This is a genomic window from Bacillus sp. SIMBA_031, from assembly GCF_046535225.1.
Lineage (GTDB): Bacteria > Bacillota > Bacilli > Bacillales > Bacillaceae > Bacillus > Bacillus velezensis.
Genome location: NZ_JAWRXC010000001.1, coordinates 1 through 57671, shown reverse-complemented (window position 1 = coordinate 57671; position 57671 = coordinate 1). Strand labels below are relative to the sequence as shown.

Sequence of the window (57671 nt, the reverse complement as noted above, 5' to 3'; positions counted from 1 at the left end):
TTCACTTTAGAATAGTTGACAGGCTCCGCACCGAATTTAACGGCTTCTTTCATGACTTCAATCGTCAGTCTCGCATCGTCCGTCCGGTACTCTACATAATAGCCTCCGCCTTTTAAGCCGTCTTTTTTGACGAGCGGCTCTTTTTGCAGTGTTTCTTTAGCAGACAGCATGCTTCTGCGCTCTGATTTTTTTACTCCCGCTAAATAGTCATACACACGCAGACCGATGGAAGTAGAGAATGAACCGAACGTGCCGCCTTTATGAAACGGCAGCAGCATCCATTCCGGCGTCGTGACGTGCGGGCCGTTTTCGTACACGATGGCACGTTCCTTACCGACTTCTGCAACCATTTTGACTTCAAATTGCTTCAGATAACGCAAACCGCCGTGGACAAGCTTTGTGGATCGGCTTGATGTGCCGGCCGCGAAATCCTGCATTTCGCTCAAAGCGACTTTCATTCCCCTTGAAGCAGCGTCAAGCGCCGTACCGGCACCCGTAATACCTCCGCCTATAATAAACAGATCGTATGTTTTTTTAGTCATGTCTTCCAGCATATGATCCCGTTCCAAACTTGAAAATTGGTGATTCATCATTACGTTTCCTCCTTGTTGTCACGGTATAGAAAAAGAGACCACAACAGCCAAAGCGCATGTCATCACTTTGGTGCTGTGGTCTCTCCTCATCTCAGGACCGTTCCTATTAACTTGTTTTCAGTATACCACATTTTTATCTTATTTAAAAGCCATAGCTGCATTTACTGCTTTTTTCCATCCGCCGTACAATTCATCGCGTTTTTCATCTTCCATTTCCGGTTTGAATTGCTTATCAAGGTTCCATTGATCAGCGATTTCAGTGCTGTCCTTCCAGTAGCCGACAGCGATTCCGGCCAAATACGCAGCACCGAGCGCCGTCGTTTCATTAATTTCCGGACGTTCGACCGGCACATCAAGCAAGTCGCTCTGGAACTGCATAAGGAAGTTATTTTTTACCGCTCCGCCGTCTACACGCAATGTTTTTAAAGAGATGCCTGAATCAGCCTCCATGGCATCAAGCACATCTTTCGCCTGATAAGCGAGAGATTCAAGCGTAGCCCGGATGAAATGCTCCTTCGTCGTTCCGCGTGTCAGGCCGAAAACTGAGCCGCGCACGTCACTGTCCCAGTACGGTGTGCCTAATCCGACGAAAGCGGGCACGACATAAACACCATCAGCGGAATCCACACGCTCTGCGTATGTCTCGCTTTCTTTCGAATCTTGGAACATCCGCATGCCGTCTCTCAGCCATTGGATGGCAGAACCTGCGACAAAGATGCTTCCTTCCAGTGCATACTCGACTTTTCCGTCTAATCCCCAGGCGATTGTCGTCAGAAGGCCGTGATCAGAAGTGATGGCTTTTTCTCCGGTATTCATCAGCATAAAGCAGCCTGTGCCGTATGTGTTTTTCCCCATGCCTTCTTCAAAGCACGCCTGGCCGAACAGCGCAGACTGCTGGTCTCCGGCCGCTCCCGCAATCGGAATGTTTTTACCGAAGAAATGATAATCAACCGTTTTCGCGTACACATGAGAAGACGGTTTCACTTCCGGCAGCATTGATTTCGGCACGCCTAAAATATCAAGCAGCTCGTCATCCCATTTTAATTCATGTATATTAAACATCAGCGTTCTTGAAGCGTTGGAATAATCCGTTACGTGCGCCGCCCCTCCGGACATTTTCCAGATGAGCCATGAATCAATCGTTCCGAACAGAAGATTTCCGTTTTCCGCTTTTTCCCGCGCGCCTTCTACATTGTCAAGAATCCATTTGACTTTCGTTCCTGAGAAATAAGGGTCGATCAAAAGTCCCGTTTTTTCTCTGAATGTATCATTATATCCTTTTTCACGAAGCTCTTCGCAAATGCCGGATGTTTGTCTCGATTGCCACACAATCGCATTGTATACCGGCTTTCCGGTATCTTTATCCCATACGACCGTCGTTTCCCTTTGGTTCGTGATGCCGATGCCGGCAATTTGATCAGCGCTGATTCCGGACTCGGAGATCACAGTCGCGATAACGGCGAGCACCGATCCCCAGATTTCGTTCGCATTGTGCTCCACCCAGCCCGGCTGAGGGAAATGCTGTGTGAATTCCTTTTGAGCGGAATGCACGATTTTTCCTTCTTTATTAAAAAGAATCGCTCTTGAACTTGTTGTGCCTTGGTCAATTGATAAAATATAGGTCTCCATGATGCCGCTCTCCTTTTTAAATATATTCAGAATTTGATAATGTTTTCTGTGATTGAGATTTCTTGGTATAAATATAGAGTATGAAAAGTACTACAACCATTATAACGCTTACAAACCAAAAGCTAGGTGTCACATTTCCTTTAAACGCGGCATTGTAAAATACGCCGCCGAACGCACCGCCCATGATCGGACCGACTACGGGAATCCAGGCATATTTCCAATTTGACGGCCCTTTTTTCGGAATCGGCAAAAAGGCGTGAGCGATTCTCGGCCCCAAATCCCGCGCAGGGTTGATCGCATATCCGGTCGTCCCTCCAAGAGAAATCCCGATGGCAACGATGAGGAATCCGACAATCAGCGGGTTCAGCCCTTTTGTAAATTCATTCGCTCCGATTGCCAAAATGCCGAGCACAAGCACAAACGTACCAATGACTTCACTTATCATATTCCCAAATGTATGAGGAATACTCGGACCGGTCGAGAAAACGCCCAGTTTGGCGGCCGGATCATCCGTCGCCTTCCAATGCGGCAGATAATGAAGGAACACAACAACCGCACCGATCATTGCTCCGATCATCTGTCCCGCAATATAAACAGGGACCTCTTTCCAAGGAAAGCTGCCTTCAAGCGCAAGGCCTATCGTTAAAGCCGGATTCAAGTGGGCGCCGCTGATGCTGCCGACGGCATATGCCGCCATGGCTACTCCCAATCCCCAGCCGAATACAATAACAATCCATCCGGATTGGTATGAAAGCGATTTCTTTAAATTGACTCCCGCACAAACGCCGCCGCCGAAAATAACAAGCAGCATTGTACCGATTACTTCTCCCCAAAATGCTGTCATCATCATTCCTCCTAAATGACAAAATAGCAGGTTTGACAGAGTTATAGAGAATAAAAAACCCACAACAAACCGCTTTACGCTTTATTGCTTCCGTAAAGAGCTGTTGTGGGTCTCCGGATCTCCATCACATAGTATTAACCTAGGTCTATTGTAACAATGGGTGTAAGCGGTGTCAATCTTTTTTTGTCATAGAATGTTCATATTTAGCCCATAGTTCGGTGTCTGAAGTCGTCACGGCCGTGGCTCCTGCCTGCAAGGCGTTTTCAACGTCCTGCTCCGTGCGGATGAAGCCGCCGGCAAAAATAGGAATCCCCGTCATTTCTTTAATTTCTCTGATTAAAGTCGGAACAATGCCTGGGAGAACCTCGATAAAGTCAGGTTTATGCTTTCCGACGAATTCCATGCTTTTCTCCATGGCGCTCGTATCCAAGAGAAACAGCCGCTGGATCGCGTATATTTTCTTTTGTTTCGCTTTGACGATGACTGATGATCTCGTCGAAATGATACCCGCGGGCCGGATATCCTGACAAATAAACTCCGCACCGTATTCGTCATGCTTAATGCCGTGAATTAAATCGACGTGAACCATCAGAAGTTTTCCGTGTTTTTTTGCTTCATTCACGACACCTTTTAATTGACCAAGGTGGATATCTAAAATGACGCCGTATAAGAACGGACTCTCTAAAAATGCATCGAATTGCTTCATGTTCCGGATAGCCGGTAGAATCTGCTGGTTGTGAAAACTCATGTTTTACTCCTTTACATTAAAAATCAATGCTCAGCACGCTTTCCTTGACGGTCGAAATGATGAAAGAGAGCTCCTCGTCCGACAGGCAAAAAGGCGGAGACAGCTGAATGACATTATTATATCCCGCTACAGTATCACCATTTTTCCCGACAAGCAGGCCTTTTTCTCTGCACGCGGTGATGACGTGCTGCACAAGGGCGGCATCAGCAGGTTCCTTCGTGATTTTGTCCTTGACGAGCTCAATGCCGGTAAGAAGGCCCTTGCCTCGTACATCTCCGACCGCCGGATGTTCTCTGAGCGGCTCAAGCTCACGGAGCAGCCTTTCTCCAAGCTCCCGGGAGCGGGCGATCAGATTTTCGTCCTCCATCAATTGCAGGTTTTTCAAAGCCAGGGCGCAGGCTGCCGGATTGCCTCCGAATGTATTCACGTGCCGGAAGCGGCCGTACGGCTCACCGCCCGAATACGCCTCAAAAATCTCCCGTTTTACCGCCGTTGCCGACAGCGGCAGATAAGCGCTCGTAATGCCTTTTGCCATTGTGACGATGTCCGGTGAAACGCCGTAATGCTGAAATCCGAACGGCTCTCCCGTGCGGCCGAAACCGCAAATGACTTCATCACTGATCAGAAGCGCGCCGTGGCGGCGGCAAATGTCCTCTACCTTTGCCATATACCCGTCCGGGGGCATCAGTATCCCTCCGCCTGTAATAATCGGCTCCATAATAACGCCGGCAATCGTTTCGCTTAATTCCCACGTCATGATCCGGTCGATTTCATGCGCGCTTTCCAATGTGACGGCATCGCCGGGATTCCGATAAAGATCAGGCGGCGCCGCGTGCAAAAAACCTTGTGAGAGCGGCTCATATTTATATTTTCTCTGCGCCTGGCCGGTAGCGGCGAGCGCCCCCATCGTATTGCCGTGATAGCCTCTGTACCGGGAGATGAATTTGAAGCGGCTGTGATCGCCGTTTTCAATGTGGTATTGGCGGGCAATTTTGAACGCGGTTTCATTTGCTTCCGATCCGCTGTTGGAAAAGAAGATCACATAATCGCCGCCGAGCCATTCATTCAGTTTTTCCGCAAGCTCAATCGCGGGTTGATGGCTTTGGGTCAGCGGATAATAAGGAAGCTCCTTCAATTGGCTGTAAGCCGCATCGGCAAGCTCCTTTCTCCCGTATCCGATATTGACGCACCACAGTCCTGACATGCCGTCCAAATACCGTCTGCCGTCAATATCCGTAACCCAGGCGCCTTCCCCTTTTTGGACGATTATGCTGTCATCCGGCTCCGCCCCTTTCATCGCGTGCCAAATCAGCTCTTTATCCTTTTGTTTGAGTGACTGATTTTTTTGTACATGTTCCACACCGCTCATCTCCCTTTCAATATCATTGCACTGTATCGAAAGCTGCCCGGCTTCTGACGCCGATTCTCTTGGTGAAGTTTTCCTCTTAATAAGAATATAAAGGCGCGGCATGGGCGAGTCAATAAAGCGGCGGCAATTAAAAAAACGCTTTCTCCCAGAAAGCGAAAGGGCTACAAGAGCATATCCCGAAACCGGGGCCGGTGCAAGTGTTTTTATAAAAAAACCCGCCCCTTAAGCGGAGCGGGCGTTTTTTTATTTCAGGTGCGTAATCCGGTAAATATCTTTGCGCCGGTCTTTCAGCTGGCGCACGGTTCCGTTTTCACGCTGCCTTCTTAAGATTTCAAGGTCCACGTCCCCGATCACGACCATTTCGATATTCGGATTCGTTTCACCGACGATTCCGTCTCTGGCAAATTCAAAATCCGACGGAGCAAAAATGGCTGACTGCGCGTATTGAATATCCATATTTTCTGTTTGCGGAAGGTTTCCGACCGTACCTGAGATGACGGTGTAAATTTGGTTTTCAACCGCTCTCGCCTGAGAGCAGTACCTTACGCGCAAGTAGCCTTGGCGGTCTTCAGTGCAGAACGGCGTAAAGATAATTTTCGCCCCTTGATCCGCGGCAATTCTCGCAAGCTCCGGAAATTCGATATCGTAACAGATCTGAATGGCGATCTTTCCGCAGTCCGTATCAAATACGCGCACCCTGTCTCCGGCGCTGATGCCCCACCATTTCCGCTCATTCGGCGTAATGTGAAGCTTATATTGTTTTTCAATCGTGCCGTCACGTCTGAATAAGTAGGCGATGTTATAAATTTTCCCCTCTTCTTCAACGAAGTGAGAGCCGCCGATGATGTTGACATTATATTTCACCGCGAGATCTGTAAAGAGGCTGATATAGTCCTCTGTATATTCGGTAATCCTCTGAATGGCCAGACTCGGAGAACGCTCCTCGAGAAATGACATGAGCTGCGTCGTGAAAATCTCCGGAAATACCGCGAAATCAGATCTCGCATCGGAAGCCACATCGACATAATATTCAACCTGATTGGCAAATTCCTCGAAGGAGTAAATCTTTTTCATTTCATATTGAATGACGCAAATGCGCACCGGAAATGCCGATTTGTAATAGCGCTTCGACTGCGGCAGGTAATCGACATTGTTCCATTGCATTAATGTCGCATATTTAATGGACGCGGTGTCATCCGGGAGATAATTCGGATTGATCCGCATGAGCGTAAATCCGTTCATCAGCTGGAAAGAAAGCACCGGATCATAAATCTGATGGCGCGTCACCTGTTCGACATAGGCTCTCGCCGTCATTTCTTCCGCATACTTATGATAATTCGGAATCCGCCCGCCGATAATGATGCTTTTCAGATTCAATCGTCTCGCCAAGTCTTTTCTCGCCTCATACAGCCGGTGTCCGATTTTCATCCGTCTGTATTCCGGGTGAACCATTACCTCAATCCCGTACAGATTCAATCCGTCCGGGTTGTGATTCGTGATATAACCGTCGTCTGTAATGTCCTGCCACGTGTGGCGGTCATCATATTCATCGAAATTGATGATCAGGCTTGAGCATGAACCGATAATTTCCCCTTCATACTCCGCGCAAAACTGACCTTCCGGAAAGTGCGCGAGATGGCTGATTAAATGCTCAGGCTCCCACGGCTCCATCCCCGGGAAACAATCCTTTTGCAGCTCAATAATTTTGTTAATATCTTTCTCTTCCATATTCCGTATGACCATTTTCTTTTCAAAACGGGTCAGATCAAGTTTCTCAGACAATGCTGCTTCCCCCTGCCGGTTCGTTTTGATCGTTCAATCGCTGTAAGAGTAATTCAAGTTCCATTTCAGCCATCGATTCCAGTCTGTGATCGTATTCTTCAAACAACAGGGCGCTTGTTACCTTATTCGGGACGATGACACATTTCATGCCGGCCCGTTTGGCTGCGATTGAGCCGTTGACCGAATCCTCAAAGGCCAGACATTCAGATGGTTCAACGCCTAAATGTTCCGCAGCTTTCAGATAGAGCTCCGGATTCGGCTTCACTTCTTCTACGTCGTCAGCCGTCTGAATCACTTCAAATTCATCAAACAGGCCTAATTCCTTCAGATGGCCCGACACCCATTTAAAATCTGAGCTGGAAGCGAGCCCCACCTTCAATCCTAATTCTTTTGCCGCGGCTAAATAAGCCTCCACCCCGGGACGCGCCGTTTCTGTCTTCATCCGCTGTTCGAAGCGCCCGCGCCTGATCGCCGTCAGTTCATCATGATCGAGCTTTCTTCCCAGCTGCTCCTCTAAATATGCGAACGGCTTAAAACCCGCGGCCGTTCCGATCACCTTTCCCCAGACGGATAAAGGCAATGTTGAACCGTGTTCTTCAAACATTTCCTGCAGCACTTCATATTCATGGGTTTCTGTATCTAAAATTAACCCGTCAAAATCAAAGATTAATGCTTTTATCAATGGTTACAGCTCCTTTAGCTAAACGTACTGACCTATGTATACACTATACCGTGAATTTCTTTCGCGTTCAAAATGTAACATTCTCACGGAAAGAAGAGCCTGCATGAGTGCAAGCTCTCTTCATCCGTTACTGTGTGTTTTGACTGGAAATATTGGAAAGAGCCGCTCCCGCAGACTCATTTGAACGCTGATCAACCGCTAAGTCTCCAAGCGCAACGATCCCGACCAGATGATTTTGATCGACAATGGGAAGGCGGCGGATTTGGTGTTGGGCCATCAGATGTGACGCCTCTTCAAGACTCATTTCCGGGTTTCCGGATACAACTGTAGAGGACATCACGTGTGAAACAGGTGTTTGGCCGTCGCGGCCTTGAGCCGTTGTTCTCAATGCGATATCACGGTCTGTCAGCATTCCTTTTAATTCCCCTCCGTCAACGACGGGAATTGCTCCGACATTATGCTGGTGCATCAGCGCAGCCGCTTCCTGGATCGTTTGATTGGGAGAAACGGTAGCCACGTGGGTAGTCATTGATTGTTTGATTGAACTCATAGTAAAGCACCCCTTTCGACATTTATTATGCTCGGGGATTTGTCTCAATATAAAGGGAGTTAGAGGAAAGAAATTGTGGTATCATGTCAAGGAAGCAAAAAAAGAGCCTGTCAAAAGGCTCTTTATACCCGTCAGATCAGCCTTCTGCGACCGCAGACTTCTGATCCGGCCCCTGTCTCGAAATCATCATAGGTAAACGGAAAATTCATTCCGCATTCATTCAGCAAAGCGCAATTTTTATCAAACAGCGCCCGCTCTTTGACGTCATATACCGGGTGCGGCTTTGACAGCATGATATGTACCGTTTGCAGACAAGCCATTATTTGAAACGCTTCTTTTAAAGTTCCTTGGTAACGTTGGTTTTGTAATGATAATACGCCCCTTTTTTTAAAGCGCTGAATTTCCAGTTCGGAGAAATAAAGAGGAAAGACATTTTGAAACAATTCAGAGGAAAGCTCTTGTATCGCGCTTTCTTGTCCGTCAGTCGCTGCGTTCACAATTCTCACATCAATCACCTTTCTTGCCATGTGAATATCCTTAATCTTTATCAAGAATAGCATAGAAAAAAACGCGAAAGCTAAGGTAAGTGTTTCCTATTGAAACAGCCGCTTTCCGCTTGAAAAGGAGCTTTATGATATGAAACAAAATGACCGCGGTCTGGAACTCCTGATTACGGAAAAGCACGCCGGACAATGGCTGTTTTCAGTCCTGAAATCTGAATTCCAGGCGTCAAAACCCGTAATTACGGAATGGATGAACCAAGAAAGCATCCAGGTGAATCGAACATCACCGAAAAACAACATCATACTGAAAACCGGAGATCGCTTATTCATTGATCTTCAGGAAAAAACGGGTTCTTCGGTGACTCCGGAATACGGAGAGCCGGACATTTTATTTGAGGACAATCATATGCTGATTGCAAATAAGCCGGCGGGAATGCCGACTCATCCAAATGAAGAGGGTCAGACCGGCACCCTCAGCAACCTGATCGCTTACCATTTTCAAATCAACGGCGAGCAGGCGAAAGTGCGCCACGTTCACCGTCTTGACCGTGACACGTCAGGCGCGGTCGTTTTCGCGAAACACCGCCTGGCCCATGCAATCCTTGACCGTCAGCTCGAAACCAAAACATTAAAACGCACCTATATCGCCGTGGCGGAAGGAAAAGTGACGCCTAAAAAAGGCACGGTTGACTCGCCGATCGGCCGCGACAGGTCACATTCCGTCAGACGGCGCGTCTCACCCGGCGGACAAGCCGCCGTCACCCATTACAAAGTGAAAGGCTATCATCCCGGTGCGCAGCTTACATTGGCAGAGCTTGAACTGGAAACCGGGAGAACACATCAAATCAGGGTGCATATGGCAAGCATCGGCCATCCGTTAGCGGGCGATGCGCTGTACGGCGGAAGCAGGACGCTGTTTCACAGGCAGGCGCTTCACGCCAAAAAAGTCAGTGTCGTCCATCCGATCTCAGGAGAAGAAATCGTTGCCGAGGCGCAGATGCCGGCTGATCTGGCTCATTTTACTGAAACGTATTTTTCTTAAACCGGGTCGGCATATATAATATATCGTTTCGGCGCATTTCCAATGTAAGAAAACGGATAGCAAGTGGTCAGGATTAGTTCCTCCCGCTTGTGCTGAAGGGTGATGACAGATGTATCATCCCGGCTGACGATTTTTGTACGGCTGATTTTATAAGAAAACGTGCCGTAAGACAGAATCACGTTCAGTCTGTCTCCTTTTTTCAGTTCGCCGGTCCGGCGGAACACCGTGTCCCTGTGGCCGGATAACACAATTTGGCCGTGATCGCCCGGATAATAGCTGTCCTTATAATGTCCGACGCCTTTTGCTAAATCATCTGCGTCAGTCCCTTCGACGATCGGGAGCTCAGCGTCGATTTCAGGGATTTCTAAAATGCCGCTTGCCTCACCCGTTTCGGGGTGAAATTCTTTTTTGCGCTGTGTCAGCACAGCGCTTTTTGTTTTTTTCTTTTCCAAGACAGGTTCTGTTGCTTTTTTTGCTTCTTCAAGCGATTGGTTCGTTTTCATATGTGAATCAATGATCTTCCAGCTTCCGTAACATGTGATGATGATACCCACGATGATGACGAGAAGCGGAATATGTTTCAGTTTGTTCATCGTGTGCGGGTTCCCCTTTTCTTTCTGAAAAGCCAATATACGCCGGCACCCGTGATCACCAGTCCGGCCAATGCCGTCTGATGGCTGCCCGCTGAAGTATCAGGCAATGGGCGGCCTTTTTGTGTGCCGCTTTCAGTCTGTTCTGTGCTTTGTTCCGAATTTGCGGCAGACGCCGGACGGGATTCGGGAATTGGCTGCACTGTATCAGATGCTGTTTCTTCTGCGACAGGACGTTTAGGTTTTTTGGTTTGATCAGGCTGTACTGCTGCATCCGGTTTTTTAGCGGGTTTTTCCGCTTGAGGTTTTTCTCCTTTATCAGGCCTGGTGCCGCCCGGTGTTTCCCCGCTTCCCGGCTGATTGCCGGTGTCATCAGGTGTTTCGGCGGCTGATGCCGTGCGGATGCGGCCGTCGGTCTGATAAGAAATCGGTGCGGAAAAGCTTTTGACATAGTCTACTGTCGCTTCCAAATCCTCAGGCCCCGTCACCGGATTCTTGCCGAGTTTCCCGATCGGACCGTATTTTGCCCCCGCTGCCGTCGCCATAAATTGATTGACTGTTACTGTATATCCTTTTTCGGGCTGTATGTCTGTACCGTCCGCCATTTTCATATCAACCGCTTGTCCGGTTTCCGGGTTCCATGTATAGGAAAATCCGCTGATGCTGTAATCCGGTCCGTACACCGGAGAAATTTGCGCGTTAATGATCTCCCCCAAATCTTTTCCTTTGATTTCAAGCTTCGTCAGCACATTGCCGAACGGCTGTACATTATAAAGGTCTCCCCATGTGATCGTCCCTTTTTTTATGCCGTCCCGGATGCCTCCTCCATTCATAAGCGCAAAATCGGATTTCATCTTCGCTTTCATACCGTCGGCAATCAGATTTCCGAGCGCCGTGTCACCGTCATTTGAATACCCGCCCGTTATATCATGGGCCGCTTCCCCGATCGTTTCGCTGATAATCGGTTTCACTTTCTCTTCATATTTGCTTAATATGCCTGCCGCAGCCGGGTCAGGCTTGATTTTACTTTGATCGATATATTGGATTTCCGCTGATTTTTTCACGATATCCTTCGACTCTTTATCTAGTTCAAGATCGGCGATTCCGATTGCTTTTCCGTATTCAAATGCCTGCACGATCAGCTTGCCGTCGATTTCTCCGTTTACGACTTTATGATTGTGCGCGGCGAAAATCACATCAATCTCTGAGTCTGTTCCGCTTGCAAGCTTTGCGGATTCTCCCGTGATGGCTGAGCCATTTTGTTCAGCAGACATATGAGCGAGCACGGCGATTGCTTTAATTCCTTTTTTCTTCAAGTCAGCGGCAGCGTCATTGACAGCCTTTACCTCATCCGTAAACGTAATATTTTTAATTCCGTCCGGGATGACCATGCCTGCCGCCGATCTGGTTACAACCCCGATAAATGCGACCGGAATTCCGGAAACGTATTTAATTTCATACGGCGGCAGAAAGGACTCCCCTGACTTCAGTTTACAGTTGGCGCAGACGAGCGGGAAATTTTGGCCGTCATAACCGCTTGTCCCCTTACCGTCCGGATGATCTCCTCCATTGATGATCCGTTTAAGCTCATTCGTTCCTTCATCGAATTCGTGATTGCCGACAGTTCCGACATCAAAACCGATGTCTTCCATCAGTTCTACTGTCGGTTCATCCTGAAAAAGGGCTGACACGGGAGAGCTGCCCCCGATCATATCGCCCGCATGTACCACGAGGGCGTGTTCTTTCTCGGCTTTCGCCTTTTTAATGTACGCTGCGGCGTAGTCCATCCGCCCGAAAGTGCCATCCGGTTTACCGTCTCCGTTAAGGTCAAGCTCATATTGCTGATCAATTTTTCCGTGCAGATCATTCATGCTGATGATTCTGAGCGGGACACGGCCGGAGTCTTCAGTCTGCCGTTCTTTATACGCTTTATCCGTTCCAGCTTCATTCAGTGATCCTGCTTGTCCGATTGCTTCCGCATCTTTCACGCTGAACATCATAAAACAAACCGTCAGCAGACAGCACGAAAGACGCATACCCCTTATTTTCTTCATTCATTTCCCCCCTGTCTTCTAAGAAATACGTTAGCTTATTTTCTTAAAAATCACATCACTTTTTTGTAAAGATTGTCTTCGCTGGCGCAAAATAGTAAATAATCCCCACGTAACGAAACAGGTCTTGATGTATAACGGATCGGCTTTTTTCACATCTTAATGATGATTTGACATGAAGGAGGAAAACAACCAGTGGAACAGCAGCAGAATCAGCAGCAGCCGCCAGTAAATCAGGGGATCCCGGGTTCACCGCAAGTGAATCACGGAGGACATGAGCTTTTCGATATGCATGAAGTGCTGGCCGGAACAGTCGGTGTTTTGGATCAATTTATGATGCTCAGACAGTTTATACAGGATCAGCATCTGGCCGACATCCTTGACCGCCAGTATCAATTCATTCTGGGACTCTATAATCTGACGGCAGAATGCTTTAAGACCGGCCAAAAGCCTTCTCAGGAAACGTCGACATATATGATGAAGGAACAGAACCAGGCCGTCTACGGTATAAAACCGACTCAGCCGAAAAAACCGAATCAATCATTAAATGATGTCAAAGATCTCGGGATCAGCGGCCATATGCTCGGCCTGATTAAAGCTCAAGCTTCTCTCTTGACGATGAGCTCGCTTGAAATGACCAATCCCGTCACAAGAAGAGTGCTCTCCGCCCAAATTCAGCAATATGTCGAAATGGCGTTTGAAATCTTCTTATACCAAAATAAACACGGTTATTATCAGGTTCCTCAGCTCAATGCACAAGATATGCAGACCATGCTGAATTCATTTGCACCGGCCCAGGGACAGCCGCAAATGCCTCCGATTAAAGGACAAATGGGACAGCAGCAGCAAAACCTCCATTGATTAAAAAACGGCGTTGGAAACCTGACTCTCCAATGCCGTTTTCTTTTTTTCATATGCTTTTGTGAAATCATGTTCAAATCGTTTCAGGCTTTCTTTCGTAGCCGCTTCAAAGCCTTTTTCAAAATCCTGTGTTTCGGCGGTTTTGTTGATAATGGTTAAGATAATGCCTTCTCCGAATGTTTCGGTTAAGTCCTTTATCATATAGAAGCTTTGCAAATAGACATCTGTTTCATATTCCATACGCGATTTCTGCCATTTTCGGTCGGTCGTTAATTGATCAAACGGCACGACGGAAAATGCAATCGGATCAATGACTACATCATAATGCGCGACCCACTCGCTCAGCCCCTCATGAAACCAAAGCGGAAATACAGACGTATCCGTCCCCAATTGCCGCGTTTTTTGGTGAAACGCGTAGTGTGTATATTCATGTATAATCAATTGCTTATACATGAAAACGGCCAGCTCATCTTTTTTCAGAAGCTGTTTTTTCTCTTCAGGCAAAAGCCCCATCATCTGCTCCTGTTCTGAATAAAAACCGACTACATTTTTCAATCCTGAATATTGCTCCATTTCAGCTTCATCCGAAAAGAAAATGAGTTCAAGTGGCGCTGCACCTTTATAGCCGACAATGATTTGATTGATACGCTTTGCGTGGTCCAGCGTAAGCTTGGTCAGATCCAAGAGCGGCTTTTCATCCGCCGTATAGTAAATCGCTGTATGTTTGTAAATTTCTTTATTCATGTGTTCAGTCACTTGTTCCTTCGTCGGAACAGAGCGGCTGTTTTGGCCTGACAGGACGTACATCATACTTACTGAAACGGCTGAACTGACAGCCAATATGACAAGGACTCCGCACAGGATCAGAGTGAATGCCGCCCGTTTCCCCATGCCGTCACGCAAACAAGCTCCCCTCCCCGATCCTTTCATTTTCATCTCATTCTTTACTTTATGCTCAGGAGCGCTGGGTCGTGACGGCAGATAAAATAAAAAAGCCGCAGCAAATGCGGCTTTTCCATTCAGTTATTTATTGGGGTTTGGGAATACACGCTGCACCATTTGGCCGAATTCATCAAACAGACCGGATACAGGATGTCCGTTTTGGATTCGTTTTCCGTAGCCTTGCATGCGTTCAACGAAGTCCGGGTTCGCTGATACATATACAGTCCGGACATGTTTATCGGCTGATTTCACCTTATCGGTAATCTTATTTTTCAAATGGTTGGCGATGGCGCCTTTTTGCCCGTTTGTCAAAACAACGGCAACATATGCGCTGTTTCCGGCAACGATCACAGTCGCATTTTTAACCTCTTTTAAATCAGTCACCTTGTCGGCGGCTTTATCAGCCACTCTCAGGTTACGATTGTCATTGTGATCGGTGTTTTGGTTATGACGGTTCACTGTATTCATATTTGTCGCACCGTCGTTAGGCGTGTTGCGGTAATTTACATTCTGGGTGCGGTTGTCATTTCGTTTTCCTTCTCCTTGGTTCCCCATACTGCACCCTGCGGTAATCAGCATCGGCAGAAGAAGGGCAGAGATAACTGCTTGTTTTTTTATCATGTGAATTCCTCCTTTCTCACTTTACGTATAGGTTTTTCTATTCGGCGGGATTTATGCACGCCGTTTGCATTCTGAACGGTTTGGATAAATATCAGAAGGAAAGGGAAAGGTAAGCGTAATCAATTGAATGAGGAGGGATTTAACTTGTTCAGAAAAAAAAGCGGTATCAGCCCGACAGCGCTGCTGATCGGATCATCGATTCTGATTGCAGCTTTATCACCCGAAATCCGCCGGAAAATCTCCGGAATGGTTTCAGGCAGAATGCAGCATAAAGATGGCACACACTCCATGCAGCCTGCTGACCTGATTCAACAGGCTTTCGGCGGGGAATCCGGCGGACAGCAGCACGCAGACAAAGCCCGGCATTCACAAACCGGCTCATTGCAGCCTGCCGAGCTGATCAAACAGGCTTTCGGCGGCGAATCCGGCGGACAGCAGCACACGGACAAAGCCCGGCATTCACAAACCGGCTCATTGCAGCCTGCCGACCTGATTAAACAGGCTTTCGGCGACGAATCCGGCGGACAGCAGCATGAGCAGACTTCCCGCAATCACTCCGGCTCATCCCATACGGACAGACAGGCAGACCGCAGCCGCAGTAAAGAAACTTCGCCGAAGCCTCACTATACCGAGCCGATTCACTTCGAAGAAAGCGCGGTAAATGTTTTAAATGACAGCACCGTGATGAATATGCTGGAAGAAATTGAACCCGGAAATCATTAGAAACGAAAAAAAATCCTTCATTCGTTCAACGATGAAGGATTTTTCGTTTTAGCGCTATCTGCTTTTTTATTAAGCTTCTTCAGTTTCAATGACGATTGTGGAATCATTGTACACCGCGGTATCGGTTTCCTTCGTCATTTTACTTGTTAACAGCCCTGCGGTCATACTGCCGCTGACATTTAAGGCGGTGCGCCCCATGTCAATTAACGGCTCAATTGAAATGAGCAGTCCGGCAAGCGCGACAGGCATGTTCAAAGCGGATAGGACGAGCAGAGCCGCAAATGTCGCCCCGCCTCCCACGCCTGCTACACCGAATGAACTGATTGCCACGATGGCGATGACGGAAATGATAAATCCCGGTTCAAACGGGTTTTGCCCTACTGTCGGCGCAATCATCATCGCGAGCATCGCCGGGTAAATGCCGGCACAGCCGTTTTGACCGATCGATAAGCCGAATGAACCGGCGAAGTTCGCAATTCCTTCAGGGACGCCCATGCTTTTTTGTGTTTTAATATTGAGCGGCAAAGCCCCTGCGCTTGAGCGGGACGTAAACGCAAACACCATGACAGGAAATGCTTTTTTCACGTATGTGATCGGATTTAAACCGCTGAACGTAATCAGCAGCAAGTGAATGATAAACATGACGATAAGCGCGGCGTATGAAGCGATCACAAACATCCCCAGTTTCGCAATGCTGTCGATGTCGCTTGTCGCGATCGTCTTTGTCATAATCGCCAATACCCCGTAAGGCGTCAGTCTTAAAATTAATGTCACGACGCGCATAATAATCGCGTATACCGCATCGACAATTCCGCTGAAAGTCGCAGCGTGCTCCGGCTGCTTCCGTTTCACGCCAAGAAAAGCGATGCCGAGGAAAGCGGCGAAAATAACGACTCCGATGGTGGAAGTCGGTCTGGCCCCCGTGAAATCAAGAAACGGATTTCCCGGCAGAAGCTCAACGATTTGCTGAGGCAGCGTTTTGGCCGTCATATCCTCAGATTTTTGCTGCAGCTCCTGGCCTCTTGATAACTCGGTGCTTCCCTGGTCGATATGAACGGCTTTCAGATCAAAGGATAGCGCGGAAGCAATTCCGACTGCCGCAGCAATTGCTGTCGTAGCGATCAAAATTCCGATGATCAGTCCGCTGATTTTCCCGATGTTATGGGTCAGTTTCAGCTTCGTAAATGCGCCGAGAATAGAAATAAAGACTAGCGGCATGACGATCATCTGAAGCAATTTGACATAACCGCCGCCGGCAATATTAAACCAATCGGCCGTTTGTGTCACGATATGTGAAGCCGGCCCGTAAATCAATTGCAGTGCAAAACCGAATACAATGCCTAGTCCGAGCGCGGTAAAGACACGTTTAGAAAAGGAAACGTGTTTCTTTTGCATGACAAACAGACCTGCTATAAGCAAAAGCATAATGAAAACATGTAAGACTATAAATAAATTCTCCAAAACAGGTAAACACTCCCTTGCTCATTATCCTTTAACACTATATTATATGAATTCCGATCGGTCAAGTAAGGATTGACAAAATATGTATTTTTATAGACTTTTCTCTTTTCTTTCCACCCTTTCTCTAGTAACTTATATAAGGGTGATTGTTATGCTGAAGGAACTGTTTCTTAATTTAACGATTTTAATTACATTTAATTATCTCTTCACCCTTCTTTTTAAAGAGTCGCTTTCGTATAAAGAAGACCGTCTGATCTTTCAATTACTGAAGGGGACGGTCTGCGGGCTTTTAGGGGTTTTTCTGATTGCTTTCGGCTTTTCTTACTCCGATTCCATCATTGATCTCAGAAATATCCCCATTATCATCGCCGCTCTTTACGGAGGCTGGGTGTCTACGGCAGCCGCCTTTGCGATTATCGTCGCAGGCCGTATCTTGATCAATTTCAATACAAGCGCCATTTTTTCCATCGCCGCCGTCGGGGTTATTGCGATACTTTCTGCGGCCGTCCTCAGAGGAAAAAAGCCGGATCACAAAATGGCGTTCGTTATGCTGCTTTTTTCAAATGTTATTTTCACCCTGACGCTGCTGTTTCTTATGCCTGAACAGCCTGCCGGGGCCCTCGTTTATTATTGGCTTATTTCCACCTTGGGCGGAATGCTGTCGCTGTATATCATCAAACACGAAGCCGATGCCCGCCTTTTGTTCAAGCAATACAAGTTTCAAGCGAATTATGATTTTCTGACGGGGATTTTTAATAAGAGAAAATTCGAGGAAGTCTCGCGCGTTCTGTACGATCGGGCGTCTCAATCCCCCTCGTCTCAGCTCGCGCTTATTTATTTGGATATTGATCACTTTAAGCAGATCAATGATCAATACGGCCATTATGAAGGGGATCGAGTACTGAAAGAACTGGGGACGCGTCTGAGGTTCTTACTCAGCAGTTCTGACCCGTCAGCCCGCATCGGCGGCGAAGAATTTGCCGTGCTTATGCCCAATTGCACGTATACAAAAGGGCTTCACCTCGCAGAAGAAATCAGGCACACGATTGACGCGAACCCGATTCTGCTGACGAGCGGAGATACAATTCCCGTGACCGTTTCCCTCGGCATCGCGCATTATCCGACAAATACATCGGATCCTCAGACATTGCCCCTGATCGCGGACCGGATGCTTTACAAAGCGAAAACATCAGGGCGCAATCAAGTGTGCAGCACTGAAAAAAAAGAATGATCGCCCGAAGAGGAAATCATTCTTTCTTTTCAGTGAGAAAGCCGCCTTTCAGGAAAACAGGAATCAGGCTGCCCTCATATTCTTTTTCAATAAACGCCGCGGTATCATCTGATTGATACAAAGACAGGAGTTTTTGCATCCGTTCATCATCTTTATCCTCAGCCCTGACGGCGATCAGATGAATATACGCTTCCTTCATTTGCGCCGATCGGATCAGCGCGTCCTTCTCCGCATGAAATCCTGCTCTTTTCGCCTCGCTTTGACTGAGAACTGCTGCGTCAGCATGTTCCGCCGCCTGATATGCGTTCTTTTTTGTTTCCGTTTTTAAGGTCAGATGCTTCGGGTTGTCCTTGATCATATCAGTTGAACCCGTACCGGTGAATCCCTTTTTCAATGTCATCAGTCCGGCCTCCTGCATGAGAAAAAGCGCCCTGCCGAAGGCCGCCGCTTCATCAGGCACGACAATGACCGCTCCGTCCGGTATATCCTTCAGCCGTTTATATTGCTTGGAATACACCCCCAGCGATGCCGCATATGTCGTTCCTAAAGGAGCCAGCTTCTTTTTCACATGAGGCGGCAAAGATTGAAAATAAGAAACGGATTGAAACGCATTGGCGTCGAGATCCCCGCCGGCAAGCGCCAAATCGGCCTCGGCATAATCCGAAAACGTTACCAAAGAAAGCTGCAATCCTTCCTCACCGGCTTTTTTCGCGACAAACTCCCAGATCGATTGATCAGATTCATTGATTCCGATAGTAATTGTCCGGTTCCCGTCAGGATAATGGCATAAAGTAAGTGATATGATCAAAATGAAAAGAAACAGACTGTTTATAAGCCGCAGGTTCAAGTTGACCTACTCCCTATCTATTTTTATGTACAGAGGCTGCACCATGGTATTCGGGCTCATGATTACATACAATACCGATTTAAAAAAGGGTTGTCAATTGCTTCCTTAAGAGGCTGTAAAGCGGTTTTTATCAGCTGAAAATGGGCTGTTCTAGTCCCAAATCAGATTTCCGTATCAGAGCGTTCTCCTCTTAAAACATGTTATTTCGAAAAAAGTTACATTTAGCAGTTGTTTTTTCTTCGAATTACTGGTAGAGTAAAGGTAATTATTTTTGTTCGAACTATCTTTAAGAAGAAAGTTTTGTAAGAGTTTTCGTCTTGGAAGTTTGTTTTAGAGCAAGAATAGTGAATTTAAGCGTTATGTCGCTTTAGGAGGAAATTTCATGTTAGAAGGTAAAGTAAAATGGTTCAACTCTGAAAAAGGATTCGGATTCATCGAAGTAGAAGGTCAAGACGATGTATTCGTTCACTTCTCTGCTATTCAAGGCGAAGGCTTCAAAACTTTAGAAGAAGGCCAATCTGTTTCTTTCGAAATCGTTGAAGGAAACCGCGGACCACAAGCTGCTAACGTAACAAAAGCATAAATTGTTTTAAAAAACCTGCCGGTTTACGCCGGCAGGTTTTTTTTCATCTAAAACGAAAAGCTGTTTTGCAAAGGCAAAACAGCTTTTTTATATCAGGTGGCAATATCGCGTTTTAAGAAGACGCCGAATGCGAGCGCCAGAAAAATAACGAAGTAAATCACAAGCATCACAACCGAAAATGTCATCGTCATCCCCTCTACTAAAGGAGTCCCGTTCATATATTGCGACAAATCCGTGTTCGCAAATAAAATATATTTGGTCCATTCAAATTTCGCAGCAAGAAATACCGTGGCCGTGTTCCCCATAACCAATAGAAAAATAGAAAATCCGACCGCTAATGAGCTGTTCCGGAATACCGCAGACAGCATAAACGCCATCGTCGCAAGCATAAAAGCGGAGACAGATTCATAGACATATGTTTTAGCGAGGAAAGCGATGATATTTTGCTCAAAAACATGGCCGTCTTTGTATACGAGATGAACATCAGCCGCAGTATCTCCGCCTGTCCCGAAAAAGACCAATCCCAGCAGAGCGGAGCCGGCAAATAAAATCACAAGCATCAACAGTCCGAACAGCAGCACCGTCATATATTTAGATAACAAAATCTGAAAACGGCTGAGCGGACGGATAGCCAGCAGCTTGATCGTCCCCCAGTTGAACTCATTCGCCACGATGCCTGCGGCAATGATAATCGTAAACAGCCCGGTCAAAACAGTCATCATCGAAGAATCAGCTACGTATGACCACACTGTGTCCCCTGTATCCTCGGGGATGTTATGGTCCATACGGTATTGATTTATCGCGACATTCTGTTTCAGGTTATCAATGAGAGTCTGATTTCCGGTTTCCTTCATCTGCTGTTTCATTTCTTTGTTTTCAGCCTGGAGCTCCTGTTTCCAATTCGGATTGGCTTCGCTGGAGGTGAAATGGTTTGACAGAAGCGCAAAACCGATCATCGAAACGCCTAAAATTACAATCATAGCCCACGTGCCGACGCGGCTGAAAATTTTTATCCATTCATTATAGATCAGCTTAAACATATTGAACCTCCTCTTTCGTCCCGCCGGTAATCTCCAAGAAACGGTCTTCCAAAGATTTTGTCATGATTTTCACTTCATATAAGCGGATGTTTTCACGGACGAGCAGTGATATCACATCAGGCACTTCCTGTTTTGACAGCTTGATTTCAATGCCGTCTGTCTTCTTCATACAGTCAAACTGACTCAGAACGGCAAGAGCCTCTTCTCTTTGTTCAATATGGAAGAAGTATGTATCTTTATCCTCTTTTCCTTCATCCCTTACTTTTTGAATATCGACAAGCTCCCCTTTTTGCAAAATGCCGATTCGGTCGCACATTAACTCCATTTCTGACAGCAGATGGCTTGAGACGATGACAGCCATTCCTTTTTCACGTGTCAGCTTTTTCAGATGGTCCCTGATTTCCCTGATGCCCGCGGGATCAAGGCCGTTTGTCGGTTCATCCAGAATCAGCACCTTAGGATTATGCAGCAGGCTTTGGGCGAGGCCGAGACGCTGTCTCATTCCGAGAGAGTAGGTTTTTACTTTGTCATGTATTCTGTCCTGCAACCCGACGAGCTCGATGACCTCATCTATTTTTTCTTTCGTAACGCCTTTTACCATCCTTGCGTACTGCTGTAAATTTTTATAGCCGCTCAGGAATTTGTACAGCTCCGGGTTTTCCACGATGGCCCCGACGTGCCTGACCGCTTTTGCATAGTTTTTCGTAATAGATTCCCCGCAGATTACGATGTCTCCCTGAGACAGTTTCATTAATCCGACCATCATTCTGATCGTAGTGGTTTTCCCCGCTCCGTTCGGCCCTAAAAATCCAAACACTTCGCCCGCCCGGACGGAGAAGCTCAGATCATGAATAATCGTTCGTCCTTTTATCATTTTCTTTACCTGTTGCAGTTCTAATACCGTTTCCAATTAGAATCCCCCTTCTATTTCGTGCGCCTGCATGACGCTTCTGTACCATTGCAGCACGGACATTCCTTCCTGTTCCCGAATTTCTTCGACCTCGCGCCGTTCAGCGATTTCCCCTTTTATGAAAACCATCACTTCGTCTAACAGCGTCTCAATCTCGCCGATCTCATGTGTGGCGATGACGACGATCTGACTGTCAAAATCAATATAAGATACGAGACTGTTGACAATCGACTCTCTGACCGCCGGATCAAGACCTGAAAACGGCTCATCCAGCAGAATGACGGATGCTTTTCTCGACAGGGCCAAAACGATTTTCAGCCTGCCCCGGCTGCCTTTGGACAGCTCTTTTATCTTCTGCTTCGCTGAAAGATTCATTTCCGTTAATAGGTTATGTGCTTTTTCCAGCTGAAAATCCGGGAATTGCGAATGATAAAATGTGAGCATATCACCGACGGTCGTCCGGGCGGAAAACATATCATGTTCGGTTAAATAAGCCGTACGAAACAGCATGTTCCTGCTTACTGCGCAGTCTCCCATCCGGACGGCGCCCGATGTCGGGAACGCAAGCCCGGCAAGCATTTTAAGCGTTGTTGATTTACCGCTTCCGTTCGGCCCTAAAATTCCGTAGATTTTACCCGGAGACAATGAAAATGATACATCGCTGACCGCGAGCCTGCGGCCGTATTTTTTTGTTACGCGTTCAAAATCAAGCTTCATCGTTTGCTTCCTCCGCATATCGTTTGATCCCGTCGAGCATTTCCTCAGGAGATAACCCCAGCTCCGCCATTTCCTGAATAAAGCGTTTGAAAACGTCTTTTGTCAGCCTGTCTTTCAGCTCCGCTTTCAGATCGGATCTTTCCGCTATAAAGGTTCCCTGTCCTCTTCTCGTCTCCACGATCCCCAGCCTTTCCATTTCACTGTACGTTCTTTGTATCGTGTTCGGGTTCACTTTCATCTGTACGGCCATCTCCCTTACGGACGGCAGTTTGTCCCCCGGTGAAAGCTCACTTCGGATCAGCCGGTAATATACACGATCGGCAATCTGCAGATAAATCGGCTTGGATGACTGAAATTCATTCTCCATCACTACACCTCAACCTTTCGATTCAGCAGCATAGAGGCCAGCGCGAGACAGAGCGCCGCAAGCACGATCACTGCCAGGAAACTGAAAAGCGAAATGTGGACGGCTTTCAGCTCCATCGTCCATCCAGTCAATTTTGTATAATGAAAATGAGAATCCGCATACACTTTTACCGGCCATATATCATGTTGAGATGAAGTGAAAGGCGTAATGATTTTATCGTCAATATAGGTCCAGACAAACACAAGCACGATGCAGATCACCCAACGGAGGACGGGAACATGTTTTAATGAGTGAAAAACAGTCCAAAATACGGCCACGATCACAGATAAGTACGCTGAACTGATCAGCAGGTAAGCATTCAGTCCGGTTAATGTGCCGGCCAGGGGAATGGTGTGTTCCAGCGCTCCTTTTGCAGAAAGCATCCGGTACATCCAAATGCCGTAGCCGGTCAGCGCCAGCTGCCCGATCAACTGATACAGCAGTGAGGCCGTCAACTTGGAAGCCAGCAGATAAAATCCTCCATTCGGATTGTAAAGCCACAGCTGGTTTTTTCCTTCTTTATGAAGGTGATAGTACATAAACAGCGGCGCTACAAGAAATTGAAAAAACCCCATTGCCGCAAAAAAGCCGAAAATGACGAGCGGTTCTTTCTGACGGGCAGCGATGACGTGGGCTGCAAACGCCCAGCAAATCATGCCGCAAAGCCACACCGCGAGCCAAATCCATGAAACCTTCGCATCTTTTTTCAGCAAACCTAAAAACGATGTCATTCTTTCTCTCTCCATTCGGATCAAGTGTATGAGTAACATAGTACACTAGATCATCGTGTATTACAATATCTTCAATAAAAAAAAGGCAAATCCGCTATTACGCGGATTTGCCTTTTCAATTACTTCTTTTTGTTTTTTAAGGAGAGCAGCGCATCACGATAGCTGCTATCCTGCATTTTGCCGCCGCTATCAGGATCGTTTGGTTCCTGATCCGTCTCAGAAGTCTTAAACTTCTGAAGCGCCTGACGGTACACATCATCGCCCATTGTATTCTTTTTCTCACGGGGAGATTCAGATTTTACAACGACGGGAGCATGCTCGGCTGAGCGCTCCTCGGCCGGATCATGCTTTTCCGGCTGTTCGGCTGTAGTGCCGATCGCTTCTCTCTTTTCTTCTTTGACATCCTGTCCTGCAGAAGTGCTGCGGACATTGAATGTGATAAGAAGTGCAATCACAATGACAGCAGCAATAACCGCTATAATAATGGCCATATAACCCTCTCCTTACTGTCGTCCGGCAGTTAGATTACCTGTGACTTGGCTGACACGTCTGCCAAGCGCACGGCCTAATTGAAGGCCTTCTTCCGTCATCAGCACATCGCTGTCAACCGGGCATGTGACGCCCGCGCCGTAGTAAGAGCCGTACAGCGCGTTTTCAGGAACGTTGCCGGGAAGTCCGACAACAATCATGCCTTGGTGAAACATAGGAGTGATCAGATTGTGCATTGTCATTTCTAATCCGCCATGTGTTGTCGCCGTCGTACAGAATACGGCGCCGACTTTATCAATCAGCTCGCCTTCAGCCCACAGATAGCCGAGTCTGTCGATCCACGCTTTTAAGCCTGAACTGATGGTGCCAAAGTGTCCCGGGCATCCCCAGATAATGGCATCCATGTCTTTCAGCTTGCGGATGTCCGCTTGATCGACATGGTCGATCAGGACTTCAGCCTCAGCGTTTTCTCGTGCTCCTTCGGCAATGGCTTCAGCAAGGTGTTTTGTATGTTCGCCTTCACTATCGTACACTACGTAAATTTTCATTCAGGAAACCTCCCATTTCAGATGATTAAGATTCCTTCACTTCTTTAGGGGCCGGAAGCAATGACAGCTCCTCTTTTTTCTTCGCCCGCTGTTTGTCTTTCCGTACGTCACGCAAGAACAGGCTCAGGACTACGCCGATAACCGCAAAGATCGTCGCCCACATAAACGCGTCATTAATCCCCATAACGTTGGAATTAAGTGAAGCTGTTTTGTAGAGATATGAATAAACGGTTTGTTTCGCCGCATCAAGCGACATGTTCATGTTGACCATTAAATTCGAAACCGCGCTTTGGAACGACTGCATGAAGCTCGGATCAGCCGTGCTCGTTTTATCCGCAATCTGCGAATAGTGCATTGTCGTACGGTTCGTATAAATCGTTGTGATCAAACTTGTTCCGATTGATCCGCTGATCTGGCGGAGCGTGTTGCTCATCGCCGTGCCGTGGCTGTTCAACCGTGCCGGAAGCTGGTTCATTCCGGCTGTCATAACAGGCATCATTAACAGTGACATACCGAATGCGCGGATGGCATAGACAAGCATAATGTGCGTGTAAGGTGTGTCAATTGTCAATTTTGTGTACTGGAATGTCGTTGCGACCGTGATGACCAGCCCGATAATCGCAAGCGGTCTCGGACCGATTTTGTCAAACAGAATACCGGAAATCGGCGACATGATCAGCATGACAATCGCGCCCGGCAATAGCAAGAGACCCGATTGCAGCGCCGTAAAGCCGACTAAGTTCTGCAGGTAAATCGGAAGCAGGAACATTCCTGTGTAAAGCGCAACGGTAATAATGATGTTAATCACACTGGAAAGTGAGAAAATATCATATTTAAATACCCGGAAGTCGAGCATCGGTTTTTCAGAGCGCAATTGCTGAATGACAAACGCGGCAATCGCGATGACACCGACGATGACGGTAGACAGCACGATCGGATCTCCCCAGCCGTCGCTGCCCGCTTCACTGACTCCGTAAAGCAATGAAGCAAATCCGACAATGGATAGAATCGCACCCAAGCTGTCGAGTTTGATTTTTTGCGGTTCCACCAAGTTCTTAAAGAGGAAAAACGCTATGATAATAACGATTGCCCCGATCGGAACAAGGCCGTAGAACATAATGCGCCATGTGTAATGCTCGATGATCCAGCCGGAAAGAGTCGGTCCGACCGCCGGAGCAAACATCATCGCAAGACCGAAAATCCCCATTCCTTTCCCCCTGCTTTCAGGCGGGAAGATAAGCAGAATGGTTGTCATGACCAGCGGCTGCAGGATACCGCCGCCGACCGCCTGAATTAACCGGCCGATCAGCATGGTTGAGAAGTTAGGCGCGATTCCGCAGACTAACGTTCCCGCTGTAAAACAGAACATGGCTACGAGAAAGAGGCTTCTCTGTCCGAACCGGGTAATTAAGAACGCAGATAACGGAATCAAAACACCGTTGACCAGCATGTATCCGGTCGTAAGCCACTGAATCGTCGTCGCACTCACACCGAACTCGGTCATTAAGTGCGGCATCGCCACGTTAAGAAGCGTTTGGTTCAAGATCGCCAGGAATAACCCGGCCATAAGCACAATAAGCAATGTTTTAGGACTTTTTACTTGATTATCTGATTTAGCCACCTAAGACAACCTCCCTTCATGGTTTGATGACTGATCTGTATTATTCAGAGATTTTTACAGATGCGTTCATACCAGGAAGCACCTTGTCAGATGGGTTGCTGAGTGAAATTTTAACAGGAACTTTTTGCGTTACTTTTGTGTAGTTGCCGCTTGAGTTTGAAGAAGGCAGCATATCAAATGTTGAATTTGTCGCATAACCGATTTCTTCTACTGTTCCGTCAAATGTTGTATTAGGGTCGCCGTCAACAATTACGTCTACTTTGTTTCCTACTTCAATGTCTCTAATGTCTGTTTCTTTAATGTTTGCAGTGATGTAAAGGTGTTTCATGTCAATTTCTTGGGCAATTGTCGTACCGGCTTGCACCATTTGGCCGTTTTTCACTTCGTTTTTCACGATTGTTCCATCCATGATGGCTTTTACGTCAGCATTTTGCTGTCCTTTGATTTTTGCAACAACGTCGTTTTTGCTTACTTCTTTCCCCTCATCAAGGTTCCAGTCAGTTACTTTACCCGCAGCAGGAGCTGTGATAGCAGCCATGTCGCCGGCAACTTTTGCTTCATCGGTTTTTACATAGTGTGTGCTTTGATAATAGTAGTAAGCACCTCCGCCTATAATTGCAAGAACAACAATCAAACCGATAATGTTGGTCAGAATTAAACGTCCTCTGTTCATTTTGTTTTCTCCTTTCGTTTCTTCCTCTATCATTTTGTGGAATGATGATAAAAATATGTGGGGATTTTTTTATTTTCCGTTTTTCACTGCACAGCCGTTTGCAAGCTTCGTTAAACTTTCCGCAAGCTTGCGCAGGTACTGCAGTTCAGCGGTATTGAGCTGCCGGTATAAGACCGCCGCTTTTTCGGCATATTGAACAGCAGCTTTCTTTAGAAGTTCTTCCCCCTCTTCGGTTAACTGAATCATAACAACACGCCGGTCGTCGTGATAGTCGCTCCGAACCATTAGGCGGCGCTTATACAGAATATCGGTCATTCTCGTGACAGACGCCGGTTTCAGATCAAGCGACAAAGCCAGCCTTGAAAGCTGCGTGCTTTTGCTCTTATGTATTTTGAACATCAGCAGATACTGCAGCACTGTAATATCAAAAGGTTCAAGCACTGTCTCCAGAATCATTTTCTGCTTTTTGTAAATCGATCTGGAAGTATCAAACAGTTGTTCAAAACTGAGCAAAGCGAGCTCTGATTCAATCACCGTTTTTTCACCTCATTCCCTTAATAATAGTTCACAAGATAAAATATTAATAAATGAAAGAAGATTTGTAAAGAGAAAAGTTTCATTTTTTAAGGATTTTTTTTATGCCGTTTTTTCTCTTTATTTTTAATTTAAAAAAGCCGGGCGAAGAACCGCGGCCCACGATTCTTCACTCGGCTTTATATTTAATACGATGCTTTGCTTACACCGTCTTCCTCATTTTTAAAAAAGCTTTTCAGCGCTTGAAATACGTCTGATTTCTGTTTCAGGATGTAGTATTTAAATTTATCATCTTTGACATTTTTATAGGCGGACATGAGGGTGGAGTGCCTGTTATATTGATTGACCTCACCGTAACAGAACAGATTCGATTTTTTCATGATGTCATTGACGAGCTTTACGCACCGGGCGTTATCCGAAGTCAGGTTATCTCCGTCTGAAAAATGAAACGGATAGATGTTGTAGCGGGCGGGGTCATATTTTTCATCAATTAATTCAAGAGACTTCCGGTAAACGGAGGAACAGATGGTGCCCCCGCTCTCGCCTTTCGAGAAAAAATCTTCTTCGGACACAACCTTCGCTTCCGTATGGTGGGCGATAAATTCGATATCAACCGTTTCATACTTTGTCCGTAAAAATCGTGTCATCCAAAAAAAGAAGCTCCTCGCCATATACTTTTCCCATACGCCCATCGAACCGCTTGTATCCATCATGGCTAAAACGACAGCTTTCGATTCCGGCTTCGTCACATCATTCCATGTTTTGTATTTCAGATCTTCCGGATAAATAGGGTAAAACGAGGGCTTGCCTGTCATAGCGTTTCGTTTATAGGCCGACAGCATCGTCCTTTTCTTATCGATATTCCCTGTCAGCCCGGTTTTCCGGATATCATTGAACTCGATATCGGTATGGACGATATTGTCCCTTTCCTTTTGCTGCAGATTCGGCAGTTCTAATTCCTGAAACAGCGCTTCTTCCAGATCCATCAATGAAACTTCCGCTTCATAATAATCCTCGCCTGCCTGATCGCCTGCTCCCTGGCCTTTTCCGGCACCCTGCTTTTTATCTGCGCCGTCTCTTGCGACGACATCGCCGACTTCGCTGTCGCCGTCGCCTTGGCCGACATGTTTATTTTTATCATAGTTATAACGGATTTTATATTCATCAAGCGAACGAATCGGGATTTTCACGACATCTTTTCCGTTGGACATAATAATGCTTTCCTCAGTGACAAGATCCGGAAGGTTGTTTTTTATCGCTTCCTGTACTTTCTTTTGGTGGCGCTGCTGGTCGTCAAAGCCTTTGCGATGGAGGGACCAGTCTTCCTCTGAAATCAAAAAATTTCCGCTGTCATTACGGGACATGAATTCCCCTCCTTAACCGTTATGGTCGTTTTACATGTGTATTCCGGCTTGGTCCTGTTTATGAAACAAGTCCGGCGAAAAGATTTATTTTCATCTTATGCCGGACGGACTCTCCAATTGACAAACAATTGCGAAAAACAGCCAAAAGAACCCGTCCTTTTACAGACGGGCCTCTCAATGAAATCAAACATCAGCGGTTTAACAAGCTTCCGACATACCTCAGCAGTTCATTAGCGCTAGTCGAATTATAACCGTGTTCATCTATTAACCTTGCAACAACTTCATTGACCTTTTTAAGCTGCTGTTCATCCGGCGTTTTGGTTGAGGTCGTAATTTTCACCACATCTTTTAAGTCTGCGAACAGCTTTTTCTGAATCGCTTCGCGGAGTCTTTCGTGCGAATTATAGTCAAAGCGTTTTCCTTTTCTTGCATAGGCGGATATGCGGATTAAAATTTCTTCGCGGAACGCTTTTTTCGCGTTTTCTGAAATGCCGATCTGCTCTTCAATGGATCTCATCAGTTTTTCGTCAGGATTCATTTCTTCTCCCGTCAGCGGATCGCGGAGCTTATTTTTATTGCAGTACGCTTCCACATTATCTAAATAATTGTCCATGAGAGTTTTAGCGGATTCTTCATATGAATAGACGAACGCCTTCTGCACTTCTTTTTTGGCGATGTCATCGTACTCTTTCCTGGCGGCGGAAATAAAATTCATATACCGCTCTTTGTCCTCGGCGGAGATCGACGGATGCTGGTCAAGTCCTTCTTTTAAGGAACGCAGCACGTCAAGCGAATTGATCGATTCCATATTTTTTCGGATAATCGTTGAGGAAATGCGGTTGATGACATAGCGCGGGTCAATTCCGCTCATTCCTTCATCGTGGAATTCCTTCTTCATATCCTCCAGATCAACGGAATTGTAACCTTCAACGCTTTCTCCGTCATAGAGCCTCATTTTTTTGACGAGATCAATATCAGAGCGGTTCGGTTCCTTCAGCCTGGTCAAAATAGAAAACATCGCGGCCACTTTTAATGTATGGGGGGCGATGTGTACGTCAGAAACATCACTTTCAGAAATCATTTTTTCATAAATCCGTTCTTCCTCTGACACCTTTAAATTATAAGGAACAGGCATCACGATGATCCTGGAGTGAAGGGCTTCATTTTTCTTATTGGCAATAAACGAGCGGTACTCCGTTTCGTTCGTATGCGCAACAACCAATTCGTCGGCTGAGATGAGCGCAAACCGTCCGGCTTTGAAATTCCCTTCCTGCGTGAGTGACAGAAGGTGCCACAGAAATTTTTCATCGCATTTCAGCATTTCCTGAAACTCCATCATTCCGCGGTTCGCTTTATTTAATTCACCGTCAAACCGATAAGCGCGCGGATCTGATTCTGAGCCGTATTCGGCAATTGTTGAAAAATCAATACTCCCCGTCAAGTCGGCGATATCCTGTGATTTCGGATCAGACGGGCTGAAGGTTCCGATTCCGGTACGTTTATCCTCCGAGAAGAAAATACGTTCAACCTTTACATCCTCAATTCTGCCGCCGTATTCTTCTTCAAGCCGCATGACATTAAGCGGAGAAAGGCTGCCCTCAATTCTGATGCCGTATTCTCTGTAGAAGTCGTCGCGCAGATGATGGGGAATGAGATGGAGAGGATCTTCATGCATCGGGCAGCCTTTAATGGCGTAAACAGCGCCGTTGTCTGTCAATGAGTAGGCTTCAAGCCCTTTTTTCAGCATGGTGACAAGAGTTGACTTTCCGCCGCTGACGGGTCCCATCAATAGTAAAATCCGTTTTCTTACATCGAGCCGCTTGGCAGCCGGGTGAAAGTATTCCTCCACGAGCCGTTCCAGAGATTCCTCAAGGCCGAACAGCTCCCGCGAGAAAAAGCTGTATGTCTTTTTACCGTCATCCTCCTCGATTCCGCTGTCTTTTATCATATTAAAAACGCGAGAATGAGCAGACTGCGCGACCAATGGATTTTCTTTTATGATCTCCAAATAATCAGCGAACGTCCCTTCCCATTTGAGACGCTGCTCTTCCTCTCTGTACTTTTCAATTTTCTTTAATATATCCATAAGAACCTCCTCTATCATGGTTAATGCACTAGAAATAAGGTACTTTGTTACAATCTATGCGGTGACGTGATAATACATGCTTTTCGTTTCTTAAAAATAAAGACGTTATAAGGCCGTCATTGACAAGGGTCCGGTGCACCGTTCATAATGAAAGAAATACAGTTTCATCCAGACTCGGACATCAAATGGAAAAGCAAAGAGGAGGAGAAATGATGAAAACGATCATTTTACTTGGGGTCATTCTCACTTTTTTAGTATCCATTTTTACGGCGGGTTACGACAGCAAACCTGAAAACAAATAACGGAAAAAGGGTGCTCTTCATAAAGAGCACCCTTTCCTGCACAACATAACAATGTTTCATATTTGAATATGTTCTTGGACAGTTGATTTTTCATGAGATTTGCAGCTTGTTTGATACTCGATTTTTCCGATTTTGCAGCCCGGGCCGATTTCCACATGCTTTCCTCTGACGATGTCTGCTCCCGTGTATTCGAGGTAAATTGCGTCTCCTTCGATCAATTCAGCAGAAAGCGTGCCGGCTTTCCGTTTAAGAAAACCGGGTTTCCGTCTGACGGTGATCGATGTGCCGCCGATTTCTTTCACGCGGCTTCGGTCATAACGCAAATGGATGTTTACGTCCCCCGCGTTTAACAATCCCGCCACATTGATACATCCTGTTACATGAAGCAGCTCCGTCTCGCAATCGCCGCCGACGGTGAGACTTCCTTTTATATGACACTGCTCTCCTGCGGCCCCGCCGCCAATTTCAGCAAGTCCTTTCAGCCTCATCGTTGCGAAACGCATGGAGCCGCCGACTTTCAATGTGCCCATCACATTTGCTGAACGTGCTGATAAATCTCCTGCAACTTCATGCTCTCCGAAAATTTTCAGCCTGTTGATCTCGGCATCTCCGAGAAAAAGTCCCGTACCGAATATCCGGCAGCGTTCGCTTTGAAGTCCTTCGCCGACAGTTCCTTCCCCTTTAATGCTTACATTTTGGTAGGCCCCGCCGGAGGCGTGTCCGGCTCCGTACATTTTTAAATGACTCAATTTTTTTGTCGTTTCCATCGCAGTTCCTCCTATCGTTTCACGACTTTGTTAACCAAAGCGGAAGGATCACATGTAAAATCGCCGCTGTATTCCACAGTCCCAATGGTGCAGCCTGCGCCGATCCGCACATGATTTCCGCGGACTGTCTTCGCGTTCGTGTCCGCCAATTCAATGATGTCACCTTCAATCAGCTCCGCTGTCAGCACCGGGGCCGGCATCAGCTTAAAACGCGTAAGCACGCTCTTTCTGCTCATCACTTTCAAATGGCGGCAGCCGATTTCTTTCACATGGCTTTCTCCCGCCGTCAGCTTAATACTGACTTCATCGGCATTCAGCAGGCCGCCGATCTTGCATTTACCTTCCGAACGGAACGTCTCTGTCTCGCAATCGCCTTCAATCCCGGCTTTCCCGGATATGAAAATATCATCAGCTTTCACACCGCCGCCGAAAGATGAAAATCCCGCGACGTTCAGCCGCTCCGTTTTGACATCACCTTTAATGACACCCGTTCCATTGATACGGATGGATTCAGCTTCGGCACTGCCGGAAATTTTCCCTGAACCGCTGATCGTCAGCGTTTGCGTCTTGACATGTCCGTCTGTTTTTCCGCTGCCGTTAAACAAAAAGCTCGCGCACTCCACATCACCTGACACCGTGCCGCTTCCGTTGATCTCCACTGTATGAAAACGGCCTCCTTTTGAACTTCCTGAACCGTTGATGATTAATTTATCTGTTACTTCCATTGATGGTCCTCCTGCATCCATTTCGTTTTTAATTCTTCCGATGCCGCAGCAAGCGCCACCCGTTCAACCACTTTGACAGTCGGTTCAAATAAAATATGTTCCGCGTCAGCGATGAAGCACGTCGTTACGCCAAGCTTTCGGAGCATGACAAGCTCCGTATTCGCTTTCAGTTCGGAAGCCTCATACGTTTCCAGCACCCCTGCCGCCAACTTTCCTTCCTCAAGGCTGATATTGCCCGATTGCAAAAGTCCTTCAAGCACATATAAAGACAGCAGCGCGCGGGACGTGAATGTCACGCCGTCTTCGCCATAAACTTGCAGCGCAGCCTTTGAAATCAGTCCCTTTTGAAGCAGCTCCGCAGACGTTATATTGACATCAGTCATTTGCGGAGACAGCATTTCTCTCATTTCATCCAAAGACAGATTTTCTTTCATTTTCTGTATTTTTGAGATGCGTTTTAATATTTCCGCTCTCGGAAAAAATGTTTCCTGGCCTGTAAATGTTGATTTTCGGATAAACCATTCTTCAGGAATTAAATTTTTCCGTTTCCAGCGGTACAGCTGTCCGTATGAAATTGATGTTTCTTCCAGCAATTCTTTTTTAGAAATCAGTTGTTCCTCCATGAATCCAGCTCCTTCGATGAATGTATTGTAACATAACACTGTTACGTTGTTAAGCCTGGAAATATAAAAATGCCGTGAACCGCTGCTGTCCGTCTTTTTTATTCAATAAAAAAAACGCCCGAATGCGGGCGTTTTTTCTCACGTCAAATCTCTGTAATTTTGCTGGCGCAGCGCTTCATATACAAGAATCGCGGCCGTGTTGGACAGGTTTAATGATCTCACATGCTCGGTCATCGGCAGACGCAGGCAGCGGTCCATATTGTTTTCGATCAATTCTTTCGGAAGTCCGCTCGTTTCTCTGCCGAATACGAAGAAAAAGTCTTCCTCCGTATTTGAGTAATCAAATGATGTGTGCGGCTTTTGACCGAATTTTGTAATGAAGAAAAACTTTCCGTTCTCATATGCCTCAAATAACTCTTCCAATGAATCATGATATACGACGTTGACGAACTCCCAATAATCGAGTCCGGCGCGCTTCAGCATTTTATCATCGGTTGAGAATCCGAGCGGGCGGATCAAATGAAGCGTTGTGTCTGTTGCCGCACAAGTACGTGCGATATTTCCCGTATTGGCCGGGATTTCAGGTTGATATAAAACGACATGTAATGCCACGATGTTCACCTCTGTTTTTTATTCCGCCCACCATTATATCATTAATTACTCTTTTGTCGTATCATCCGTAATATGAAAAAACGCATATCTGATGGAAGGAGTATACGCCGTTGAATCCTCATATGACCAATATCTCATTCTGCTGTCATACGTTTGGGCATTGACAAGCGGCATATTGCTTTTATCTTTCGCGACCACGATCGCCGTATGATTAAAACGGCCGTCTCCTTCAAAATCATAGCAAATGATATCTCCGGGCATCAGTTCTTCAGCTCTTGATACTTGCACCGCGCGAAGCCCGGCCTTGGATTGGGCCAGATACATCTTCATCGAATGCGCGACCGTCCAGCTGTAGCTCCACGAGCTTGCCTTCATCCACCAGCCTGAGCCTCTGTTCGGATGCCCCCGCATCGGTGCTTTTCCGGCATGTAAACATTGGGAAATAAAATTGGTGCAATTATCGCTGAAATTTTTATAAGCGGGATTTCGTTTATTCCAAAACTTCTCCGCGTACTGCACGGCAGCCAGACGGTCGTATTGAAACGCCCGCCCGAAATCTTCCCGTTCACTCCGCTCATATTCAATTACGCTGTTCCCGTCAGAAAATCCCGCCGGTTTTTTCTTTACTTCCCGGTCTTTAATCAACAGCTGATCATAGAGAAATGCAGTCCGTTCCTCAATCTGCTCTTCTAAGTAAAGGTGTCCGTCATGCTCCTTGCACAAATATTCGAAATGAATCGTGTACATGACGCATAACGTGCCGTCGTCCTCAAGGCTGCTTTTGACAATGATGGCTTTTGCCTTCGCTTTCACGATGTCAACTTTCCGTTTTTCAAACAGCTCTTTTTTTCTCGTCAGGACCTCAAGATCGCCGGGCTGCCCATTGTGCCTCATCTCGGTTCCGTTTATTAAATAATGAAGCCGGGCCTCCGCTAAATCTTCAATAATATGCTTCAAGCGCTCCACCCACCATACTGTTTTATAAAGAAAAAACACTTGAACTCCGGCCAAGTGCTTTTTCTCTATACATATGTCAGGACCGGCCGGTTTTAGTCTTATCAGAAACCGATAACAGCTCCAGTCCCTTTTCAATTTCCCGTATGGCTTCCTCATCCTGCTCCTTTTGAAGCGCTTTTTCTAATTCCCCCGCATAATCAGGGTCACCGATTTTCCCGATGGCCCAGGCGGCCGTCCCCCTGATGACGGGACGCGGATCTTGGTGCATCAAGGCCGTTAATTCCGGAAGAGACGAGGCATCTTTAAAATGAGCCAAAGCTAAAATCGCATTCCGCTGTATCGGCTTCTTGCCGCGCCATGATCCCGATACATGTCCGAATTTTTCTTTGAATTCGCGGTTGCTTATGGTCAAAAGCGGCTTTAACAGCGGCTTTGCGATCTCCGGATCAGGCTCCATCTGCGGATGAAGATGAAAATCTTTCCCCTTATTAATCGGACAGACCGTCTGACACGTGTCACAGCCATACAGACGGTTTCCGATTTTCGTGCGGAACTCATCCGGCAAAAATCCCTTTGTCTGGGTCAGGAACGAAATACAGCGCTGGGCGTTAAGCTGTCCGGGATTGACGAGTGCGCCGGTCGGACACGCGTCTAAACATTTTGTGCACGTACCGCACATATCTTCAATCGGCAAATCCGGTTCAAAGGGCAGATTGGTGATCATTTCAGCCAGATAGACGTAAGAACCGTATTCAGGCGTGGTGATCATGCAGTTTTTGGCGCTGAAGCCGATTCCCGCCCGTTCAGCCACGGCCCTGTCGGACAATTCCCCTGTATCCACCATTGACTTTGTGCGGATATCCTCATGTTTGCTTTGGAGAAAATTCTCCAGCAGATCAAGCTTTTCGCGCAGCACGTCATGATAATCCTTCCCCCAGGAAGCTCTGCAAAAAATGCCGCGCCGCCCGTCCCTTGTGCTCCTCGGCGCATCTTTCATTTTGGAAGGATAAGCAAGGGCGATGGCGACGATCGATTTGGCTTTCGGCAGAAGCAAAGACGGAGTGACCCGTTTTTCAATATCCGGCTCTTCAAAACCGGATAAATAGCCGAGTGATTCCTGAAGAATCAGCCGGTCCCGCAGACTGTCGAACGTATCAGCCGTCGTAAACCCGATTTTGTCGACTCCGATGCTTTTGGCGTATTCGATTAATTCCTCTTTCAGTTTATGAATATTCATTTTTTGCACAGCCTCCTTTCTTTGTGATCAGGCTCCCGCACAGGTATAATAGAGTTTTATCATCCCGAAATGGAGTGAACACACTTGAACATCAGTTTAGATCCACTTATTGCTGAACGGGTGCCGGGGATCAAAGCGGCAGCCGTCTTATATGAACAGATCGAAGTCGGGCCTGCTCCGCAAATGCTGAAAGGCCGCCTCCGTTTATTTCAAGAATCTCTTTACTTTGATTATGCTGACGGCGGTATAGATGAGCAGCCTTTTGTAAAAGAGTGGGCGCGTATAATGGAACAGCTCAGTCCCGCCTTTTCAGGACAAAAAACGCCGATGGAGCTTATGCTCGGCGATATTTCCCGGGAACGATTCATTGAAAGTGTGAATTCAGCCCATGATACCATACTTTTTTTCTCCTTGAAATATTCATTGCCTATCATGGCGTATGATGCCGCAGAAATAGATGAACCAATTTCAATTACGATCGGAGAAAAAGAAAGCGTACTGTCCTTCTCCGGCCCGGACGGCGTTTTCGGCGACTTCACCGAACATATCAATACACGCCCTGTCACGCCCGGCACAAAGAAAATGCTGCAGCTGATCTTTTTCCCGCCTTCATTTCATGCCGACGCGGCGGATGAGCTGCTATCATCCTTAACCAAAATGTTTGAACAAATTCACGGAGGCACGCATACCGTCTCTTGGCTTTCATAAAAAGACACGCCTTTCGTGTCTTTTTTCACATAAAAAAACGCAATACTTCGTTTATCAGAGAAACGAAACACTGCGTTAATAACGTATGTATGGAGCGGGTGATGAGAATCGAACTCACGACATCAGCTTGGAAGGCTGAGGTTTTACCACTAAACTACACCCGCATCAAAATTAATTTTTGTCAGTACCGATTTGATGTTTCTAATATTACATGTTTATTTTTTTTTCGTCAAGGGAATGTTAAAAAATTTGTCGAAAAAAATTCTTTTTTTGTCCACATGTTAAGTTGGGTTTACATTTTGTTAAGAGTCTCATACAATATAAAAAAGAAAAAAACTTGAGGTACGCCTGATGATGAAAAATAAAGTAAAAGAGCTGAGAGCCAGATTCGGCTATTCTCAGGAAACGCTCGGAAAAGAAGCCGGAGCCACCAGACAGACGATTGCAGCGATTGAAAAAGGAGATTATGTGCCTTCACTTTTATTAGCGCTTAACATCTGCCGGGCTTTCTCCCTGCCGATGGAGGAAGTGTTCTGGCTGGAGGAGGAGAAAAAATGAGTTTGAAAAGAAAAGCGTGTTTTCACCTTGCACTCTACGGATTGGCCTGCTGGACGCTTATTTCCTTTATGGAAGCGGCGCCGCGGATCGCTCAGTTTTTCCAAACGGAGGGGAGCGGTTCATTTGAGCTGAATATCACTCCGTTTCTGCTGTTTACCGTTTGTGCCGCATTGTATATCTATGCCGAAAAGAAAAAACGAAACGGCAAAAAGCACAGGCTTGTGCCCGATGAATTTGAGGAACAGGATGAAAGAGAACGAATGATGACGGCTAAAGCTTGCCGTTCCTCGTATATCGCCGTTTACTTCTCATTGCCGGCCGCAGCCGTTCTGCTTTTGTTTTATCCGCTGATTCAGCCGCATCTTCCCTTTTTTCCGATTCTTTTGATTTTCATTCTGATGATGATTCAGCATTTGGCTTATGTTTTCACTTTTCATAAGCACGGCAAAAACTCCGGTTCATGACAGATCCGGAGTTTTTTACATTACCAGCTCGCTTTTTTCACCCCGGGAACCCGGCCTTTATGAGCCAGCTCCCTGAATGCGATTCTGGACAGTTTAAATTTTCTCATATATCCGCGGGGCCGCCCCGTCACCGTACAGCGGTTATGAAGCCTGGCCGGAGCAGAATCACGCGGCAGTTTGCTCAGCGCTTCCCAGTCTCCTTTTGCCTTTAATTCTCTTCGGATGTCCGCATATTGTTCAACAAGCTTCTGCCGCTTGAGCTCTTTGATCACTTTTGATTTTTTTGCCATTTCAGCACTCCTAACAAATCGTAATAATTACGTTTTGTATCATATCATCCATATGAGTATCGTGCAAGCTAAGCGCTTAAAAAGGCGGGTGAATACCCGCCTTCACTGCCGGCATTTCCCCGGAAATGAAACCGCAGAAAGCGCCCGCCGTCAATTATCCGCCTTGCGACGTCATCAGACTGTCGCTTTATTTCCTCTTGCAAAATGGTCGTTGCCCATTGCTTCACCCAGTCTGCGCTCAAGCTTTTTAGTCCGTTCATTCTGAAACGGCAGAAGCGGAAACACGAGTTCAGCCAGATAATAAGCTTCTTCCAGATGCGGGTAGCCTGAAAAGATAAACGACTCAATGCCGAGTGCCTGATACTCTAAAATTCGAGCAGCGACGGTCTGCGGATCACCGACAAGCGCCGTGCCCGCTCCGCCTCTGACCAGTCCGATGCCAGCCCAGAGATTCGGGCTGATCTCAAGCTTCGAGCGGTCACCGTTATGGAGATCGGCCATCCGTTTTTGTCCCGAAGAATCAGCGCGCCGGAGCGCAGCCTGCGCTTTCGCAATCGTCTCTTCGTCTAAGTGGCTGATTAACCGTTCAGCCGCTTCCCATGCCTCTTCTTCAGTCTCCCGGACAATCACGTGAAGTCTGATGCCAAAACGCATTGTCCTTCCTTCCTTGGCAGCCTGTTTTTTAACGGTTTCAATCTTTTCTTTTACCTGCTCCGGCGGCTCTCCCCATGTTAAATAGACATCTGTATGCTTCGCCGCAGCCTCAATTCCCGCCTGTGATGAACCGCCGAAATATAAGGGCGGATGCGGAGACTGTTTTGGAGGAAACAGCAGATTGCTGTTTTCCACTTTGATATGGTCCCCTTCATATGTCACCGTTTCGCCCCGCATGAGTCCGCGCCAGACGGTTAAAAATTCTTCAGTCGCCTTATAACGTTCATCGTGGCTGATAAACATGCCGTCTCCCGCCAGTTCATAAGGATCTCCGCCCGCTACGACATTTACGAGCAAACGGCCGTCTGACAGCCGATCCATTGTCGACGCCATTCTCGCGGCGACAGACGGCTGCATCAGTCCCGGACGGACCGCCACTAAAAATTTCAAGTCACTCGTTTCCCCCGCTAAAGCGGCAGCCGTCAGCCATGGGTCTTCACATGATCTCCCCGTCGGCAGCAGAACCCCCGTATACCCGAGTCTGTCCGCCGCCTGTGCCACTTGTTTAAAATAAAGATGATCCGCCGTCCTCCCTCCCGTTTGCGTCCCTAAATACCGGCCGTCACCATGCGTCGGAATAAACCAAAGAATCTCCATATGAATCTCTCCTTTTTTAATAGGTTACCCTTCATAACTGTTCCGCCATTTTAATAGTTTCCGTTCGAGCATTCTGACCAATGCATCTGTCAGCTTGCCGACAGCCGCAAAAATGATAATGCCGACAAACACCTTATTTGTCTGTGAAAATTGTCTGGCATCCATAATCATATAACCGACGCCCTCGCTCGAGCCCATCAGTTCCGCCACCACGAGACCGAGCCACGCAATGCCTAGAGAGAGCCTGATGCCGAGCAGGATATTCGGCAGAGATGCCGGAAGAATTAATTTTGTCATCTGCTGATACCAGTTAAATTCCAGCACCCGCGCGACGTCAAACAGCTTCGCGTCCACACTGCGGATTCCGAGAAATGTATTAATGTACACGGGGAAAAAAGCCCCCAATGCGATCAGCAGAATTTTTGATGTCTCATCAAATCCGAACCACAAAATGAACAGAGGAGTCACGGCCAAGTGCGGAACCGTTCTGAGCATTTGCAGAGACGGATCAAGATATGCTTCCGTCCGCTTTGAAAAACCGACCAGCAGCCCGAAAACAAGCCCGAGGCCAGCGCCAAGCAGAAATCCGGCAACCGCCCGGTATAAACTGATCTCTAAATGACCCCAAAGTTCACCTGAAAGAAGAAGTTCCTGAAACGTCTGCAAGATGACGACAGGCGACGGGAGCACCGCGGCCGAGACGATGCCCAGACTTGCGATAAACTGCCATACTGCGATGACCGCAGCCGGGAGTACAACCCCCTTCATCCATTGGTATGAATACTTCCGGGAGCTTGCCAGAGCTTTCTTTTCTGATTGGCTTATTGCGCCGGCAGCCGTTGATGCTTCTGCTTTCATTACTTGCCATCCCCCGTTTCAAGCGCTTTTTTAATAAATGAATTGTCAACAACGTCTTTTACATGAATTTTCTTATGAATCGCTTTTGTTTGATATTGAAAATCAGCGGTTTCCTGCTGGGCTTTGACAATATCATCTTTGATCGGTTCATTGAGAGGCTCAGTATTGTTAAGCACGTTTCTGACGACTTTCGGATCAAGATGTTTGATTTTCGCATATAAGGAGACAGCTTCATCTTTGTGTTCCTTTTGCCATGTAACTGCTTTATTGAACACTTTCAGAAAACGGACCACCTCATCCGGGTGTTCTTTGGAAAATCCCGTTCTGACTAACGTGAAACCGGGAGAATATAAATCTGTGCTTTCTCCGTTCGCCAATATTTCCGCCCCGTGCTGCAGCGTTTCAATCGACAAATACGGCTCCCAAATGGACCATGCGTCAACTGATTTGTTTTCAAAAGCGGAAACCGCCTCATCAGGCTGAAGCTGGATGATGGTGACGTCATCGGCGGAAAGACCCGCTTTATCTAAAGCTTTATAGAGAAAATCAAAGCCGCTGCTGCCTTTGGCTACGGCGATTTTTTTACCTTTCAATTCTTTCAGGCTCTGAATCCCGCTGCCCTTGTTTACGAGAATGCCGTTTGCCTTTAACCCCTCCTGAGATAGCCCGATCTCTTTAAAATCAATTCCTGCCGCCTGACCGGAAATGACCGGTGAATTGCCGACCTGGGAAAAATCAAGCTTATCGGCGGCAAGACCTTCAAATTGCGGAGGACCGCTTTGGAATTCGACCCATTTTACTTTTATTCCGTCTTTTTTGAAGGCCTCTTCAAACCAGCCTTTTTCCTTGGCAATGAGAAGCGGGCTTAAACTCTGCTGGATGCCGATCCGGATTTCTTTCACCGTTTTCCCGCTCCCTCCTGTCCCGTCTGCACTGCATCCGGCTGACATCATGACTGCTGCGGCTAAAAGAATGATGATTTTTTTCACTTCGCTTCGTCCCTTCTATATCCCGGACCCATCCGCAAACCGGAGGTCTTCCGTTTTCTCAAACTCAGAAAGCACCTTCTGCCGGACGGCCTGAAAATCCGCTGACGTCCGATTGCGCGGATGCGGAAGCTGAATCGGCATCAGGCTGTGCAGCCGGCCGGGCTTTGCCCTGAGAATCGCCAGCTTATCGCCTAAATAGACGGATTCATCAATATCATGCGTGACCAGAATCATCGTCGTTTTTTTCTCGCGCCATATATCAAGCAGCACATCCTGCAAATGTTTTCTCGTAAAAGCGTCAAGCGCCCCGAACGGTTCATCTAAAAGCAGCACCTCCGGCTCACGCAAAAGAGCTCTGGCGATGGCAACCCGCTGCGACATGCCGCCGGATAATTCGCGCGGATAAGCGTTCTCCGCTCCCTGCAGCCTGACAACCTCAATCAGATCATCCACTTTTTTCCGAACGGCCGGGTCGTTCATATTGAGATCGGCAGCGATGTTTTGTTTTACCGTCAGCCAGGGAAACAGCCGGTGCTCCTGAAAGATAAATCCCTGCCGAATGCCCGGTCCCGACACATTGCGGCCGTTTATTGTGACAAAGCCTTTATAATCGGTATCAAGACCGGCAATCAATTTTAAAAGCGTGCTTTTGCCGCATCCGCTCGGCCCGATGACAGTCAAAAATTCTCCCGATGCAATTGACAGCTCAATATCATTCAGCACCGGCGTTTTCCGGCCTTCATGCTCAAAAGCTTTTTCTTGTATGCTGATGGTTACAGCCATCTGTCTTACCCCTCTCTTTCTGCCGCGTGCGATCGAAAAACAAAAAGGCCCCCATCTCCGATTGCTTGCAGAGATGAGAGCCTTCGGCGGTCCGATCGGCAACCCGTTTGTTTTTAAATTTGAATATCATGTTAATTCAAATTATTCCAACTTGTCAACTGTTTTTTATAAGGATTAAAATACGCCCTCCGGCATAACCCTGCCAGAGAGCGCATCGGCTGTATCACGTATTTACTTCCTTTTCTTGACGGGCGATTTTCAATAATGTCCGCGCGTTGTTGCCGAAAATGTTTTCTATATCTTCTTCCCGCATATTGATTTCCCGGCAGGTCCTCACCTGCTCCTGAAGATATCTGTATACATATCCTCTCGGAAATCCGTTCGAATCCGTCCCGAAGATGATCCGTTCAGCACCGATTAATTCAGATGTCTTTCGAAACAGAATTTCCAAATCAAGCGGGTACGGCATCCACCTCATCCACTGATTTGAGCCGGACGTGTCAATATACACATTCGGGCAGCTCCAGCACAGCTGCAGCAGTTCCTGATAATATCCGGCGCCGAAATGCGGAATGATGAACGGTATATCAGCATACTCTCTCGCGACGCGATAGATGGAGAGCGGGTTGATGTTGCGATGGCTGACAATGCCCCCCGCTCTTCCTAAAAGCCCAAAGTGAATTAATACAGGCAGCCTTTTGTCAGCTAAATAAGTCCACAGCTTTTTCAGCGACGGATCATGAAAATCGATGTCTGTCAGCGGCCCGAACAGTTTATATCCTTTCAGACCGAGCTCTTCTACCGCTCTTTTCAGCTCTTCATACGCATCCTCCCGCTCCAAAGGATGATATGCAAATCCGGTAAATCTCGCGGGATTGGCTTGAATAAACGCCGCCATCCGGTCATTGCTCTCTGCTGTTAAAAAATTCAGCACGTCAATGCCATACTTATCTAATTCATTCTCCCATCTTGTCATCAAAGCGATTTCGCCCTCATCGCCATCAACATCATGCGGATCAGGAAAGTCCCAAGTCAGATTCATTCTTTCTGACCGCTCCCGGTTATAATCGGAAAATGTCTTATCGTTTTTGCCGAAATAAAGGCTGTACGGCAGATGACCGTGAATATCGACAGGTTTAAAATGCTGTCGGAAAAGCATACAATCGCCGCCTCCCTTACCGCCTGACAATAAAAAAGGCCCTTATCCAGTGAAGAATAAGAGCCTCTTGTGTCCAAGTCAGCGGTTTCTATTTTTTCTCATCTTAAACCCATTATTCCCGTCAGTCAAGTAGGCTTTCAAAACCAAACTCTTTTTTCGATAATAAAAATAATTATTTTATAATCATTATAAAATAATATTGACTTTTTACTGATAGGTGATATTATGTTTTTATAAATCTAAAGAGGTGATCACATGAGTTCAAATAAATTGACAACCAGCTGGGGCGCTCCTGTCGGAGATAACCAAAACTCAATGACGGCCGGCGATCGCGGTCCTGCTTTAATACAAGACGTCCATCTGCTTGAGAAATTGGCGCACTTTAACAGAGAACGCGTTCCCGAGCGTGTCGTTCACGCAAAAGGCGCGGGCGCACACGGTTATTTTGAAGTCACAAATGACGTTACAAAATATACGAAAGCCGCATTTCTGTCAGAAGTCGGTAAACGCACGCCGCTCTTCATCCGTTTCTCAACCGTTGCGGGCGAACTGGGCTCTAGTGACACAGTGCGCGACCCGCGCGGATTTGCCGTTAAGTTTTATACAGAAGAAGGAAACTACGACATCGTCGGAAACAATACACCCGTGTTCTTCATCCGCGATGCCATCAAGTTCCCTGACTTTATCCATACACAAAAAAGAGATCCGAGAACACATCTGAAAAATCCGACGGCCGTTTGGGATTTCTGGTCTCTGTCGCCGGAATCCCTGCACCAGGTAACCATTCTGATGTCAGACCGGGGCATTCCGGCGACTCTTCGCCATATGCACGGATTCGGAAGCCATACATTTAAATGGACAAATGATAAAGGCGAAGGCGTCTGGATTAAATATCACTTTAAAACAGAGCAAGGCGTGAAAAACCTTGATGTTAATACAGCCGCAAAAATCGCGGGTGAAAATCCCGATTACCATACGGAAGATTTGTTCAATGCGATTGAAAACGGCGATTTCCCCGCATGGAAATTATATGTTCAAATCATGCCGTTAGAAGACGCAAACACATATCGCTTTGATCCGTTTGACGTCACAAAAGTATGGTCTCAAAAAGATTATCCGCTCATTGAAGTCGGCCGCATGGTTCTGAACCGCAATCCGGAAAATTACTTTGCGGAAGTAGAACAGGCGACGTTCTCTCCCGGCACATTAGTCCCCGGCGTCGACGTCTCACCTGACAAAATGCTTCAAGGCCGGTTGTTCGCATACCATGACGCGCATCGCTACCGTGTCGGCGCGAACCATCAGGCGCTGCCGATCAACCGTTCCCGCAATGAAGTGAAAAACTATCAGCGTGACGGACAAATGCGTTTTGATGATAACGGCGGCCGCTCCGTCTATTACGAGCCTAACAGCTTCGGCGGCCCGAAAGAGTCACCTGAAGATAAACAGGCGGCATATCCTGTATCAGGTTTCGCTGACAGTGTAAGCTATCATCATCATGATCATTACACACAAGCCGGCGACCTATACCGCCTGATGAGCGAGGAAGAGCGCGCGCGCCTTGTCGCCAATATCGTCAGTGCGATGAAACCTGTGGAAAAAGAAGAAATTAAGCTGCGCCAGATCGGCCACTTCTACAAGGCTGATCCTGAGTACGGCAGACGCGTTGCCGAAGGACTCGGACTGCCATCACCAAAATAACATCAAAAAACCTGCCGATCTGCCCGGCAGGTTTTTCCTGTTTATTATCAATAAAACCTGTTTTTTCTCAATTACACGAAGTGGCATGCCGCAAAATGATGAAGCCCTTTTTCTGACAGCGCCGGACTTTTCTCAGCACATATCTTCTTGGCTGCCGGGCATCTCGTTCGGAATTTACAGCCTGAAGGCGGATCAGAGGGGCTCGGTATATCACCCTTTAAAATTATCCGCTCCCTTTTCGCTCCGGGATCAGGAACAGGCACGGCTGATAACAGCGCTTTCGTATAAGGGTGAAGCGGCCGTGAAAAGAGCTCCTCTTTTGACGCGTATTCCACAATCGTCCCTAAATACATAACGGCGACCTTCGTACATAAGTGCTCCACCACGCTTAAATCATGAGAAATGAACAAATATGACAGCCCGTGCTGTTTTTGAAGGCTGCTGAACAAATTGATCATCTGCGCCTGGATGGAGACATCTAACGCCGCCACGGGTTCATCCATAATGATAAATTGCGGCTTGAGCGCCATCGCTCTTGCAATCACGATCCGCTGCCGCTGCCCTCCGGAAAATTCATGCGGATATCGATCGATAAAGTTTGCGGAAAGTCCACAAGCTTCAAGAACTTCCGCCGCTTTATCACGCGCGTTCCGCTTCACCGCCAATTGATGCTCGATCATCGCTTCACCGATGGCTTCTCCGATCCGGCGCCGGGGATTTAAAGAACTGAACGGATCTTGAAAGATGAGCTGCGCTTCGGATCTGAAAGTTTTGAGCTCGCGCCGGCTCATCCGAAACACATCACGCCCCTGAAAAAACACCTCTCCCTCTGTTTTTTCATGAAGCCTCAAAATGGTCTTGCCGATTGATGACTTTCCGCTGCCCGATTCTCCCGCTAAGCCGAACACTTCTCCCTTTCCTATCGTAAAACTGACACCGTCAACTGCTTTTACGGGATTTTTGCGGGTCTTTCTCATCCCCCCATGCTCCTCGTAATATTTTTTCAGCCCCTTGACCTCCAGCAACACATCACTCATCTGCTTTCTCCTCTCTGTAAAGCCAGCACGCCGCCTGATGCCCCTTCCCGAATTCAGTAAAATGCGGGCTCGATTTCCGGCATATTTCCGTGCTGTGTTCACATCGGTCCGCAAAATAACAAGACGATCCCGACAGGTCCGCAAGCTCGGGGACCTGCCCCGGAATGGTGTACAGCATCTCCCTTCTTTGACCGATAACCGGCTTGGCCGCGAGCAGCCCTTTCGTATACGGATGCTTCGGATCAGAAAACAGCTTTGCAACCGGTCCTTCCTCCACAATTTTTCCCGCATACATGACAATCACATAATCAGCCATTTCGGCAACCACGCCAAGGTCATGAGTAATGAATAAAATAGACGTGCGAAATTGCTTTTTCATATCCCGCAATAAATCCAATATCTGCGCCTGAATGGTTACGTCAAGCGCTGTCGTCGGCTCGTCGGCAATGATCAATTTCGGTTCGCAGCTTAGCGCGACAGCCGTCATGATGCGCTGCAGCATGCCGCCGCTCAGCTCATGAGGATATCGGTGCATAACCTGCTCGGCATGCGGGATCTCCACTAACGTGATCAGTTCAACGGCCTTCCGCCATGCTTCTTTCTTACTCAACAACAAATGTTCGCGAATCGGTTCGGTCAGCTGCTCACCGATTGTAAACACCGGATTCAAAGATGTCATCGGTTCCTGAAATATCATCCCGATTTCGCTGCCGCGGATTTTCTGCATGTCTTTTGGTTTCAATTCCAACAGGTTCCGTCCGGAAAAATGCACCGCTCCCCGTTCGATTCTCCCCGTCTCGGGAAGAAGCTGCATAATGGACAATGACGCCATGCTTTTCCCGCAGCCGGACTCCCCTACAATACAAACCGTTTCCTCCTCATGTATCGTAAAGCTGACATCGTCCACGGCCTTTACCGCCCCCTCCTCTGTATAAAAAGCTGTTTCCAAATGCCTCACTTCTAAAAGCGGTTTTTTCATTTCATTTTCACCTGCCGTTTTACCTTAGGATCAAAAGCGTCTCTTAAACCGTCTCCAAGCAGATGAATCGCCACAACGGTCAGAAAAATGGCCGTTCCCGGCGGAATCCACAGCCACGGGCGGAGTGTAAAATCCATAAAATGATTCGCCGCTTCCATCATGTTTCCCCAAGAAGGTGTGGGCGGAGCAACGCCAAGCCCGAGAAAACTCAGCGCCGATTCACTCAGCATCGCTCCCGCCACATGCAAAGTCGCCGCTACCAGTAATAACGGCAATGTATTGGGAAGCAAATGATAGAGGATTTTCCGTTTATCACTAAGCCCCAAAACTTCCGCGGCCATCATAAACGGCTGCTCCTTCAGCGACAAAATCTGTCCGCGTACAAGCCGCGCCAAACCGGGCCATCCGATCAGGCTTAACATCATCATAATCAGGTACATTCTGTATTCAGAAGGCACTTTCCACTCCGACATCACCGCAGCCAAAATCAAAAGCAGCGGCAGGCCCGGGATGGACATGAGCATATCAGCGATGCGCATAATGATCATATCAGCGGCTCCCCGATAAAATCCGGCCGCAGCCCCGAGTAAAGAACCGATGACAAGCGACAGCACCATTGAAGCAAGCCCCACAGTCAGAGAAATCTGCCCCGCCAGCATCAGCCTCGTCAGCACATCTCTCCCGTACTGGTCGGTTCCCAGCCAATGATGGATTCCCGGCTGCTGATTGGCATTTGAAATATCCGTCCGATCTGTTATGTACGGAGAAAAAGACGGCCCGATAAAGCACAATAAAAACATAAAACATAAGAAAAGAAGACTGATGACCGTCAGCTTATGCTGCAGCAGGCGGCGGTACGTCTGCTTCCAAAGAGAAGGCGGCAACTCTTTTTGTTTTTTCATTCCAAACACCCCCTATTTCAGCCTGACCCGCGGATCAACCGCGGCATAAGCGATATCCGCCAAGAAGTTCCCCGCAATCGTTAAACAAGACAAAAACAAGGTAAACGCCATCAAAACCGGATAATCACGATAATGCACAGATTCCAGCTGAATACGTCCGACACCCGGCCACCCGAAAATCTGTTCAATAATGATGGCTCCGGAAAACAGTCCCGGCAGTTCAAAAGCAAGCAGGGTGATGGCCGGAATGAGCGCGTTTTTCAACGCATGTTTCCAGATGACGGTGCGCTCTTTCAATCCCTTTGCTCTCGCCGTTCTGATATAATCCTGTCTGATCACGTCCAGCATGCCGGAGCGGAAATACCTTGTCAGCGAGCCGATGCCGAGCATAGATAAAATCACGACCGGAAGAATCATATGTCTGGCGGCTTCAAGCACGTACGAAAAACCTGTACTCGTGCTTCCGGTATCAATCATCCCGCCGACGGGCAATACTTTCAAATCCACCCCAAACCACTTAATAAACAGAAGGCTGATAAAAAAAGACGGGAACGCCATGGAAGCAAAAACAAGAAACGTCACGATCCCGTCAAACCATGAGTATTTCCTGACAGCGGATATGACACCCGTTATCATCGCGGCTGACCATGTGACAAGCAACGCCAAAAACGCGACAAAAAACGAATTCCAGACATATTTCCGAAGCAGTGACAGGACGTTCTCCTGATATTTCAAAGAAAACCCAAAATCTCCGCTGAGCACATTTCCGAGCCACGTCACATAGCGCTGCCAAATCGGCTGATCCAGCCCGTAAAGCGCTTTTAACTCCTTCGCTCTTTCCGGAGTCAGATTGACATTGGAATCAATATAGTCGCCCGGCAGCATGGCGAATAAGAAAAAAATAATAAAGGACGTACCGAATAAGATTACAAGCATTTGAATGAATCGTTCTGCGGCATACCGTTTCATAAAAAGCCCCTCCTTTCCGCTGAAAGGGCAAAATCCCCAGGATGCACCGGGTATTTTGTCCAACCGTTCTATTGAATTGAGACATTTGAGAGACTTGAACTGATTCCAGAATAATTGTCAGGCTCAAGCCCTTTTATTTTTCCGCTGACCGCCCTTGCGCTCTGACGGTAATGAATCAGAATGTAAGGCGGGTTTTCCCCGAGCTCCCGGTACAGCTGGTGATAAATCTCTTTTCTTTTGCTGATATCAAGCGTGCCGGCTCCTTTCTCTATCAGCCGGTCCGCTTTCGGATTGGAATATCCCGTTACATTATTGGGATGGCCGGAAGCCAGCTTTTCCACCGTGTCATTCGGATCAAGAATCTGCGAGGTGGAAACGGCGGCAAGGTCATATTGTTTGTCATTTATTTTCGCTACTTCTGTATTAAAATCCATCACTTCCGGTTTTAATGAGATTCCGATGTCCGCGTAATTTTCTTTCGCGATCGGGATGAAATCATCATCCGCTTTAGACGTGTAATAGCTGATTTCAAGCTTTTTGCCGTTTTTTTCACGTACACCGTCTTTGCCCGTTTTCCAGCCTGCTTCATCAAGAAGCTTTTTGGCTTTTTCAGGGTTAAACGCATACCGATTGACACCTTTGTCATCATAAGCCCACGAAACCGGAGACACCGGAACATTCGCGACCTCTCCGTAGCGTTTAAAGCGGACATCGACGATTTTTTGACGGTCAAGTCCGTAAATAAGCGCCTGGGACACTTTCTTATCTTGAAAAGGCGGACGCTTGTGATTGACGTACACAAGCCCGTAATCATTCACGACAGATACGCTTATATTGGCAAAACCGAGACTTTTTAAGTGCTGAACCGTATCATCATCAGGTGAGAAAGAAGCGTAATCAAGGTCACCCGTTTCAAACAGCTGAAGGGAAGTTGACGGATCGATAATTTTATAAATCAGCTTTTCCGTTTTCGGTTTTCCGGCATAATAGTGTTCATTAGCCTGATAGCGTATTTCCTGTCCCGGAAGATATTCTGTAAATTGGTAAGGCCCCGCTCCGAGCGGTTTGGCATAAAGCTCTTTTAAATAGTCCAGTTTGCCGAATCGATAATTCTTTCCGTAGTAAGCTTCTGACAGCACCTGCCCGCCTAAAAGAAGCAGCGACTTCGCACTGACTTTCTCAGTCGTGATTTGAATGGTTCTGTCATCAAGGACGCGAATGCCTTCTATCGTCTTTGCCTTTCCTTCTTTGTAAGCCTTGCCGCCTTTAATATAGGCCGTGGTGATATCTTCATAGCCCGCGTATGCAGGATCATGCAGCAGTGTTAAAGTGAATGCGGCATCCTTTGCGGTCAGCGGTGAACCGTCACTGAAAACGAGGTTTTTTCTTAAACGGAACGTGTAGGTAAGCTGATCTTTGGAAACTTTCCAGCTTTCCGCAAGAGCCGGGGCAGGCTTCCCCGTTTTATCCAGTTTGACTAACGGTTCAAAAATAGGATCTGTCGCATTTCCGTCCCAGCCGTTTTCGTAAAAGTACGGCAGAAACACACCGCCCGGCGCGGAAATCCCAGCAACAAAAGTGTCAGTTCTGGCTTTCGATTTAGCGGGAATCGCCGCCGGATGAGAAGCTTTAAATTCCTTTGTCTTGACATGGGCGATACGTGTTTCTTCCTTTTTATCCGCCGCAGATGACGGTTCTTCTCCGGCACTCCCTAACGCGCACCCTGATAACATGATGGATACCGACAGCGCGAGTACCGTTGTTTTTATCCTCCATCTTCTCTCCTTCATCTTTATCGAACCCCCGCATGCTTTTCATCTATCTTTATATAAATCTGCTCCATCTGTTTCTCATTTCTCATAATCTCCCGTTTGTTTTTCTCTACAAGCAGTTCGAAATTCAATGTGCGTTTTCTGTACTTTTTTCGTTTTTTGCTCTTTTTGCGCACATGTGATACCTTTTTTAACGCCACTTTTCATCCCTCCGCTTTTCATTTCATTCAATGACTTTCACGCAAAAAAGGCCCTTATCTGTTTAAAAGATAAGAGCCTTCGGTGATCCGATCAGCCATCGTTTGGAAATATGTAATGATTATGTTAATTCATATAATCCCTACCTGTCAACTATAATTTAAAATATCGTTTCCTTCCGGGGGTTTTCCTCATACACTCTCTCATTTTTCCGCATATGCTAGAAAACATAGCAGATTACAAGTGAAAGTGAGTGAGAATGTGGAAAAGACAACATTGACCGGTCGCATCGTCAAAAAAGATGACCCGGACTATAATGCTGCGAGAACCAATATCAATTTAAGCCTGCAAAGATATCCAGACATCATTGTGTTTTGTCAAAATAAACATGACGCCCTCAATGCGCTGAGATGGGCACGTGAGAACAATGTGCCTTTCCGTATCAGAGGCGGAAGACACAGCTACGAAAATTTTTCCCTGTTAAATGACGGACTAGTCATTGATCTCAGTGAAATGAAGAAAATAAGAGTAAATGAGGATAAGCGGCTGGTCTCGATTGAAGCGGGAGCCGAATTGGGGGAAGTCTACCGGACACTCTGGCGGTACGGCTTGACCCTTCCTGCGGGAACCATTGCGAATGTGGGAATCACGGGGCTGACGCTCGGGGGAGGAATCGGATATTTAACAAGGACAGCCGGACTTACTTGCGATCGTCTCCTCCAGCTCGAAATGATCATAGCGGACGAAAAAGCGGGTGCTGAATTGATCACAGTCAACCGTTCAAAGCACTCTGATCTATTTTGGGCGTCTCAGGGAGGAGGGGGAGGCAACTTCGGCATTGTCACATCCATGATGTTTAAAGCCGTGCCGATCTCGTGCGTGTCTGTTTTTTCTGTCACTTGGGGCTGGGATGATTTCGAGGAAGTATTTAACACATGGCAGCGCTGGGCTCCATTTACAGACAACCGGCTTACCTCATCAATTCAGTTTTGGCCTAAGGAAGTCAACCGCATAGAAGCGCTCGGTCAATTTACCGGGACAAAGGATGAGCTGAAAGAACTGCTGGCTCCGTTAATGAAAGCGGGAAAACCGACAAGCGGCATGGTCAAGACAGTGCCATTTATTAAAGCGGCAGCCTTTTTTAACAGCCCGGGAGGCAACCAGCCGCAAAAGATGAAGCGGTCAGGATCCTTTATTGAAAAACCATTATCAACACGCGCGATTTCCACTTTAAAGCGCTATTTAGAGCACGCTCCGAACGAAAACGCCAGTGTCTGGCAGCAATCTCTCGGCGGGGCGGCCGGACGGATCGCTCCGGACCAAACGGCATTCTACTATCGTAACGCAATCATTGCCCAAGAATATATTACAACTTGGACATCTGCTGAAGAAGAAAGACAAAATGTCCGCTGGATCGAAGGATTGAGAACGTCCCTATCAAGAGAAACGATGGGAGATTACGTGAATTGGCCTGATAGAGAAATCAGAAACTGGCTGCAAACATATTACGGAGAAAATGTTCACCGCCTCCGTCAAGTCAAAACGAAATATGATCCCGAAAATATATTCCGCTTTGAGCAGAGCATTCCGCCGCTTCGCCGTTCACCGTTTTTCTAAAAAAGATGAAGATGGGCAAACTCCATCTTCATCTTTTCTTTTATTGATATAAGCGGCTTCCCTTCTCTGCAAACTCTTTTGCTTTTTCTTTCAGCCCTTCATTGACGGCCTCGTCTTCAGTAAGTCCGTTTTCCTTCGCATAATCACGAATATCCTGAGAAATTCTCATGCTGCAGAACTTCGGACCGCACATCGAACAGAAGTGAGCCGTTTTTGCGCCTTCAGCCGGCAGCGTTTCATCATGATATTCCATTGCTCTTTCAGGATCAAGCGACAAATGAAATTGATCACGCCACCGGAATTCAAACCGCGCCTTAGACAGAGCATCGTCACGGATCTGTGCACCCGGATGCCCTTTAGCAAGGTCTGCGGCATGTGCCGCGATTTTGTACGTAATGACGCCTTCTCTTACATCATCACGATTCGGCAGCCCCAAATGCTCCTTCGGCGTGACATAGCAAAGCATCGCCGTCCCGTACCAGCCGATCATCGCCGCGCCGATTGCTGAAGTAATGTGGTCATAACCCGGAGCGATATCCGTCGTTAATGGCCCGAGCGTGTAAAAAGGCGCCTCTTTACAAATTTCCAGCTGCTTGTCCATGTTTTCCTTAATTTTATGCATCGGCACATGACCCGGTCCTTCGATCATCACTTGCACATCGTGCTTCCACGCAATCTCCGTCAATTCTCCGAGAGTCTCCAATTCCGCAAACTGCGCTTCATCATTGGCATCCGCAATCGAACCGGGGCGAAGCCCGTCACCAAGTGAAAAAGCGATATCATAGGCCTTCATGATTTCACAAATTTCTTCAAAATGCGTGTACAGAAAGCTTTCCTGATGATGAGCCAGGCACCATTGCGCCATAATCGCCCCGCCGCGGGATACGATTCCCGTCGTGCGTTTGGCCGTTAACGGGACGTAACGAAGCAGTACGCCGGCATGGATGGTGAAATAATCCACGCCCTGCTCCGCCTGCTCAATCAATGTGTCACGATAAATGTCCCACGTTAAATCCTCGGCAATGCCATTAACTTTTTCAAGCGCCTGATAAATCGGCACCGTCCCCACAGGCACGGGGCAGTTGCGGATAATCCATTCACGCGTCGTATGAATGTCTTTTCCCGTGGATAAGTCCATCATCGTATCGGCGCCCCAGCGAATCGCCCACGTCATTTTTTCGACTTCTTCTTCGATAGAAGATGTAACAGCCGAGTTGCCGATATTGGCATTAATTTTCACATGAAAATTCCGGCCGATAATCATCGGCTCGCTTTCCGGGTGATTGACGTTAGAAGGAATAATCGCCCGTCCGCTCGCCACCTCTTCCCTGACAAATTCGGGAGACACATGCTCACGTATTGCGATAAACTCCATTTCCGGCGTAATGATGCCTTTTCTCGCATAATGCAATTGTGTTACATTTTTCCCTGGCTTGGCCCGAAGCGGTTTCCGCTGTAGGCCGGGGTATTCGGCAGTATGATCTTCTTTTTTATAACCGTTGTCTTCAGGCTTCACGGTCCGGCCGTTATATTCTTCTACATCTCCGCGCCCGGTAATCCACTTTGTGCGGAGCGCCCCCAGCCCTTCATGAATATCAATTTGTACATCCGGGTCTGTATACGGCCCGCTCGTATCATAAACACGGACCGGCGCATTCTCCTCTTCCCCGAATGCCCCCGTAGTCGCACTCAGGCTGATTTCCCGCATCGGCACTCGTATATCGGGCGAAGAACCTTCTGCATAAACCTTTTTACTGCCGGAAAAACTCGACATAATGGAAATGTTCGCTTGCTGTACTGATTGATTTTGCATACAAATCTCTCCTTTATCATTTGAATAACAGAACCAAGCTCAGCACCAGCACAAAAAAACCGGGTTCAAAGAAGAACCCGATTTTGCAGTCAGAAAGAAACTATTATTGTTTTCCTCAACAATAATAAAACCTCTACTTCCCCACGCTGGTACGAACCAGATCAGGTCCAAAGGGTTAAGAAGCCGCCGCTTCTCTCTCAGCCCGCTCAGACGGGCACCCCCAGTAACTATTGATTTCGCTCTCATCGTAACACAAGTTGTGTACAAAAAAAAGCATATTATCAAAATTCAGATAACGGGACAGTCATAAGCTCTGTTTCCCGAATGCCTTCTTCGGTATTAAAAACCCGATAACCCTTTGCGGTTTCCCGGGAAGAGACAGTCCGGAACAGCTGACCGTCTTTATAATGAAGCGCAGCGCCGTCATCAGCGGCATAGCCCTCCCTGAGTTTCTTTTCTGAAATCAGACGGTGATACACCGGCCGGCGCTCCGCTTCTCCGTCATAGTGCGGACAAAAGCTGCCCGGCAAAAATCCTAAAGCTCTTAACTCTCTCAAATCTCCAGCTGAATCCGTCAATCCTTCTTCATACCAGCAAATCGCCCCGGCGCTAAGACCCGCCAACATGATGCCGTTTTCCCAAGCCTCACGAAGAATAAGGTCAAGCCCCCACTCTTTCCATAAGACAAGCATATTGCGCGTATTTCCGCCTCCGACATATATAATATCTTTCTTCATGAGAAAGGATCTGAGATCAGAACCCGGCGGTTTAAACAGCGATAAGTGATCCGGCTCACACCGCGGCTTTTGAAAGGCCTGATAAAACCTGCCGATATAATTCTCCGAATCTCCGCTTGCCGTCGGCAAAAAACAAACTTTCGGCTTTGACCGCACCGACTGCTCTAAAATATACTGATCCAGCACAAGATGATCCGGCTCCATGGAAAACCCCCCGCCGCCCATTGCAATAATCTGCTTCAATGTCATCACCTCTTTTTTCCTCTAGTATAACAGCTCATAAAAAGGCGTTATCCCAATTTCGGATACCGCCTATAAAAAGTATTTGTTATCTAAAAAATGAAAACGCACCGTATAACACAACGGAGATCCCCGCGGCGATAAGCGCCGGAACAAGCTTCGAACGGGCATACTTCACAACATCGATCCCCAACACCGTACAGGTTGTCACCGTATTATCACTGAGAGGAGAAGCAAACGCTCCAAATGTTCCGCTCGCAAACACGGCCCCGATCGCTAATAATAAGCTGGTATGTGACTGAACCGCCAGCGTTACGCCGAGCGGCATTAAAAGCCCCCAAGTCCCCCAGGATGACCCGATAAAATAGGATATAACAGCCCCCAGTATAAAAAGAGACGGCGCAATAAACATATGGGGGATCCAGGACGTTAAATGAGAAGTAACATATTTCGAGAATCCCAGGTCTTCAGATACTGCTGTTACGGCCCAAATCAGCGATAACATAATAATAACGTTGACCAATTCGTTTCCGCCCTTAATAAAATGGGTAACAAGCTCGCCTGCATGAAAACGCTGAAACATAAAAAGAGCAAATGCTGCAATAACCGCTGCCAATAATGCGGTTAACATGACGCCAAGCATATCGCTTTTGATAAAAGCATTCAAAAACCCTTGTGCTTTTGAATGGCCGTCCCACCAGCTGAGAAAGAGTGTTAATAGCAAAAACAGCCCGATCGGAATGATTAAATTCCACGGCCGAATCGGTGTTTCCTTAATATAAGCACGGTGCGCCGAATCCAGCTCCTCCTGCTGGTCAGCATGCTCATCACTTTCGAACATTCCCGTATGTCCACCGTGAATATCTGAGATCGTCCCTGTTTCCATGTTGAATGAACCTGAGCCTTTTGAAAGCAACACACCGCTGTTCCGCGGAATCGGTTCCGTATTTTTGTTATGTTTGCGAGCAGAAGTTTGTCCGCTCTTTTCTGTTTTTTCTAAGCTTTCGTCCGCTTTTTGTTTCTTAAAAAAGCAGTAATAAATTCCGACTACTATAATCACAATGGAGAAAAAATTGAAGGGAATACTTTTCACATACACCGTGTAAGCCGGCTGATCTATTCCTGACGTTTTGAGGGCCTGTCCGATAATAGAAACCATGTAGCCGACAAATGCCGTTGCTATCGGAATCAAGGCAATGACAGGGTTTGCCGTGAACTCAATGGCATACGCAATTTTCTGTTTCGACAGGTCCAGACGCTTACTTAAAGCTTTCATGATCGGTGCAATTGTGACGATGCGAAAGTCCGGTTCACTGAACGTGCCAAATGTCGACAGCCATGCAAGCAGCATCGCGCCTTTTTTGGTTTTAACTTTTTTACTGATCAAATGGACGAATCCTTTTATCCCGCCGGTCAGCTTTATAATCCCTACAAGGCCGGCAAATGAATATAGAAACACAATGATTCTAATATTATTGGTGACGACAATATTACTGATTATATATTGAACCATATGTTCAATCCCGCCAAGCAAGCTGGGATGCAAAAGATAGCTTCCGACCAGCAAACCGACAAACAGACCGGATTGCACTTGCTTTGTAATGATTGAAATGGGAATGACCAGAATAAATGGGATAAGACAAGCCCAAGTCCCTTCCATATAAAACACCTCTTTCAAAGAACTTCTTGTTAGTATCTTTGAAAAAAGCGGATTTATACAATCTGCACGCGTATCATGTTTTCACAAGCCTTGGAGGATATTTTCATACAACAAAAAAGGCTTCTACAATATGTAGAAGCCTTTGTATACCGGTGGCCGGGGTCGAACCGGCACTCCAGAAGGAACACGATTTTGAGTCGTGCGCGTCTGCCAATTCCGCCACACCGGCATGTAATGCGTCGTGTTCAACCGACGTATATAAATATAACATGTATTTCATAAAACGTCAACGATTTTAGCAAAGTTTTTTAAATGATAATGCAGTATATACGATACAAGCAAGAAACTTATATTGATAGTCATTACGTTTTTATTATATAAAAAAAGTGATCTGCAATATGCAAATCACTCTCATATATGTTTTATAATGTGAAAACTGATGACCAATTTAACATAGTTCGTTCAAAGTTAAATTGGTGCCGAGGGCCGGACTTGAACCGGCACGGTAGTCACCTACCGCAGGATTTTAAGTCCTGTGTGTCTGCCAATTCCACCACCCCGGCAATAGAAAGGCGACACCCGGATTCGAACCGGGGATAAAGGTTTTGCAGACCTCTGCCTTACCACTTGGCTATGCCGCCGTAATTTGGAGCGGAAGACGGGATTCGAACCCGCGACCCCCACCTTGGCAAGGTGATGTTCTACCACTGAACTACTTCCGCAACATGTAAAAGAACTTAATACATCTTATGCTGTTGTTTTTAAAAAATGCAACTGGGCTAGCTGGATTCGAACCAACGCATGACGGAGTCAAAGTCCGTTGCCTTACCGCTTGGCTATAGCCCAATGATAAAATGGGGCGATTGATGGGAATCGAACCCACGAGTGCCAGAGCCACAATCTGGTGCGTTAACCACTTCGCCACAACCGCC

Annotated in this window: 58 protein-coding genes, 7 tRNA genes and 1 riboswitch (1 of these 66 running past the window's edge); of the genes, 10 read left to right on the top strand and 55 right to left on the bottom strand. The window is 47.1% G+C overall.

Annotated elements, in window-relative coordinates:
- The 9 genes from glpD to SB724_RS00285 form a co-directional block, all read right to left on the bottom strand.
- Positions 1 to 593 carry the 5' portion of a glycerol-3-phosphate dehydrogenase gene (gene glpD, locus SB724_RS00325; protein WP_003155341.1) on the bottom strand. The gene continues 1075 nt to the left of window position 1, outside the view, so 593 of the gene's 1668 nt are visible here — the first part of the coding sequence; its start codon is at positions 591 to 593; its stop codon lies beyond the left edge, outside the window.
- A 138-nt stretch (positions 594 to 731) separates the two neighbouring features.
- Positions 732 to 2222 (bottom strand): glycerol kinase GlpK, encoded by a 1491-nt coding sequence (glpK, locus tag SB724_RS00320; protein ID WP_007610291.1) that lies wholly within the window; start codon positions 2220 to 2222, stop codon positions 732 to 734.
- Between the two features lie 16 nt (positions 2223 to 2238).
- On the bottom strand, positions 2239 to 3066 hold the full coding sequence (locus tag SB724_RS00315; protein ID WP_032874243.1) for an MIP/aquaporin family protein: 828 nt from the start codon (positions 3064 to 3066) through the stop codon (positions 2239 to 2241).
- 172 nt (positions 3067 to 3238) lie between these two features.
- Entirely contained in the window at positions 3239 to 3814 is a 576-nt protein-coding gene (locus SB724_RS00310) for a glycerol-3-phosphate responsive antiterminator (protein ID WP_007610287.1), read from the bottom strand.
- A gap of 16 nt (positions 3815 to 3830) precedes the next feature.
- Entirely contained in the window at positions 3831 to 5183 is a 1353-nt protein-coding gene (locus SB724_RS00305) for an aspartate aminotransferase family protein (protein ID WP_174738339.1), read from the bottom strand.
- 243 nt (positions 5184 to 5426) lie between these two features.
- Positions 5427 to 6965, bottom strand: coding sequence for a bifunctional GNAT family N-acetyltransferase/carbon-nitrogen hydrolase family protein (locus SB724_RS00300; protein WP_007408451.1), 1539 nt, complete (start codon positions 6963 to 6965; stop codon positions 5427 to 5429).
- On the bottom strand, positions 6958 to 7647 hold the full coding sequence (locus SB724_RS00295; RefSeq protein WP_003155347.1) for an HAD family hydrolase: 690 nt from the start codon (positions 7645 to 7647) through the stop codon (positions 6958 to 6960). The genes SB724_RS00300 and SB724_RS00295 overlap by 8 nt, the downstream gene beginning before the upstream one ends.
- A 127-nt stretch (positions 7648 to 7774) precedes the next feature.
- Positions 7775 to 8197 (bottom strand): CBS domain-containing protein, encoded by a 423-nt coding sequence (locus tag SB724_RS00290; RefSeq protein ID WP_007610283.1) that lies wholly within the window; start codon positions 8195 to 8197, stop codon positions 7775 to 7777.
- A 131-nt stretch (positions 8198 to 8328) separates the two neighbouring features.
- Positions 8329 to 8724, bottom strand: coding sequence for a DUF5365 family protein (locus SB724_RS00285; RefSeq protein ID WP_044801690.1), 396 nt, complete (start codon positions 8722 to 8724; stop codon positions 8329 to 8331).
- A 109-nt stretch (positions 8725 to 8833) separates the two neighbouring features.
- Here SB724_RS00285 and SB724_RS00280 point away from each other — a divergent pair, with 109 nt between their 5' ends.
- Positions 8834 to 9742: an RluA family pseudouridine synthase gene (locus tag SB724_RS00280; protein ID WP_265972355.1), complete on the top strand. Its 909-nt coding sequence runs from the start codon at positions 8834 to 8836 to the stop codon at positions 9740 to 9742.
- On the opposite strand, the gene SB724_RS00275 is transcribed toward SB724_RS00280, so the two are convergent.
- Together SB724_RS00275 and SB724_RS00270 are read right to left on the bottom strand one after the other, a co-directional pair.
- Positions 9739 to 10335, bottom strand: a complete 597-nt coding sequence (locus SB724_RS00275; RefSeq protein WP_032874231.1) for a class D sortase — start codon at positions 10333 to 10335, stop codon at positions 9739 to 9741. The genes SB724_RS00280 and SB724_RS00275 overlap by 4 nt on opposite strands.
- Complete coding sequence (locus tag SB724_RS00270) at positions 10332 to 12386, bottom strand: bifunctional metallophosphatase/5'-nucleotidase (protein WP_410569692.1); 2055 nt, start codon at positions 12384 to 12386, stop codon at positions 10332 to 10334. The genes SB724_RS00275 and SB724_RS00270 overlap by 4 nt, the downstream gene beginning before the upstream one ends.
- Before the next feature lie 192 nt (positions 12387 to 12578).
- Here SB724_RS00270 and SB724_RS00265 point away from each other — a divergent pair, with 192 nt between their 5' ends.
- Positions 12579 to 13244 carry a spore coat protein gene (locus SB724_RS00265; protein ID WP_044801693.1) on the top strand — a complete coding sequence of 222 codons (666 nt, stop codon included), beginning with the start codon at positions 12579 to 12581 and terminating at the stop codon, positions 13242 to 13244.
- Here SB724_RS00265 and SB724_RS00260 read toward each other — a convergent pair whose 3' ends face one another.
- Together SB724_RS00260 and SB724_RS00255 are read right to left on the bottom strand one after the other, a co-directional pair.
- Positions 13245 to 14147, bottom strand: a complete 903-nt coding sequence (locus tag SB724_RS00260) for a hypothetical protein (RefSeq protein ID WP_025649518.1) — start codon at positions 14145 to 14147, stop codon at positions 13245 to 13247.
- 120 nt (positions 14148 to 14267) lie between these two features.
- On the bottom strand, positions 14268 to 14807 hold the full coding sequence (locus SB724_RS00255) for a YhcN/YlaJ family sporulation lipoprotein (protein WP_003155362.1): 540 nt from the start codon (positions 14805 to 14807) through the stop codon (positions 14268 to 14270).
- Positions 14808 to 14951: 144 nt separating this feature from the next.
- Here SB724_RS00255 and SB724_RS00250 point away from each other — a divergent pair, with 144 nt between their 5' ends.
- Positions 14952 to 15530, top strand: coding sequence for a hypothetical protein (locus SB724_RS00250; protein ID WP_410569689.1), 579 nt, complete (start codon positions 14952 to 14954; stop codon positions 15528 to 15530).
- 69 nt (positions 15531 to 15599) lie between these two features.
- Here the strand turns inward: SB724_RS00250 and SB724_RS00245 are convergent, their stop codons facing one another.
- Complete coding sequence (locus SB724_RS00245; RefSeq protein WP_410569687.1) at positions 15600 to 16991, bottom strand: L-cystine transporter; 1392 nt, start codon at positions 16989 to 16991, stop codon at positions 15600 to 15602.
- 151 nt (positions 16992 to 17142) lie between these two features.
- Here SB724_RS00245 and SB724_RS00240 point away from each other — a divergent pair, with 151 nt between their 5' ends.
- The gene (locus SB724_RS00240; RefSeq protein WP_038457408.1) at positions 17143 to 18222 is read left to right on the top strand and encodes a GGDEF domain-containing protein; all 1080 of its coding nucleotides are present in this window, start codon (positions 17143 to 17145) and stop codon (positions 18220 to 18222) included.
- A 16-nt stretch (positions 18223 to 18238) separates the two neighbouring features.
- On the opposite strand, the gene SB724_RS00235 is transcribed toward SB724_RS00240, so the two are convergent.
- The gene (locus SB724_RS00235; protein WP_265987445.1) at positions 18239 to 19069 is read right to left on the bottom strand and encodes a MetQ/NlpA family ABC transporter substrate-binding protein; all 831 of its coding nucleotides are present in this window, start codon (positions 19067 to 19069) and stop codon (positions 18239 to 18241) included.
- Between the two features lie 382 nt (positions 19070 to 19451).
- Here SB724_RS00235 and cspB point away from each other — a divergent pair, with 382 nt between their 5' ends.
- Positions 19452 to 19652 carry a cold shock-like protein CspB gene (cspB, locus tag SB724_RS00230; RefSeq protein WP_003155376.1) on the top strand — a complete coding sequence of 67 codons (201 nt, stop codon included), beginning with the start codon at positions 19452 to 19454 and terminating at the stop codon, positions 19650 to 19652.
- A gap of 92 nt (positions 19653 to 19744) precedes the next feature.
- On the opposite strand, the gene SB724_RS00225 is transcribed toward cspB, so the two are convergent.
- The 18 genes from SB724_RS00225 to queG all read right to left on the bottom strand — a co-directional run bounded on the left by SB724_RS00225 (position 19745) and on the right by queG (position 35994).
- Positions 19745 to 20692 carry an ABC transporter permease gene (locus tag SB724_RS00225; protein ID WP_265972360.1) on the bottom strand — a complete coding sequence of 316 codons (948 nt, stop codon included), beginning with the start codon at positions 20690 to 20692 and terminating at the stop codon, positions 19745 to 19747.
- Positions 20685 to 21602, bottom strand: coding sequence for an ABC transporter ATP-binding protein (locus tag SB724_RS00220; RefSeq protein WP_265972361.1), 918 nt, complete (start codon positions 21600 to 21602; stop codon positions 20685 to 20687). Before SB724_RS00220 ends, SB724_RS00225 begins: the two co-directional genes overlap by 8 nt.
- Positions 21603 to 22319 carry an ATP-binding cassette domain-containing protein gene (locus tag SB724_RS00215; protein ID WP_044801698.1) on the bottom strand — a complete coding sequence of 239 codons (717 nt, stop codon included), beginning with the start codon at positions 22317 to 22319 and terminating at the stop codon, positions 21603 to 21605.
- Complete coding sequence (locus SB724_RS00210) at positions 22309 to 22686, bottom strand: GntR family transcriptional regulator (protein ID WP_044801699.1); 378 nt, start codon at positions 22684 to 22686, stop codon at positions 22309 to 22311. The genes SB724_RS00215 and SB724_RS00210 overlap by 11 nt, the downstream gene beginning before the upstream one ends.
- 2 nt (positions 22687 to 22688) lie before the next feature.
- Positions 22689 to 23456: a hypothetical protein gene (locus tag SB724_RS00205; protein WP_265972362.1), complete on the bottom strand. Its 768-nt coding sequence runs from the start codon at positions 23454 to 23456 to the stop codon at positions 22689 to 22691.
- Positions 23457 to 23575: 119 nt separating this feature from the next.
- Entirely contained in the window at positions 23576 to 23947 is a 372-nt protein-coding gene (locus SB724_RS00200) for a hypothetical protein (protein WP_003155385.1), read from the bottom strand.
- A 12-nt stretch (positions 23948 to 23959) separates the two neighbouring features.
- The gene (locus tag SB724_RS00195; protein ID WP_003155386.1) at positions 23960 to 24493 is read right to left on the bottom strand and encodes an NAD(P)H-dependent oxidoreductase; all 534 of its coding nucleotides are present in this window, start codon (positions 24491 to 24493) and stop codon (positions 23960 to 23962) included.
- Between the two features lie 25 nt (positions 24494 to 24518).
- Positions 24519 to 26114, bottom strand: coding sequence for an MFS transporter (locus tag SB724_RS00190; RefSeq protein ID WP_003155387.1), 1596 nt, complete (start codon positions 26112 to 26114; stop codon positions 24519 to 24521).
- A 40-nt stretch (positions 26115 to 26154) separates the two neighbouring features.
- On the bottom strand, positions 26155 to 26820 hold the full coding sequence (locus SB724_RS00185) for an HlyD family secretion protein (protein ID WP_007610259.1): 666 nt from the start codon (positions 26818 to 26820) through the stop codon (positions 26155 to 26157).
- Between the two features lie 36 nt (positions 26821 to 26856).
- Entirely contained in the window at positions 26857 to 27321 is a 465-nt protein-coding gene (locus SB724_RS00180; protein WP_003155389.1) for a MarR family transcriptional regulator, read from the bottom strand.
- 185 nt (positions 27322 to 27506) lie between these two features.
- Positions 27507 to 28685 (bottom strand): sporulation protein YhbH, encoded by a 1179-nt coding sequence (gene yhbH / locus SB724_RS00175; RefSeq protein ID WP_349551431.1) that lies wholly within the window; start codon positions 28683 to 28685, stop codon positions 27507 to 27509.
- 190 nt (positions 28686 to 28875) lie between these two features.
- Complete coding sequence (gene prkA / locus SB724_RS00170; RefSeq protein ID WP_224224137.1) at positions 28876 to 30771, bottom strand: serine/threonine protein kinase PrkA; 1896 nt, start codon at positions 30769 to 30771, stop codon at positions 28876 to 28878.
- 358 nt (positions 30772 to 31129) lie between these two features.
- Positions 31130 to 31840, bottom strand: coding sequence for a hypothetical protein (locus SB724_RS00165; protein ID WP_410569682.1), 711 nt, complete (start codon positions 31838 to 31840; stop codon positions 31130 to 31132).
- Between the two features lie 11 nt (positions 31841 to 31851).
- The gene (locus tag SB724_RS00160) at positions 31852 to 32565 is read right to left on the bottom strand and encodes a polymer-forming cytoskeletal protein (RefSeq protein ID WP_012117144.1); all 714 of its coding nucleotides are present in this window, start codon (positions 32563 to 32565) and stop codon (positions 31852 to 31854) included.
- Positions 32556 to 33188, bottom strand: a complete 633-nt coding sequence (locus SB724_RS00155; protein ID WP_181364944.1) for a YhbD family protein — start codon at positions 33186 to 33188, stop codon at positions 32556 to 32558. Before SB724_RS00155 ends, SB724_RS00160 begins: the two co-directional genes overlap by 10 nt.
- Before the next feature lie 138 nt (positions 33189 to 33326).
- Positions 33327 to 33809, bottom strand: coding sequence for a tRNA (uridine(34)/cytosine(34)/5-carboxymethylaminomethyluridine(34)-2'-O)-methyltransferase TrmL (trmL, locus tag SB724_RS00150; RefSeq protein ID WP_007610253.1), 483 nt, complete (start codon positions 33807 to 33809; stop codon positions 33327 to 33329).
- Positions 33810 to 33845: 36 nt separating this feature from the next.
- A complete protein-coding gene (locus tag SB724_RS00145) occupies positions 33846 to 34757 on the bottom strand; it encodes an amidase domain-containing protein (protein WP_410569678.1) in 912 nt (303 codons plus the stop codon).
- Positions 34758 to 34833: 76 nt separating this feature from the next.
- The gene (gene queG / locus SB724_RS00140) at positions 34834 to 35994 is read right to left on the bottom strand and encodes a tRNA epoxyqueuosine(34) reductase QueG (protein ID WP_265972367.1); all 1161 of its coding nucleotides are present in this window, start codon (positions 35992 to 35994) and stop codon (positions 34834 to 34836) included.
- Positions 35995 to 36078: 84 nt separating this feature from the next.
- On the opposite strand from queG, the gene SB724_RS00135 reads away from it, so the two are divergent.
- The gene (locus SB724_RS00135; RefSeq protein WP_265972368.1) at positions 36079 to 36702 is read left to right on the top strand and encodes a hypothetical protein; all 624 of its coding nucleotides are present in this window, start codon (positions 36079 to 36081) and stop codon (positions 36700 to 36702) included.
- A gap of 90 nt (positions 36703 to 36792) precedes the next feature.
- Here SB724_RS00135 and SB724_RS00130 read toward each other — a convergent pair.
- A tRNA-Gly gene (locus SB724_RS00130) sits at positions 36793 to 36866 on the bottom strand.
- A 190-nt stretch (positions 36867 to 37056) separates the two neighbouring features.
- Here SB724_RS00130 and SB724_RS00125 point away from each other — a divergent pair.
- Positions 37057 to 37260 carry a helix-turn-helix transcriptional regulator gene (locus tag SB724_RS00125; RefSeq protein ID WP_003155407.1) on the top strand — a complete coding sequence of 68 codons (204 nt, stop codon included), beginning with the start codon at positions 37057 to 37059 and terminating at the stop codon, positions 37258 to 37260.
- The gene (locus tag SB724_RS00120; protein ID WP_012117138.1) at positions 37257 to 37724 is read left to right on the top strand and encodes a hypothetical protein; all 468 of its coding nucleotides are present in this window, start codon (positions 37257 to 37259) and stop codon (positions 37722 to 37724) included. Before SB724_RS00125 ends, SB724_RS00120 begins: the two co-directional genes overlap by 4 nt.
- 20 nt (positions 37725 to 37744) lie before the next feature.
- On the opposite strand, the gene rpsN is transcribed toward SB724_RS00120, so the two are convergent.
- The 6 genes from rpsN to SB724_RS00090 all read right to left on the bottom strand — a co-directional run bounded on the left by rpsN (position 37745) and on the right by SB724_RS00090 (position 43114).
- A complete protein-coding gene (rpsN, locus tag SB724_RS00115; RefSeq protein ID WP_014417259.1) occupies positions 37745 to 38014 on the bottom strand; it encodes a 30S ribosomal protein S14 in 270 nt (89 codons plus the stop codon).
- A gap of 174 nt (positions 38015 to 38188) precedes the next feature.
- On the bottom strand, positions 38189 to 39325 hold the full coding sequence (ssuD, locus tag SB724_RS00110) for an FMNH2-dependent alkanesulfonate monooxygenase (protein ID WP_021494886.1): 1137 nt from the start codon (positions 39323 to 39325) through the stop codon (positions 38189 to 38191).
- Between the two features lie 24 nt (positions 39326 to 39349).
- On the bottom strand, positions 39350 to 40183 hold the full coding sequence (locus SB724_RS00105) for an ABC transporter permease (RefSeq protein ID WP_410569675.1): 834 nt from the start codon (positions 40181 to 40183) through the stop codon (positions 39350 to 39352).
- On the bottom strand, positions 40183 to 41172 hold the full coding sequence (locus tag SB724_RS00100) for an aliphatic sulfonate ABC transporter substrate-binding protein (RefSeq protein WP_410569673.1): 990 nt from the start codon (positions 41170 to 41172) through the stop codon (positions 40183 to 40185). Before SB724_RS00100 ends, SB724_RS00105 begins: the two co-directional genes overlap by 1 nt.
- Positions 41173 to 41187: 15 nt before the next feature.
- The gene (locus SB724_RS00095; protein WP_043021596.1) at positions 41188 to 41955 is read right to left on the bottom strand and encodes an ABC transporter ATP-binding protein; all 768 of its coding nucleotides are present in this window, start codon (positions 41953 to 41955) and stop codon (positions 41188 to 41190) included.
- Between the two features lie 223 nt (positions 41956 to 42178).
- Entirely contained in the window at positions 42179 to 43114 is a 936-nt protein-coding gene (locus tag SB724_RS00090; RefSeq protein ID WP_032874194.1) for an amidohydrolase family protein, read from the bottom strand.
- Between the two features lie 255 nt (positions 43115 to 43369).
- Here SB724_RS00090 and katA point away from each other — a divergent pair, with 255 nt between their 5' ends.
- On the top strand, positions 43370 to 44815 hold the full coding sequence (gene katA / locus SB724_RS00085) for a catalase KatA (protein WP_052827198.1): 1446 nt from the start codon (positions 43370 to 43372) through the stop codon (positions 44813 to 44815).
- Positions 44816 to 44886: 71 nt separating this feature from the next.
- Here katA and SB724_RS00080 read toward each other — a convergent pair whose 3' ends face one another.
- The 6 genes from SB724_RS00080 to SB724_RS00055 form a co-directional block, all read right to left on the bottom strand.
- A complete protein-coding gene (locus SB724_RS00080) occupies positions 44887 to 45852 on the bottom strand; it encodes an ABC transporter ATP-binding protein (protein WP_130571239.1) in 966 nt (321 codons plus the stop codon).
- Positions 45845 to 46831 carry an ABC transporter ATP-binding protein gene (locus SB724_RS00075; RefSeq protein ID WP_410569670.1) on the bottom strand — a complete coding sequence of 329 codons (987 nt, stop codon included), beginning with the start codon at positions 46829 to 46831 and terminating at the stop codon, positions 45845 to 45847. Before SB724_RS00075 ends, SB724_RS00080 begins: the two co-directional genes overlap by 8 nt.
- Positions 46828 to 47733 carry an oligopeptide ABC transporter permease gene (gene opp4C, locus SB724_RS00070; protein WP_265972381.1) on the bottom strand — a complete coding sequence of 302 codons (906 nt, stop codon included), beginning with the start codon at positions 47731 to 47733 and terminating at the stop codon, positions 46828 to 46830. The genes SB724_RS00075 and opp4C overlap by 4 nt, the downstream gene beginning before the upstream one ends.
- 12 nt (positions 47734 to 47745) lie before the next feature.
- Positions 47746 to 48702 carry an ABC transporter permease gene (locus tag SB724_RS00065; protein WP_410569668.1) on the bottom strand — a complete coding sequence of 319 codons (957 nt, stop codon included), beginning with the start codon at positions 48700 to 48702 and terminating at the stop codon, positions 47746 to 47748.
- Between the two features lie 68 nt (positions 48703 to 48770).
- Complete coding sequence (locus SB724_RS00060; RefSeq protein WP_410569666.1) at positions 48771 to 50492, bottom strand: ABC transporter substrate-binding protein; 1722 nt, start codon at positions 50490 to 50492, stop codon at positions 48771 to 48773.
- 2 nt (positions 50493 to 50494) lie between these two features.
- Complete coding sequence (locus SB724_RS00055; RefSeq protein ID WP_007610206.1) at positions 50495 to 50674, bottom strand: FbpB family small basic protein; 180 nt, start codon at positions 50672 to 50674, stop codon at positions 50495 to 50497.
- Between the two features lie 259 nt (positions 50675 to 50933).
- Here SB724_RS00055 and SB724_RS00050 point away from each other — a divergent pair, with 259 nt between their 5' ends.
- Positions 50934 to 52289 carry an FAD-binding oxidoreductase gene (locus tag SB724_RS00050; protein ID WP_088462397.1) on the top strand — a complete coding sequence of 452 codons (1356 nt, stop codon included), beginning with the start codon at positions 50934 to 50936 and terminating at the stop codon, positions 52287 to 52289.
- A gap of 40 nt (positions 52290 to 52329) precedes the next feature.
- Here the strand turns inward: SB724_RS00050 and thiC are convergent, their stop codons facing one another.
- The 9 genes from thiC to SB724_RS00005 form a co-directional block, all read right to left on the bottom strand.
- Positions 52330 to 54102: a phosphomethylpyrimidine synthase ThiC gene (gene thiC / locus SB724_RS00045; protein ID WP_082997745.1), complete on the bottom strand. Its 1773-nt coding sequence runs from the start codon at positions 54100 to 54102 to the stop codon at positions 52330 to 52332.
- A 121-nt stretch (positions 54103 to 54223) separates the two neighbouring features.
- Positions 54224 to 54334, bottom strand: a riboswitch (TPP riboswitch).
- 49 nt (positions 54335 to 54383) lie between these two features.
- Positions 54384 to 55082, bottom strand: coding sequence for a Type 1 glutamine amidotransferase-like domain-containing protein (locus tag SB724_RS00040; protein ID WP_410569663.1), 699 nt, complete (start codon positions 55080 to 55082; stop codon positions 54384 to 54386).
- Positions 55083 to 55167: 85 nt separating this feature from the next.
- Positions 55168 to 56739, bottom strand: a complete 1572-nt coding sequence (locus tag SB724_RS00035) for a Na+/H+ antiporter NhaC family protein (RefSeq protein ID WP_410569661.1) — start codon at positions 56737 to 56739, stop codon at positions 55168 to 55170.
- 147 nt (positions 56740 to 56886) lie between these two features.
- Positions 56887 to 56968 (bottom strand) — tRNA-Leu (locus SB724_RS00030).
- A gap of 245 nt (positions 56969 to 57213) precedes the next feature.
- Positions 57214 to 57302, bottom strand: a tRNA-Leu gene (locus SB724_RS00025).
- A gap of 7 nt (positions 57303 to 57309) precedes the next feature.
- Positions 57310 to 57380, bottom strand: a tRNA-Cys gene (locus tag SB724_RS00020).
- A gap of 6 nt (positions 57381 to 57386) precedes the next feature.
- A tRNA-Gly gene (locus SB724_RS00015) sits at positions 57387 to 57461 on the bottom strand.
- A 52-nt stretch (positions 57462 to 57513) separates the two neighbouring features.
- Positions 57514 to 57585 (bottom strand) — tRNA-Gln (locus tag SB724_RS00010).
- Positions 57586 to 57594: 9 nt separating this feature from the next.
- Positions 57595 to 57670, bottom strand: a tRNA-His gene (locus tag SB724_RS00005).
- Between the last annotated feature and the right edge of the window lies 1 nt (position 57671).

Excerpts from the sequence above, each read along its gene's own strand:
- glpK (WP_007610291.1), bottom strand. The coding sequence starts at position 2,222 with ATGGAGACCTATATTTTATCAATTGACCAAGGCACAACAAGTTCAAGA.
- SB724_RS00315 (WP_032874243.1), bottom strand. The coding sequence starts at position 3,066 with ATGACAGCATTTTGGGGAGAAGTAATCGGTACAATGCTGCTTGTTATT.
- SB724_RS00310 (WP_007610287.1), bottom strand. The coding sequence starts at position 3,814 with ATGAGTTTTCACAACCAGCAGATTCTACCGGCTATCCGGAACATGAAG.
- SB724_RS00305 (WP_174738339.1), bottom strand. The coding sequence starts at position 5,183 with ATGAGCGGTGTGGAACATGTACAAAAAAATCAGTCACTCAAACAAAAG.
- SB724_RS00290 (WP_007610283.1), bottom strand. The coding sequence starts at position 8,197 with ATGAGTTCAATCAAACAATCAATGACTACCCACGTGGCTACCGTTTCT.
- SB724_RS00285 (WP_044801690.1), bottom strand. The coding sequence starts at position 8,724 with ATGGCAAGAAAGGTGATTGATGTGAGAATTGTGAACGCAGCGACTGAC.
- SB724_RS00280 (WP_265972355.1), top strand. The coding sequence starts at position 8,834 with ATGAAACAAAATGACCGCGGTCTGGAACTCCTGATTACGGAAAAGCAC.
- SB724_RS00275 (WP_032874231.1), bottom strand. The coding sequence starts at position 10,335 with ATGAACAAACTGAAACATATTCCGCTTCTCGTCATCATCGTGGGTATC.
- SB724_RS00270 (WP_410569692.1), bottom strand. The coding sequence starts at position 12,386 with ATGAAGAAAATAAGGGGTATGCGTCTTTCGTGCTGTCTGCTGACGGTT.
- SB724_RS00255 (WP_003155362.1), bottom strand. The coding sequence starts at position 14,807 with ATGATAAAAAAACAAGCAGTTATCTCTGCCCTTCTTCTGCCGATGCTG.
- SB724_RS00240 (WP_038457408.1), top strand. The coding sequence starts at position 17,143 with ATGCTGAAGGAACTGTTTCTTAATTTAACGATTTTAATTACATTTAAT.
- cspB (WP_003155376.1), top strand. The coding sequence starts at position 19,452 with ATGTTAGAAGGTAAAGTAAAATGGTTCAACTCTGAAAAAGGATTCGGA.
- SB724_RS00225 (WP_265972360.1), bottom strand. The coding sequence starts at position 20,692 with ATGTTTAAGCTGATCTATAATGAATGGATAAAAATTTTCAGCCGCGTC.
- SB724_RS00215 (WP_044801698.1), bottom strand. The coding sequence starts at position 22,319 with ATGAAGCTTGATTTTGAACGCGTAACAAAAAAATACGGCCGCAGGCTC.
- SB724_RS00210 (WP_044801699.1), bottom strand. The coding sequence starts at position 22,686 with ATGGAGAATGAATTTCAGTCATCCAAGCCGATTTATCTGCAGATTGCC.
- SB724_RS00205 (WP_265972362.1), bottom strand. The coding sequence starts at position 23,456 with ATGACATCGTTTTTAGGTTTGCTGAAAAAAGATGCGAAGGTTTCATGG.
- SB724_RS00200 (WP_003155385.1), bottom strand. The coding sequence starts at position 23,947 with ATGGCCATTATTATAGCGGTTATTGCTGCTGTCATTGTGATTGCACTT.
- SB724_RS00195 (WP_003155386.1), bottom strand. The coding sequence starts at position 24,493 with ATGAAAATTTACGTAGTGTACGATAGTGAAGGCGAACATACAAAACAC.
- SB724_RS00185 (WP_007610259.1), bottom strand. The coding sequence starts at position 26,820 with ATGATAGAGGAAGAAACGAAAGGAGAAAACAAAATGAACAGAGGACGT.
- yhbH (WP_349551431.1), bottom strand. The coding sequence starts at position 28,685 with ATGTCCCGTAATGACAGCGGAAATTTTTTGATTTCAGAGGAAGACTGG.
- prkA (WP_224224137.1), bottom strand. The coding sequence starts at position 30,771 with ATGGATATATTAAAGAAAATTGAAAAGTACAGAGAGGAAGAGCAGCGT.
- SB724_RS00165 (WP_410569682.1), bottom strand. The coding sequence starts at position 31,840 with ATGGAAACGACAAAAAAATTGAGTCATTTAAAAATGTACGGAGCCGGA.
- SB724_RS00160 (WP_012117144.1), bottom strand. The coding sequence starts at position 32,565 with ATGGAAGTAACAGATAAATTAATCATCAACGGTTCAGGAAGTTCAAAA.
- SB724_RS00155 (WP_181364944.1), bottom strand. The coding sequence starts at position 33,188 with ATGGAGGAACAACTGATTTCTAAAAAAGAATTGCTGGAAGAAACATCA.
- queG (WP_265972367.1), bottom strand. The coding sequence starts at position 35,994 with ATGAATATTCATAAACTGAAAGAGGAATTAATCGAATACGCCAAAAGC.
- SB724_RS00125 (WP_003155407.1), top strand. The coding sequence starts at position 37,057 with ATGAAAAATAAAGTAAAAGAGCTGAGAGCCAGATTCGGCTATTCTCAG.
- SB724_RS00120 (WP_012117138.1), top strand. The coding sequence starts at position 37,257 with ATGAGTTTGAAAAGAAAAGCGTGTTTTCACCTTGCACTCTACGGATTG.
- rpsN (WP_014417259.1), bottom strand. The coding sequence starts at position 38,014 with ATGGCAAAAAAATCAAAAGTGATCAAAGAGCTCAAGCGGCAGAAGCTT.
- ssuD (WP_021494886.1), bottom strand. The coding sequence starts at position 39,325 with ATGGAGATTCTTTGGTTTATTCCGACGCATGGTGACGGCCGGTATTTA.
- SB724_RS00105 (WP_410569675.1), bottom strand. The coding sequence starts at position 40,183 with ATGAAAGCAGAAGCATCAACGGCTGCCGGCGCAATAAGCCAATCAGAA.
- SB724_RS00095 (WP_043021596.1), bottom strand. The coding sequence starts at position 41,955 with ATGGCTGTAACCATCAGCATACAAGAAAAAGCTTTTGAGCATGAAGGC.
- SB724_RS00090 (WP_032874194.1), bottom strand. The coding sequence starts at position 43,114 with ATGCTTTTCCGACAGCATTTTAAACCTGTCGATATTCACGGTCATCTG.
- katA (WP_052827198.1), top strand. The coding sequence starts at position 43,370 with ATGAGTTCAAATAAATTGACAACCAGCTGGGGCGCTCCTGTCGGAGAT.
- SB724_RS00080 (WP_130571239.1), bottom strand. The coding sequence starts at position 45,852 with ATGAGTGATGTGTTGCTGGAGGTCAAGGGGCTGAAAAAATATTACGAG.
- SB724_RS00075 (WP_410569670.1), bottom strand. The coding sequence starts at position 46,831 with ATGAAAAAACCGCTTTTAGAAGTGAGGCATTTGGAAACAGCTTTTTAT.
- opp4C (WP_265972381.1), bottom strand. The coding sequence starts at position 47,733 with ATGAAAAAACAAAAAGAGTTGCCGCCTTCTCTTTGGAAGCAGACGTAC.
- SB724_RS00065 (WP_410569668.1), bottom strand. The coding sequence starts at position 48,702 with ATGAAACGGTATGCCGCAGAACGATTCATTCAAATGCTTGTAATCTTA.
- SB724_RS00060 (WP_410569666.1), bottom strand. The coding sequence starts at position 50,492 with ATGAAGGAGAGAAGATGGAGGATAAAAACAACGGTACTCGCGCTGTCG.
- thiC (WP_082997745.1), bottom strand. The coding sequence starts at position 54,102 with ATGCAAAATCAATCAGTACAGCAAGCGAACATTTCCATTATGTCGAGT.
- SB724_RS00035 (WP_410569661.1), bottom strand. The coding sequence starts at position 56,739 with ATGGAAGGGACTTGGGCTTGTCTTATCCCATTTATTCTGGTCATTCCC.